Annotated in this window: 39 protein-coding genes and 1 pseudogene (2 of these 40 cut by a window edge); 15 read left to right on the forward strand and 25 right to left on the reverse strand. The window is 33.9% G+C overall.

Annotated elements, in window-relative coordinates; genetic code table 11:
- The 7 genes from ABS764_RS12780 to ABS764_RS12810 all read right to left on the reverse strand — a co-directional run.
- Positions 1 to 385, reverse strand: partial view of a hypothetical protein gene (locus ABS764_RS12780; RefSeq protein WP_408082192.1) — the 5' portion only. The gene continues 266 nt to the left of window position 1, outside the view; 385 of the gene's 651 nt are visible here — the first part of the coding sequence; the start codon lies at positions 383 to 385; the stop codon falls past the left edge of the window.
- A 79-nt stretch (positions 386 to 464) separates the two neighbouring features.
- Positions 465 to 7,502, reverse strand: coding sequence for a pectinesterase family protein (locus ABS764_RS12785; RefSeq protein ID WP_408082193.1), 7,038 nt, complete (start codon positions 7,500 to 7,502; stop codon positions 465 to 467).
- 754 nt (positions 7,503 to 8,256) lie between these two features.
- Positions 8,257 to 9,906 (reverse strand): DUF5123 domain-containing protein, encoded by a 1,650-nt coding sequence (locus ABS764_RS12790; RefSeq protein WP_408082194.1) that lies wholly within the window; start codon positions 9,904 to 9,906, stop codon positions 8,257 to 8,259.
- Positions 9,907 to 9,918: 12 nt separating this feature from the next.
- Positions 9,919 to 11,814: a RagB/SusD family nutrient uptake outer membrane protein gene (locus ABS764_RS12795; protein WP_408082195.1), complete on the reverse strand. Its 1,896-nt coding sequence runs from the start codon at positions 11,812 to 11,814 to the stop codon at positions 9,919 to 9,921.
- Positions 11,815 to 11,834: 20 nt separating this feature from the next.
- On the reverse strand, positions 11,835 to 15,056 hold the full coding sequence (locus ABS764_RS12800; RefSeq protein WP_408082196.1) for a SusC/RagA family TonB-linked outer membrane protein: 3,222 nt from the start codon (positions 15,054 to 15,056) through the stop codon (positions 11,835 to 11,837).
- Between the two features lie 41 nt (positions 15,057 to 15,097).
- Positions 15,098 to 15,934, reverse strand: a complete 837-nt coding sequence (locus tag ABS764_RS12805) for a hypothetical protein (RefSeq protein ID WP_408082197.1) — start codon at positions 15,932 to 15,934, stop codon at positions 15,098 to 15,100.
- A 640-nt stretch (positions 15,935 to 16,574) separates the two neighbouring features.
- Positions 16,575 to 20,930, reverse strand: a complete 4,356-nt coding sequence (locus ABS764_RS12810; RefSeq protein WP_408082198.1) for a hybrid sensor histidine kinase/response regulator transcription factor — start codon at positions 20,928 to 20,930, stop codon at positions 16,575 to 16,577.
- A gap of 311 nt (positions 20,931 to 21,241) precedes the next feature.
- On the opposite strand from ABS764_RS12810, the gene ABS764_RS12815 reads away from it, so the two are divergent.
- Entirely contained in the window at positions 21,242 to 21,718 is a 477-nt protein-coding gene (locus ABS764_RS12815; RefSeq protein ID WP_408082199.1) for a hypothetical protein, read from the forward strand.
- Positions 21,719 to 22,209: 491 nt separating this feature from the next.
- Positions 22,210 to 23,460, forward strand: a complete 1,251-nt coding sequence (locus ABS764_RS12820; RefSeq protein WP_408082200.1) for a site-specific integrase — start codon at positions 22,210 to 22,212, stop codon at positions 23,458 to 23,460.
- Here ABS764_RS12820 and ABS764_RS12825 read toward each other — a convergent pair.
- Positions 23,454 to 24,368, reverse strand: a complete 915-nt coding sequence (locus ABS764_RS12825) for a helix-turn-helix domain-containing protein (RefSeq protein ID WP_408082201.1) — start codon at positions 24,366 to 24,368, stop codon at positions 23,454 to 23,456. The two genes, ABS764_RS12820 and ABS764_RS12825, sit on opposite strands and share 7 nt — an antisense overlap.
- A 174-nt stretch (positions 24,369 to 24,542) precedes the next feature.
- On the opposite strand from ABS764_RS12825, the gene ABS764_RS12830 reads away from it, so the two are divergent.
- The 3 genes from ABS764_RS12830 (at position 24,543) to ABS764_RS12840 (ending at position 26,350) form a co-directional block, all read left to right on the forward strand.
- Complete coding sequence (locus ABS764_RS12830; protein WP_408082202.1) at positions 24,543 to 24,953, forward strand: GlcG/HbpS family heme-binding protein; 411 nt, start codon at positions 24,543 to 24,545, stop codon at positions 24,951 to 24,953.
- Between the two features lie 41 nt (positions 24,954 to 24,994).
- On the forward strand, positions 24,995 to 25,804 hold the full coding sequence (locus ABS764_RS12835) for an SDR family oxidoreductase (protein WP_408082203.1): 810 nt from the start codon (positions 24,995 to 24,997) through the stop codon (positions 25,802 to 25,804).
- A 72-nt stretch (positions 25,805 to 25,876) separates the two neighbouring features.
- Positions 25,877 to 26,350, forward strand: a complete 474-nt coding sequence (locus ABS764_RS12840) for a nuclear transport factor 2 family protein (RefSeq protein ID WP_408082204.1) — start codon at positions 25,877 to 25,879, stop codon at positions 26,348 to 26,350.
- Between the two features lie 29 nt (positions 26,351 to 26,379).
- Here ABS764_RS12840 and ABS764_RS12845 read toward each other — a convergent pair whose 3' ends face one another.
- Positions 26,380 to 26,721: a winged helix-turn-helix transcriptional regulator gene (locus ABS764_RS12845; RefSeq protein ID WP_408082205.1), complete on the reverse strand. Its 342-nt coding sequence runs from the start codon at positions 26,719 to 26,721 to the stop codon at positions 26,380 to 26,382.
- A gap of 104 nt (positions 26,722 to 26,825) precedes the next feature.
- Between ABS764_RS12845 and ABS764_RS12850 the strand changes: the two genes are divergently transcribed.
- From ABS764_RS12850 to ABS764_RS12860, 3 genes and pseudogenes are all read left to right on the forward strand, one after another.
- Positions 26,826 to 27,434, forward strand: coding sequence for an FMN-dependent NADH-azoreductase (locus ABS764_RS12850; RefSeq protein ID WP_408082206.1), 609 nt, complete (start codon positions 26,826 to 26,828; stop codon positions 27,432 to 27,434).
- An 82-nt stretch (positions 27,435 to 27,516) separates the two neighbouring features.
- A pseudogene (locus ABS764_RS12855) lies at positions 27,517 to 27,831 on the forward strand (DoxX family protein); the annotation flags it as partial.
- A 5-nt stretch (positions 27,832 to 27,836) separates the two neighbouring features.
- Complete coding sequence (locus ABS764_RS12860) at positions 27,837 to 28,688, forward strand: pirin family protein (RefSeq protein WP_408082207.1); 852 nt, start codon at positions 27,837 to 27,839, stop codon at positions 28,686 to 28,688.
- Positions 28,689 to 29,066: 378 nt separating this feature from the next.
- On the opposite strand, the gene ABS764_RS12865 is transcribed toward ABS764_RS12860, so the two are convergent.
- From ABS764_RS12865 to ABS764_RS12875, 3 genes are all read right to left on the reverse strand, one after another.
- The gene (locus ABS764_RS12865) at positions 29,067 to 32,243 is read right to left on the reverse strand and encodes a CheR family methyltransferase (protein ID WP_408082208.1); all 3,177 of its coding nucleotides are present in this window, start codon (positions 32,241 to 32,243) and stop codon (positions 29,067 to 29,069) included.
- Positions 32,244 to 32,325: 82 nt separating this feature from the next.
- Positions 32,326 to 32,685, reverse strand: coding sequence for a hypothetical protein (locus ABS764_RS12870; RefSeq protein WP_408082209.1), 360 nt, complete (start codon positions 32,683 to 32,685; stop codon positions 32,326 to 32,328).
- 149 nt (positions 32,686 to 32,834) lie between these two features.
- Complete coding sequence (locus ABS764_RS12875; RefSeq protein WP_408082210.1) at positions 32,835 to 33,230, reverse strand: YidH family protein; 396 nt, start codon at positions 33,228 to 33,230, stop codon at positions 32,835 to 32,837.
- A gap of 246 nt (positions 33,231 to 33,476) precedes the next feature.
- Between ABS764_RS12875 and ABS764_RS12880 the strand changes: the two genes are divergently transcribed.
- A complete protein-coding gene (locus ABS764_RS12880; RefSeq protein WP_408082211.1) occupies positions 33,477 to 34,082 on the forward strand; it encodes a YciE/YciF ferroxidase family protein in 606 nt (201 codons plus the stop codon).
- 100 nt (positions 34,083 to 34,182) lie between these two features.
- On the opposite strand, the gene ABS764_RS12885 is transcribed toward ABS764_RS12880, so the two are convergent.
- Together ABS764_RS12885 and ABS764_RS12890 are read right to left on the reverse strand one after the other, a co-directional pair.
- Positions 34,183 to 34,626, reverse strand: coding sequence for an adenylyltransferase/cytidyltransferase family protein (locus ABS764_RS12885; protein ID WP_408082212.1), 444 nt, complete (start codon positions 34,624 to 34,626; stop codon positions 34,183 to 34,185).
- Between the two features lie 111 nt (positions 34,627 to 34,737).
- Positions 34,738 to 35,874, reverse strand: a complete 1,137-nt coding sequence (locus ABS764_RS12890; RefSeq protein ID WP_408082213.1) for a glycosyltransferase — start codon at positions 35,872 to 35,874, stop codon at positions 34,738 to 34,740.
- A 372-nt stretch (positions 35,875 to 36,246) separates the two neighbouring features.
- Between ABS764_RS12890 and ABS764_RS12895 the strand changes: the two genes are divergently transcribed.
- The 3 genes from ABS764_RS12895 (at position 36,247) to ABS764_RS12905 (ending at position 38,207) form a co-directional block, all read left to right on the forward strand.
- Positions 36,247 to 36,621: a response regulator gene (locus ABS764_RS12895; protein ID WP_408082214.1), complete on the forward strand. Its 375-nt coding sequence runs from the start codon at positions 36,247 to 36,249 to the stop codon at positions 36,619 to 36,621.
- A gap of 172 nt (positions 36,622 to 36,793) precedes the next feature.
- Entirely contained in the window at positions 36,794 to 37,693 is a 900-nt protein-coding gene (locus ABS764_RS12900; RefSeq protein ID WP_408082215.1) for an SDR family NAD(P)-dependent oxidoreductase, read from the forward strand.
- Positions 37,694 to 37,793: 100 nt separating this feature from the next.
- Positions 37,794 to 38,207, forward strand: a complete 414-nt coding sequence (locus ABS764_RS12905) for a hypothetical protein (RefSeq protein WP_408082216.1) — start codon at positions 37,794 to 37,796, stop codon at positions 38,205 to 38,207.
- Between the two features lie 97 nt (positions 38,208 to 38,304).
- On the opposite strand, the gene ABS764_RS12910 is transcribed toward ABS764_RS12905, so the two are convergent.
- Positions 38,305 to 41,211 carry an exo-beta-1,4-galactosidase gene (locus ABS764_RS12910; protein ID WP_408082217.1) on the reverse strand — a complete coding sequence of 969 codons (2,907 nt, stop codon included), beginning with the start codon at positions 41,209 to 41,211 and terminating at the stop codon, positions 38,305 to 38,307.
- A 358-nt stretch (positions 41,212 to 41,569) separates the two neighbouring features.
- Between ABS764_RS12910 and ABS764_RS12915 the strand changes: the two genes are divergently transcribed.
- On the forward strand, positions 41,570 to 42,013 hold the full coding sequence (locus tag ABS764_RS12915; RefSeq protein WP_408082218.1) for a hypothetical protein: 444 nt from the start codon (positions 41,570 to 41,572) through the stop codon (positions 42,011 to 42,013).
- Between the two features lie 18 nt (positions 42,014 to 42,031).
- Positions 42,032 to 44,569, forward strand: a complete 2,538-nt coding sequence (gene ligD / locus ABS764_RS12920) for a DNA ligase D (RefSeq protein WP_408082219.1) — start codon at positions 42,032 to 42,034, stop codon at positions 44,567 to 44,569.
- Here ligD and ku read toward each other — a convergent pair.
- Positions 44,566 to 45,336 carry a non-homologous end joining protein Ku gene (ku, locus tag ABS764_RS12925; protein ID WP_408082220.1) on the reverse strand — a complete coding sequence of 257 codons (771 nt, stop codon included), beginning with the start codon at positions 45,334 to 45,336 and terminating at the stop codon, positions 44,566 to 44,568. The two genes, ligD and ku, sit on opposite strands and share 4 nt — an antisense overlap.
- Positions 45,337 to 45,438: 102 nt before the next feature.
- On the reverse strand, positions 45,439 to 46,203 hold the full coding sequence (locus ABS764_RS12930) for an XRE family transcriptional regulator (RefSeq protein ID WP_408082221.1): 765 nt from the start codon (positions 46,201 to 46,203) through the stop codon (positions 45,439 to 45,441).
- A 94-nt stretch (positions 46,204 to 46,297) separates the two neighbouring features.
- On the opposite strand from ABS764_RS12930, the gene ABS764_RS12935 reads away from it, so the two are divergent.
- Positions 46,298 to 46,924: an alpha-ketoglutarate-dependent dioxygenase AlkB family protein gene (locus tag ABS764_RS12935; RefSeq protein ID WP_408082222.1), complete on the forward strand. Its 627-nt coding sequence runs from the start codon at positions 46,298 to 46,300 to the stop codon at positions 46,922 to 46,924.
- Positions 46,925 to 46,932: 8 nt separating this feature from the next.
- Here the strand turns inward: ABS764_RS12935 and ABS764_RS12940 are convergent, their stop codons facing one another.
- The 8 genes from ABS764_RS12940 to ABS764_RS12975 all read right to left on the reverse strand — a co-directional run.
- The gene (locus tag ABS764_RS12940) at positions 46,933 to 47,991 is read right to left on the reverse strand and encodes a glycoside hydrolase family 130 protein (protein ID WP_408082223.1); all 1,059 of its coding nucleotides are present in this window, start codon (positions 47,989 to 47,991) and stop codon (positions 46,933 to 46,935) included.
- Between the two features lie 210 nt (positions 47,992 to 48,201).
- Positions 48,202 to 48,993, reverse strand: a complete 792-nt coding sequence (locus ABS764_RS12945) for a 4'-phosphopantetheinyl transferase family protein (protein WP_408082224.1) — start codon at positions 48,991 to 48,993, stop codon at positions 48,202 to 48,204.
- Positions 48,971 to 52,969 carry a non-ribosomal peptide synthetase gene (locus ABS764_RS12950; RefSeq protein WP_408082225.1) on the reverse strand — a complete coding sequence of 1,333 codons (3,999 nt, stop codon included), beginning with the start codon at positions 52,967 to 52,969 and terminating at the stop codon, positions 48,971 to 48,973. The genes ABS764_RS12945 and ABS764_RS12950 overlap by 23 nt, the downstream gene beginning before the upstream one ends.
- Before the next feature lie 59 nt (positions 52,970 to 53,028).
- Positions 53,029 to 54,042 carry a class 1 fructose-bisphosphatase gene (gene fbp, locus ABS764_RS12955; protein ID WP_408082226.1) on the reverse strand — a complete coding sequence of 338 codons (1,014 nt, stop codon included), beginning with the start codon at positions 54,040 to 54,042 and terminating at the stop codon, positions 53,029 to 53,031.
- 137 nt (positions 54,043 to 54,179) lie between these two features.
- Complete coding sequence (locus ABS764_RS12960) at positions 54,180 to 54,347, reverse strand: hypothetical protein (protein ID WP_408082227.1); 168 nt, start codon at positions 54,345 to 54,347, stop codon at positions 54,180 to 54,182.
- A gap of 17 nt (positions 54,348 to 54,364) precedes the next feature.
- Positions 54,365 to 55,765: an exopolysaccharide biosynthesis polyprenyl glycosylphosphotransferase gene (locus tag ABS764_RS12965; RefSeq protein ID WP_408082228.1), complete on the reverse strand. Its 1,401-nt coding sequence runs from the start codon at positions 55,763 to 55,765 to the stop codon at positions 54,365 to 54,367.
- Positions 55,755 to 56,171 (reverse strand): hypothetical protein, encoded by a 417-nt coding sequence (locus ABS764_RS12970; protein ID WP_408082229.1) that lies wholly within the window; start codon positions 56,169 to 56,171, stop codon positions 55,755 to 55,757. Before ABS764_RS12970 ends, ABS764_RS12965 begins: the two co-directional genes overlap by 11 nt.
- Positions 56,172 to 56,182: 11 nt before the next feature.
- Positions 56,183 to 57,671: the 3' portion of a GumC family protein gene (locus tag ABS764_RS12975; RefSeq protein ID WP_408082230.1), read on the reverse strand. Its footprint extends 827 nt past the window's final position; the window shows 1,489 of its 2,316 coding nt (coding positions 828-2,316); its start codon lies beyond the right edge, outside the window; the stop codon is at positions 56,183 to 56,185.

A 57,671-nucleotide genomic window follows, 5' to 3' on the forward strand; every position in this document is an offset into this window, starting at 1 on the left:
AGCCTTTATCGGTTGAGGTAATATTAATTCCTAACAACGATTCGCCCCAAAGTGTATATGTAAAAGGTGCTGCTGAGGAATAATCTCCCAACATATAGTCTCCCTTTGTCAGTTTCTTATCCTGAGAAGAAAACAATTCAAAATAAACTACTGCAGCATCAGTATTGTTTCCCGAAAGCGTTTCGGAACGGGCTGAAAAATCAGTATTATAGGAATTTCCTTTTTTGCCATAACTTTCCAAATAAGCCTGAGAAAGTGTAACAGTTTTATCGCCTATGGTTAATGAGCCTTCGTTTTTTGCACTTTGAGATTCATCAGTATCATTAGAACAAGCGAAGAAAAAACAAACAAAAACCAGCGAAAATAATTTGACTATAGTATTCATAATTATTACATTTTTTAATAATAGTTATTTTAAAATAACAGGAGGCAAAGTCTAAAAGTTTGGCCTCCTTATTTTAAACTTATTTAATGATAATTTTTGCGGTCATACCTGATTTTGAACTTTGGATTAAATAATAACCCGCAGGTAAATCACTAACTGAAATTTCAGTTTCAGAGTTAGTTGTATTTATTTGTTTTACAACAAGACCTGTTACAGAAACAACATTCACGGTATCATTCTCAACTGATGATTTTAAGGTTACACTATGCTTAGCCACGGTTGGGAAAGCATAAAATTCCTGTAATTTTTTCCAACGAGCATAAACTGACACATTCTCTGTCTGATTAACATCAAAGCCTGTAATTTCAAATAAATAATCAGCGTCAGCAAACCATCCCATAAAACGATAACCTCTACATTGAGGAGCTAGTAACTGATATGCCGTTCCAATTTCTATTGCTTTTAAATTAGAATTAATTACCAATTTAGGTAAGTTCATATATGAAACGGAATAAGTTGTTGGTGTTGTAACAATTGGTTTATTATTACCTCCATCTCCCCAAAATGCGTAGAATGTCAAAGCTCCTTTTGATGTTGCTGAGATTGACTGTATCACAGCTGGTACAGTTGCTGAATTAGACCATCCAAAGAATGTATAGCCTTCTAATGCCGGTGTTGGTAATAGTGTTACACCACCTTCTCTGTATTCCTCCGGAGCTACTGTTGTCATTGTTTGTCCGTCAATCGCATTAATATACGTAATTGGTGAAAAAGTTGCAGTTGTTTTTAACCATCTTGGATCTCCTAAAACCCCGGCAGTTAATGAAGCCGTTGCCAAAGGTGAATTGGCAGAGAAACTAAAGTCGCCTGCTGTTGGATTTGGAAATAACAGTGTTGTAAGACCTAAACTGTTTACTGTTTTTATGTTCGTTTCTGAAGTAGTAACCGTTCCCTTTACTAATTGAGAAGTTACTCCGTCATTTAAATTATTATCTAAAACAGCTCCTCCAGCTCCACTAGTATGATTTAAATACAACAAGTAAGTTGTCTTTGGATTTTCCAGCTTTTGCTGCATAATATTGTTTTTAAAACTATAAGATGAAGCAATAGCGTATGGATTATTTATATAAACTAATGCATTAGTATCCTGACTACCTACATTGTAAATCGTATTACTTTCTACCACCACATTAATCACCTGAGCAGTATCAGAACTATTTTGCAGGGCAATGAAATTATTCGCTTTATCAAAATTATAAATTGTCGCATTTTTCACTGTGAGTGCTTTTACAAGATGCGCATCCGGCTGGATAAAATTAGCTCCAATAACCGTAGATCCGTCAATAATACAATTATCAATAGTTATAGCATCGATACTGTTTTCACTATTTCCTTCGGTTAACAACAAACTTTGCTTCACTCCTTTGATTGTCGCATTTTTGATTTCCAAAGAAGATAAACTGGCTCCATTTTTTAATTGAATAAAATTCGAATTTCCATTATTTAAATCAATAGCTACACCATCAAAACTAAATCCTGAAGTTGCAATAGCAGCATTATCAGTATAGAAAGAAGTAGCTAATACAGGCTTAGCATCTCCGTCAGGTACAAAACGATATTTATTATTAGTTATAGCCAATGGAGTTGTCGAAGTATAAGTCCCTGCTGCCATAATAAATTTACTACCATCTTCGGCTTTATTGTATTTTTCAACAAAATTCTCCGGATTAACATAAATATCTAAACTCCCGTTTTGACTATCTGTGATGCGTTTTACAAGACCATATAAGTACACCTCAACATTGGTATATAAACCGTCAACAGTAGTCATATTACCATCAATCGGATTATTAGGATTTAAGCCGTTTTCGTTCTCCCAAGTATCCGGCATACCGTCTCCGTCAGTATCAACTGGAGCATCGGCTGTAGGCAATACTGGCCATCCACCTGCTGCTGATGGAGTATCGATATAACCATTAGTACTGCCGTTACCCCCATTCATAATAGTTGCTGTACCGGAACGAGTATCATTTACAGCACGTAAATCTACGGCATCGCGATACAAACTAGCTCCTACATATTCTAAAACTAATTCATAAGCTTTAGTAGCGCTGTGTGTGGTAACTTCACCTGGGTTATGTGGTGTCTCAATTTTCACTTCCGCTTTATCAGCATCACTTACCGGCAATTGACTACCATGAAACTGATTATATACTCCATAAGTCCAGTTGTCCTGAGTAGCTCTTGCAGAGCCCACTACATAATTTCCATCCACGTAATATTTTCCCCAAATACCATACAAAGGAGAAGTGGTATCTAAACTTCTTCCGGTAGACAAAATACGCTCCATAGTAGAACTGGAGGTTCCAGGTCCTGGTTTCCAGTAGTTGTTTACTAAATTGACATTCATGGCATCTCCGCCATAGCAGCTGTTTCCTCCCCAATTGTATATCACATTGTTACGAATGTCTACTAAGTCAGTTAAAGCAAATGGATCGTTAGCATATTCCCCTAATCTTGGATTACGGCTATCGTGATGTGCTAACAAGTTGTGATGGAAAGAAGCATTTTTACCTCCCCATACACCACCATAACCATGACCACCTTTAGCATGAACCGAATTTCTCAGACTCTCAGAAATCGCACACCATTGAAGTGTGAAATTTTCATTTTGATAAAAAGAAACACATTCATCCGTTGACCAGCTCATCGAACAGTGATCTACTATAATATTTTTTTGAAAACGTCCTCCTAAAGCATCATTTTCTACGTCATGCGTATCCCCCATTCTAAAACGTAAATAACGAAGAATTACATTATTACCTCTTACCTTAACGTTATAATCCTGCAACGTAATACCTCCACCGGGAGCAGATTGACCAGCAATGGTAATATTATCTGTAATATTCAATTCACTTTGTAACTTAATGTTACCAGAAACTTTAAACAAGACAATTCTAGGACCACTTTGATTAATAGCATCACGCAATGAACCTGGACCAGAATCATTTAAATTGGTTACATAAATTACTTTACCGCCGCGACCTCCGGTTACATATTTACCATGTCCCTCGGCACCAGGGAAAGCAGGAACTCCAGTTGAGCTACCTCCTCCACCAGTATTACTACTGCTTACATCAATCTTACCAAAACCTGTAAAAAATTGTGGATGGGTTGTACTGTCATAGGAACCTTCAGCTAATTCAACACCATTAAGGGTAAATGTTTTAACCTTAACAATCGTATTTAAAACAGCTTTTCCTGTCTCTGTAAAATTAATCTTCAGGTTATCTCCCGCAGCCTGCTCATGGCTAAAAATAACCTGATTATCCTGACCTACGTTAATAGTTCCGGAACCTAAAGCATTAGGTGAAGATCCTTCTAATACATTGATATAATTAAGCCCATCATATTTGGTACTTTTCTGTGTTAAATCCCAAGTACCATTAAACGCTGTATTATCTCCTTTTAAAAGTAATACCCCTGTATTTACTATACTACCCTGACCTATATTGAATGGAATTATATTTCCGTTGCCTGAAATTGGTCCTAATAATGTCATTGTAGTTTGATCAGCAATAGAAGATTGCATCTCAAATTTCACATTCCCTGAAATTACCAGTGGCGCTTCCAGTGACATTCCGGCACCGCCTGTATAATAGTACACACCAGTCCCATCTTTTAAGATTAAGCTCCCTGTTGCTTTATGAGCACCTCTTAAACGTAATCTTCCACTGCCTGAAAAAGTAATATCAGCAGGAAAAACAGTAGCTGTTGTTTCAATTTCCTTTGTCACGGAAACTTGTTTACCTGCTTCCGGCATTGTAGCCGGATCAAAATTGGTTGCTACATCCCAACTTTTGTTAGTAGCTCCTGTAAATACATAATCAAAGTTAGTTGGTGGAATTACCGAATCAGGCTGATTATTTCCATTTTCACCCCAAAAGGCATGATATACCTGGTTTCCTGTAGCATTAGTTGGTATTGCAGTAATTGTATTAGGCGTTGTAGCTGAAGTTGACCATCCGTAAAATGTATAACCTTCTAAAGCTGGTGTAGGTAATGTTACTGCTGTACCTTCTGTATAAGTCACAGGAGTTAAATTAGCGATCGCTACATTTCCAATTGAATTCATATAAGCGATGGAAGAAGTTACTACTCCCCCAATTGTTAATTTACTTAAAGGACTCAAACCACCATAGGCATTGGCTGCCTGAACAGTATATTCATGAGAACCTGAAAGCACTTCTGCATCTATGTAGGTGGCATCTGTAGTAATGGCTAAAAATTTTCCATCTTTACATACTACATAACAAATAGCATATTGATTAGCATCCCAGGAAAGGGTATTATTTTGCCCCATTGCTAAATTAGCCGGAGCAGCAATTTGCTCCACAATTTCCAATGGATTCCATTTATCGGTACCACTTAAAACATTTTCAATGGTATAAGCGTCTGCTTGTTCTTTGGTCAATACCGGATTGTAATTTCCAGTTGTTGGCACACCATTTACGGTAAACACATTGGTTCTATTGTCTGTATTTACTTTTACACCACTACCATTCACACTATTGTATTCGGCAAAAAGAGCTGGTACAGTTCCCATACTTGCCCAACCTACTGCATTTGGTTCTACCAACATTTTGGTATTCAAATAAACCGCTCTTGGTGCATTTTGCCAAGGACGTCCTAAATAATAACTTGTAGTTGCAGAAATCGTACAATTATTGAAAATATAACCATTCTGTACATTAGCATCATGGTTTGGTGCCACAATATAACCTGGAGCTACTGAAACCAAATTACATTGCTCGTACCAATGGGTTCCTCCTCCACAGATAAAATCAACATCTCCTTCAATAGTTGATTTGTAATAAAAGGTTCTGTTTCCTCCTGTTACCTCTGTATCCTGTTTACTTCTTAAACGAACGCCATTATACACATTACGGTCACCGGCAGGATTCAAAGCAGGACGTTGACCCGATGTAGTTACACCGTCTTTATGTTCCACAGTTACATTTTCCATATATAAGTCATTGGCCTCAATAGCCAAAACCGCATTCTTAATCCCCCATCCTGGATTACCTTGAAGGATAACACCATCTTTAGATTGAGCAATCAAAGAGACATTATTTTTTCCAGCAGGAAGCGTTAACAATACTGATTGTGGATTGGTTCCATCACCACCTAAATTGTATGTCCCATTCGTAATAAACACCAGGTATCTAGTTGCCGAATTACTTGGAACTTTATTAAAAGCTTCAGCAATTGTTTTTACATATTTTCCTGAAGCCACCTGTTCATCGGAAGCATTAGCATCAACAATTAAGTCAAAATCGCGCTTAGCAGGTATTGGTTTCTGAATGGTTGTAAATACAAGATTTAAAGCTGCCGCACTATTACCTGATAAATCCTTTACATAACCTTCAGGTAAACTAAAAACATATTGTTTATTATATTCTAAGCCAAAATAACTAAATTTTACTGTCTTGTTTACAAATTCAGCAGTCAGATTTTTTCCGTTTAATGTTGCCTGACCGGCACCAAATTCAACTGATTCATCATAATTTAAAATAATTGTTCCACTAGCACTTGCTGTTGTAGCACCTTCAGTAGGAATAGTGGATTGTAATATTGGCGCAGTATTATCCACTACTAAAACCTCATCGGCTTTTACCATTACATTTGACAATACCGTTGCGGTAACATCAGTTGCACTACCGTGAGTTGGTCCATTCACATTAGGGAACCATCTCAGATAAATTTTTTCTTTACCCTCAGCTTCTGCAGGAAGCACACCTCCAATGGATGTAATAGAACTAGAATTGATAGTTGTCAAACTGGAAACATTGATGAAATTTACCCCATCTACAGAGTATTGGAAAGTCCATTCGTCACATCCGTAATAATAGCCTATTAAACCCGAAGACACATTGATATTTTTATAACCTACCGTAGATAATGTAGTCATAAAATAAAAAAATTGTCCTCTGTCTGTATTCCATACACCTACACCATTTAAGCCTCCTCTGTTGATAAGTCGAATATTTTGCGCCAGCGAATTATCAGAAACGTGATATCCAAATAATTGAGGCCTGTTTTCTACGTTAGAATACAATTCCGCAACCCTAGGATTAGCATACTGTTCATTTTTAAATGTCCACCCTGCAATAAAAGACACATTGGCATAATTAGCTGTAACATTAGTATTCGCATTGATTGTTACCACTTTGCTCAAAGCAGTGGAGCCATCCTCCCAATTACTGAATTTTATAACCTCATTTTCAACTGCTGTTATGGTCACATCAGTTCCTTTTTCATAAATAGAAAAAGCACCATCTTTTCCTGCAGGACTTACGGTATAATCACCTAATCCGTAAGCTCCTGCTGCATTTACAGTTAATGTAAATGTTTCTAATGTCTCATATTCGGCTACTAAAGTAGTGTTAGCCGTTATAGTAAATGTATATGGATTGGCTGTAGAAACCGTAGTTCCATCACCATCAGTCCATTTCGTAAATTTATAACCAAAGTTCTTATTGGCTGTCAGCGTTACTTCAGTACCCTGATTAATTTGCGAACCTGCCGGATTAGCGGCGATTGTACCTGCAGCAGCCGGACTCAATGAAGTGGTTAAAGTATAAAGTACCGCATTAGGGTCATTTGTTACTTTTTCAAAATAATCTACATTAAATAAATACCCTGTATTTGTTGGGTGTTTAAAAACAAGATAAAGATCGTGGGTACCGGTCGTAGAAGTGATATTGGTTGAAAAAATCTTATAATCTGACCAACCTGTACTTCCGGACACCGTAGCTGTTCCTAGTAAGGTTCCGTCAACGGCATCCAATCTAAACTCGATTGTTCCTCCTGTAGCTCCTGCCGCTTTTACATCAAAACGAGTATCATATTGATTAAACACATGCCCGGTAAATTTAATCCAGGTGTTATTTTTGACATATCCTAGATTTCCAGTTCCGGAAAGTGTCGAATTGGTTTCGGCTCTCGCACCAGAAGCCTCATTGAATGTCTCGGCTTCTATCCGCTGAATTGTTTCTGAATACCCTATTACTGAAAAAAGCAGCAGTAACAAGGAAATAAAGTATTTTTTTTTCATTTTTTGGTTTCTTTTGGTTATCTGGTTTTCATTTCCTCCGTAAACGAAAATCTTATTCATTTAAAATCTGTGTCGGAGGTCGGTAATTCGTTTTAAAAATTCTTTTGTTTCATACTTGTTCGTTTTTAAGGTTACTATTTTTTAATTTATAATATTACAAATCCCAATATATACTGCTATTGGATTATTTTAATCTGATTTTTAATCGTTCCAGAAACTTTAATTTCCTAAAAATCAATTTTATTACCCTCAATATTCAGAAAAATCGATTGGGTTAAACTACCTCCAGTAACAAATAACTGTTTTTGAGCTGAAGATTTATAACTGTTAAATCGAATATTCTGGTTGTTAACCATTTTAACCAAAAAAATTTTGTTTGGCAAGGTTGAAATCAACAGGGTCAAATTCAATTTGAATGGCGTAATTGATTTGTATTCCCACTTTTGATAGCGCAAATACATTCTTAACAAATTTGCACCAATTTTTTATGCCATAAATACCGGCTCTGAGCACGTCCCCAAACACGCGAAGAACTGCCGGTGGTTTTATTGTCTCAAAATTGAACCATTAAATTCAATCCCGTTTTAAGATGAAACATCTGCTTTTGATTTAATTCCACTTGAAAAATGGCATCATTTATGATCCACCTTCATTTTAAGATTTTACAAATATTACGTTCTAAAAATAAACAGGAATAAAGAAGTACCCTAAAAGGATACTTCTTAACCTATTTCAATTTAGAATTTGTTTATAGTTACGGAAGCCATCTCGTATCGCCAACTCTATTCGTTACAATTGGAGAATTCGAATCTTTAATCATTAAATTTCCTTGAGTAGGATTCACAAATAAATCCTGTGCACTAATACCTAATTCAGTTCCCTGAATTGCCGAAGCTCCAAGTAAATAATCAGTAGTTGTATAATTATTACCAAAAGTCGCTGTGGTATTAGCAGCAATAGCCTGAATTACTTTACCACTAGCAGAAGCTAATAACACATTCTTGAATATTAATGTAGAACCTACCGCTGCAGGAATATTAATCAATGACCGATTATACGCATAGTCATAAACTGTTATGTTTTGATATTCCAAATGAATAGGATATGCTGAAGAACCATAATCAAATAAATTTTTAAAATTTCGATTTTTATCTGTCGTTCCATAATAATCTCGCATGAATGTACAATTGGAGAACACGGCACTTTTAATATTATCAGCTCCACCTGAACCACAAACAAAAGTACCATAAGGTCCTGTGTGTCCTCCTACTTCATCGAGTGTAGTATAGCTCATATCAAAACTTCCAATCTCTTTGTACTTACCACTTCCCTGATGTCTCCAGAAGCCTCTTTTGAAATAATTAAATACACAATTGTAAATAGAAATTTCCCCTACAGTCCATGAATTACCACTATTGAAGAAATAACTGGCATCAATAGTTTGATAGAAACGAATATTTTCAAATGATAAAGAAGAAATATAGGAACCTTCGGCAATGTTCCAGTTTCCATTCATTTCAATTTGTGGACGCTCTCCCTGAGTTCCTCCAATCAATTTAAATCCTTTCACAATTGTAAATGGTGTAATTTTAAATAAGGAACCTGCTTCCAGAAAATATTCGGTACCTTCCGGAATATCGGGATTTTCATTATTTTCTCTTAGTAAAGCATCCAAATCCATTCCATTAGTAACCAAAATTGTTTCAGCAGAAGGACCTGCAGTACGGAAAGTTACCTGATTGTATGGTTTATCATAACGTCTTAGCTTATTGTTGTCAAAAACATTCAAATTATATAAGGTATTTTTTTCCAAACCAGTTAAAGTTGCTTCTCCATTTAAAATTTCTTCAGCGGTCAGATAACGACCTACTGCAGGTACATCCTTATTCAAGGCAGGTTCTACAGAAATACTATCTACCGGATTTTGAGCATCAATAATCCAGCTAACCTTTACTTCATTTTCACCAATATTAATTTTTTCTACCTTATTAAGGATTGCAGCAAAAGGAGGACGCTCTTCTGTTAAAGCACTGGTGTAAGCCCATTGCGAATTATGAGCAGTATTGACATGATTGGCTCTTAATCTAATATAAAACTGTGTTTTATATGGAATGTCATCCATAAAAATCTGCGTATCAGTTACCGTAAATGATTTATACAAACTTTTATAATAATTATCCGTATGTAATTCTACCGTATAAGAATCGGCATCATTTACTTTGTACCAGACTAAAGCAATAGAATTGCTTTCTACCAAAGGAGCAGCTAGTACAAACTTTGGTTGAAATAAATCGTCTTGTCTGTTATAAATCAAATTGTCAGCCTGACAAGATTTTAACAACACCCCCATTAGCAATACGCTAATGAAGGATAAAATTTTAGTTGCTATTTTTGAATTTTTCATGATAGAATCAATTTAATAGTTAAAACCATAATAATTTTGGATAGCTCCACGATGGTCTGTAATTACCTTGGAAGGATACGGACATAAATATCTTAGTGGATCATTTGGAGCAACCGAAGAAGCATTATTAAAATTGATAAAACCTCTAAAACTCCATTTGATATCATTCCTTGGTTCATAAGAAGCGGTTTCATTATTAAGTGAATACCAGCTTGTAGCAAACACTTGTTCGGTATAACCCGCAGGTCGGGCATTGAGAATTTCATCAATTCCCTGGATATCTAAAATGGTTCTTGAGGTATTGTTTGGATCGGTTATGTCTTTCCAGTAGACACTTCCCGGTACCTGATCGATTCCCGGAACAAAAGCCCCATTGGCTACTTTACCCCAATTCAGTAATTTGTAGTACTGATTGTAAATTACTTCTCCAAATTTATTCCAGCGAGCCAAATCAAATTTACGTTTGCTCTCCCCTCCAAACTCCCAGGCACGTTCGTCCATAATAGCCTGAAAGAAACTTTCTTTAGTAGTTTTGGAATTCACATAATCTTCTACTTTCTCCCCCCAGTTTGCTTCTGCAAAAGCTCTTCTTCTTACACGTTTTAAACATTCCTGTGCATCATTACGAGGTCCAAATCGCTCATTTACTGCTTCTGCATACATCAATAAAACATCAGCAAAACGCATCCATGGAAAATTGACACCTGTACCACTACTACTTGTACTTCCAAGAGGATCATTCATATACAACTTTGACCATTTAGCAACAGCCAAACGAGCCAAATCCAAACGAATTACTTGATTTAGATTCTCATTATAAGAAAAAGGTGCACAAGTCATATCACGTCTCACATCTTGCTTGTCAAACGAGTATAAATAGGTTCCACACAAACTTAAATTTCCAGAAGCACCTCCATATGGATGATTTCCCTCGGTAATTGGGATACCTAAATAATAAGCATATTGACCAGCAGAATTTTTCAATAACGGCAACGAAAACATTACATCATCATCAACCGGGGTTTCCCAATTATTTTGTTTCACCCAAAAATCGCGGAAACTTAATTTTAAATCATGATGCTGTTCTTCGATAACTTTTCCTAAATAAGTAATCGCAGTATCATAATACATTTCATAATTATCTCCTCTTACCATTTGCCCAACACTAGCCGGATTATTGGTATCAGGTCGTAAAGTCCATCCGCCACGAGTCAGTGCCAATAGCCCAATTAATCCCTGGTTAAAACTTCTTGAAGCGCGTTCTACACCATAATCTAATTGATTAGCATATTGCATCAATGGCTCCACCGATTTTAAATCGTTAATTAAAAACTCAAGAATTTCATTTCTATCTGTAACTCCTACATAAAAATCCTCATCTCCAGTAGAAGATTTAGTTCTAAAAACAACATCTCCCCAAATACGGATCATATCTAAATAAACCATGGCTCGAATTGTTTTCACTTCTCCATAAAGTTGAGTCACAGCTGACGGAGTTTCCTTGCTGGCTGACTTATAAAGATCGGATTGCTCAATTCCTTGAATCACATCATTGGAAAGATTAATAATTCGATACATGGCATTCCATGTAGAATTTAAGGTCGTCCAATAAGGCTTTGGCTCATAGCAGGCCAGATCGGAACCATTAACATTTACCGTATTTGTGGATACCCCAGCCATTTCAACATCTGTATTCATATTGAACACAAAAGCCAAACGGTTTGAATAAGCATCATCCGTTAGCATGAGAGTATAAACTCCGGCAACTGCCGATTGCATATCTTTCTCTGTTTTAAAAACTTCTGCTCCGGTGAAGCCAGTGTCTGGTTGCACATCCAAATAATTTTCACAAGCAGTAAAAAGCATTGCAAAACTTAACAGAAGACTATATAATATCTTTTTGTTCATCTTTTTATAATTTAATTTCATTAAAATGATAACTGCGCGCCAAAAGTGTAATTTCTTGTTCTTGGATAGGCATTATAATCGATATTAGGTGTTAAACCGGTTTCTAAATTAACTTCCGGATCATACCCTGAATAATTAGTCCAAACAAATAAATTGGAACCTGTTGCGTAAAAGCGAGCTCGGCTAATTCCGATTTTCTTGGTCAAATTTTGAGGTATTGTATAACCTAATGTAAGCGTGTTTAATCGTAAAAAAGTACCTTTTTCAATAGCATAAGACATGGCAATAGGACGACCAATAGAAGTTGGGTTCCACATAGTAGCGTTTTCATTAAACTTGGCTAAAACTTCCGGTTGGTAACGAATTTCATTCCCCATATCGTCATAGTTTCTCCAACGTTTATCTAATCCGACTTCCATTCCTAAATTGTTTTGGTTGTTTTGATACCAGGATGTCATCATAATTTTATTAGCGTTATACACATCGAAACCTACTATAAAATTGAAAAAAGTTGAAAAATCGAAGTTTTTATATGTAGCGTTCAAACCAAAACCTCCGGAATATTTTGGATTTGTATTTCCAATAACTTTTCTGTCCTGATCCCCAATTACGAAAGTATTAGGGTCAGTTAAATCTATAGGCGTTAATTTTTTGAACTTAGCATTACCCGGACGTGGATCTCCAGAAAGGTTTTTAGAGTTCACTACTCCTTCTTTTAATTTCCAAATTCTGGTTAAAGGATCGAATGATTCAAAATCATCCATAGTATAGAAACCATCATTTACAAAACCATAAATTAAACCTTTTTGTCCACCTACATAAGCACGGTAATCATCGTCATTTAACAATTGGGTTCCTGCCCATCCCGAACTTAAAATCCATTCTTCTTCTCCACTGGCTAATTTGTCAATTTTGTTTTTGTTAAAACCAATATTAAAATTCACATCCAATTGAAAATCTTTCTTCTGAATTACATTAGCATTTACGGCAAACTCTAATCCTTTGTTTGATGTTTGACCCACATTTTTCATGATTTTTGTAAATCCTGAAGCTCCCGGAATATCAGAAGGAACCAATAAATCTTTTACTGTATTTTTATAAAATTCGATATTACCTGTAATACGTTCTTTAAAAAATCCAAAATCAAAACCTAAGTTTCTAGTATAAGTTGTTTCCCATTTTACATCCGGATTATTTAAGAAATTAGTATTGTAAAAATTGTAGTAGTAATGATTCTCTTCCCCCCAACCAACAGAACGATCACGGGACACTCCATAATATTTCGCATATAAATCTCCATTAATTCTATCATTCCCGGAAACCCCATAACTCAAACGAACTTTTAAATTGGAAATCACTTCACTGTCTTTCAAAAAGTCTTCATTAGAAACTCTCCAACCTAAAGCAGCAGCAGGGAAAACTCCCCATCGATTACCTGGACCAAACTTAGTTGAACCATCTGTACGAGCGGTAAAAGTGGCTAAGTATTTATCATCATAACCATAATTTACACGACCAAAAAATGAGGATATACGATTTGGAGATCCAGCCGAAGAACCATTTTCATAAGGAGTTCCTAAAGCCAGATTATCCAAAGCTTTGGCTCCTGAAATGTCTTCAGGGAAATAACGGCTACGGTAATATTTACCATAACTTTCCTGATTTTTCATCTCCTGCCCTACCATAAATTGAAAATCATGAACGTCTTTCCATTTATAATTATAATTTAAAACATTACTTAATTGCCATCTTGGGCTTTGAGACATCGACCAATAAGTAACCGGCTGATTATTATTGGCATTGGCTGTACCAGTATCTGTACCCCAAAAACGACCGTCTTCACTGTATTTGTATTCATACCCAAACATACTACGAAGACTCAAGCCATTAATAATATTCCAAGTTAAAGCTCCTGTAGTATTAAATGTACGTGTGTTGCGCTTACGATAATTTTTCTCTGCTTCCTCTTTAGGATTAAAACGCACTGTAGGCTGATATTCTTCAGGGTCAAAATAGGTATCATCCTCTGGTAAAGTCATATACTCTTCTAAACCAAGAGTTGGTGCCTGACGTAAAGTATTTAGTAAACTAACTCCTTCCGTACCTGAACCATCAATCGTTTGATTGATTAAACGGGTTTGAAACTCAAAAGTAAATTTATCAGATAATTTAGTAGTCATCATAAAGTTCAAATTGGTTTGTCGCATTCCACTACCAATTAATACTCCCGGTTGATCCTGATTCACAAGCGCAAATTTATATTTAGTACTCTCGCTTCCTCCTAGTAAACTTAAATCGGTATATTTTGCCACAGGATTGCTTCCAAAAATTTCATCCTGCCAGTCAATTCCTTTATTTCCCTGATAAATGTATAATTCATTAGCACGACCGTAACGATTAAAGAAAGCTGTTGGATTAGAATTACGTTGACGCTCATATTCATATTGCATCATTACAAATTCATAGGGATCCATCACATCCAAACGATTTGCTAAAGTTTTAATTTGCATATAACTATTCACATTTACTGAAATTCTCCCTGCTTTTGGTTTCTTGGTAGTTACCAATACTACTCCGTTAGCTCCACGGGCACCATAAATAGCTGTTGATGCAGCATCTTTCAATACCTCAACAGATTCTATGTCTGTAGGAGGAATATCATTCAGGTTAGCTACCTCAAATCCATCTACTAAAATTAATGGTGAATTATCCTGAGTAACAGAACCTCCTCCACGAATACGAATCATGATTTCGGCACCTGGCGAACCATCCGCTGAAGTTACCTGAACTCCAGGTAACTTTCCCACTAAGGCTTCTGCAACAGAAGCTGTAGGAACTTTAGCCAATTCAGAACCTTTAATACTGGAAATGGCTCCGGTAAGATTTCCTCTTTTTTGTGTTCCATAACCAATTACAACTATCTCATTTAATTCGCTGGTAGATTCTTTCAATTGAATATCTATTCCTGAGGTACGTCCTTTCAAAGGTACTGTAACATCATTCATCCCTATGAATCTAACTAACAAAACTGCAGTTTTTGGATCATTTACCTTTACCGTAAATTTTCCATCTATATCAGTAGTTGTATTGGTATTTTGATCTACTACAATAACTGTGGCAGAAGGTATCGATCCTGTTTGGTCTCTTACAACTCCTGTTACAGTTACTTTTTCCTGAGCATAACTATTAAATGCAAAAAGCAAAACAGCTAAAACACTCACGATATGTTTTTTTATCGTCATAACTACAATATTTTATTTAAAGTTATTTTTAAGTCTGTTTATTATTTCTGATTGATATTCTTTGCTGTCGTATAGACTTCTCCATTTACAGTTACCTCATAGTTTTCTATAATTGGAGTATCCACATCATTCAGATTAAAATTAATTTGGGTGACACCATTAGCAACAATTGGGAAAGAACCTGATATTTCTTTAGTTTGTACAACTTCCATATTGTCATTCATAAACTCTAAATGAACGCGAACTTCATTAACTGTTTCATCTGTTTGAAAAACAATAAAATCATCGGAATAATTGATTCCTCCACTAGTTGTCTTTTTAGTTCTTGAAACCTCCATATCTTGCTGAACAAAAGTTTCATCTATTACTTTGTAACCCTTTCGTTTTACTTCAACTATTGCTTTGATATTGGTATAATTTGGATCGGCCGTTTTATCATTTGCTTTTAAACGTAATGTTCCGGTTCTGGTTAGAATATTCATCGTAAGCATATCTTTGAAAGGAGACTGATATGGCATTGCTGCTGAAATTTTGACTGCTTGATCAGCATTAACAGCCTGAGGGATAATCAAATCGTTTAAATTCACTGGCGAAGGGATCATTTCTTCCGGAATATCGGTTGCAAGAAATTTGTAGGATCCATTTTCAAGAGCAAAACGAAAATGAGAACTGTAATTCGCAAAAAAATCGCCATCGTTTTTATAAATAAAAATAAATTTTGTTGAAATACCTGTATTTAGAACATAAGGCTCATCATTTATCTGAATTTCAAAATTCCTGACTACTGAAGTATTGTATTTCACTTCATCATCATTGCAAGCGGTAATAAACATAAGGAGTATCCCGTATCCCAGAATCTTATTTAGTATCTTTTTCATCATAATACAGTTTAAAATTGAAAATTTCTAAAGTGTTGAGCTGTCCTTTTTTTTATCAGAGATAATCTGGTTTTCAGTAAGCGATTTTTGATGTAAGACACTAATAACATTCCGAGCAGAAACAGCAGCAGTATGCAAGTGTTAGTTTGTTCCATAAGTTTAATTATTTATTAATGATTAGTTAAAAAACTGTCCCGAAAGACATTTTGGTTCGGTGTAAAACTAAAGAGAGTATATCCGAATCAGGTAGAAAAATTACTTTTCAATACGGGGGGTTTTACTAAGAGAATTTACCAATTTCAAAAACTAAAAAAAAAGGAGTCAAATTGATAAATAATGAGGGGTATTTATCTAAAAGCAGTGTAAAAAGAAACTTTTTCTCACAAATATTTTAAAAAAAAGTTCAATATTGTGCTTTCAAGAAACAAACAATAACCTCCAAGATCATAAAAAATTTGTATTTTAAAAACTTATAACTAAAAAATTCCCTTAAAAAAACAATAATTACTCAGTCTCAAAGATCAGATTATGATATTTTGTTTCTTTTAATATAGAGAAAGAGAAATATATAAGAGTAAAAAAGGTCCATCAACAATATAAAAATTGTTGACAGACCTCAAAAACTACTAACTAAAACTATTTATTTGTAAAGACGACGATATTGAGCCGGACTATAATTAAATTTGGATTTAAAACATTTACCAAAATATTTCAGATCAGTGAAACCTACCTCAAAACAAATTTCCTTGATTAATAAATCATCTTTTTTCAACATTTCAGCAGCTTCATTTAATCGAATATCCCGAATAAAAACCACAGGAGAAACTCCTGTTAAATCTTTCAGCTTGTTAAAAAAACTGGCTCTCGACATTCGCATCAATTTCCCTAATTCTTCAACTGAAAAATTGGTTTTTGAAATATTTTCTTTAACCAATTTAATTACCTCAAACATAAATTTATGATCCTGATTAGAAATTTGCAAAGAATCTACATTTGAAATCTCAACAACATTCCCACTTGAATATAAGAGCTGAAGCCTTTTGCGCTGTTCCAACACATTTTTAATACGTGCTTTCAAATAACTAACATTAAAAGGTTTTTCCAAATATTCATCAGCTCCATATTCTAATCCTTCCAATTTAGTATCTATAGCCGTTTTAGCACTCAGTAAAATTACCGGAATATGGCTGGTTAGGATATTATTCCGAATCAGTCTCAGCATTTCAATACCATCCATTTGTGGCATCATTACATCACTAATAATAAAATCAGGATTCAATCTGGCCGCTTTTAAATGGCCTTCGATACCATTTCCTGCTACATGAACAGTGTAATCCTCCTGAAGCATGGAAACTATAAAACTTTGTAGTTCAGGATCATCTTCAACTATAAGCCCAACAAACTTATCTTTTCTCTGTTTTTCTTCTTCTTCTTCTTCTTCTTTAGTTGCAACAAGTGTTTCCTTTAATTGATTATCAATCTCATTTTTACCTCCTGTTTCTTCAAATAAAATAGCAACCTCGTCTCCAAAATGTTTATATCCTCTTGAAAAATTAAGCTGAAAACAAGTTCCTTGCCCCAAAGTACTATTGACTGTAATAGTAGCATGGTGTTTTTCTACCAGATCCTTAACAATTGAAAGACCTATTCCTGTACTTGGATTATGGGGATTTTCATTGTAATTTGAAAAACGCACAAACAATCTTTTTTGCAACACCGGGCTTATTCCCGGACCATTATCACGAATTTTTAGTATTACCTGATTGTCTGTCTCATCAACAAGTACCACAATCGTATCACCACTACGGCAATATTTAAAAGCATTTGAAACTAAATTCACCATAATTTTATCAAGACTATCTGTATCAACCCAAATAAACGGATGTTGAGCAAGCACTTTTAATTTTAAATGAATTTTTCGCTGCAGACTTATTTCCCGGAAATTGTCACACATTTTAGCTGCAAAATGACCTAAATTGATTTCTTTTACCTCCAATTTCCGATTTTGAATTCTTCTTAAATCTAATATCTGATTTACCAAATTCAATAATCTGTTAGTACTTCTTTCTACCAATTCCAATTGTTTTTTAACCGTTTCCGGAACTTCATTATCGGCCAGCATTTTTTCAACCGGAGCTGTAATCATAGTAAGAGGCGTTCGGATTTCATGGGAAATATCAGTAAAGAACTTCAATTTTAACTCTGACAACTGTTTTTCAATTTGAACATCATTGCGCAATTTAAGAATAGTCGAAATAGTGCGTCTGACTAGTATAAATAAACCCATTCCTAACAAGAGATATACAATTAAGGCCAGATTAGACCACCAAATTGAAGGACGAATAACAATGCTTATTTCCCGGTCATTATTTACCCACAAATTATGGTTATTAGTAGAAGAAATTAGTAATTTGTACTCTCCCCTCCCTAAGTTAGTATAATTTACAAACTGACTTCCTTTGATATAATTCCATTGCTTATCTACTCCTTTTAATTTGTATCTGTATACAATATTTTCATTTTTGACATAATCGAGAGCCGAAAACTGAATTCTTAAAAAATTCTGATCATGCTCCAGTGTAACTGCTTCCAGCAAATCAGGATTAGCTGACATCTTCTGATTAATCTCATATAACTCTTTATTGTTGACCGAAAAACCTGTAATAGCCAGATAAGGTTTAAAAGCTAAAGGTTTTAGATTATCAGGGTTAAAATATACCGCACCATCAGAATACCCTACTATAATTTCCCCATTCGAAAGCAGATATTTTGTTGCTTCAGAAAAAATTTCATTTCCAAGAAGAGATTTTATTTCCGGAAAAGTTTCGGCAGTTTTCTTTTTGGCATCAAATCGTACCAACTGATTGTCTCCCATAAGCCAGATTTTACCGGATTTATCTTCTTGTATAGCAACCACTTCATCCATTGGAAAACCAATATACTCTTCTCCAAAAGACTGAATCTTTAATTCGCCTTTATCATCTAAATCGGCTAATTGCACTCCTTTTCCATTAGTTGCTAAGGCCAGTTTATTTTCGGATGTTATCATGATATCCAAAATATCATTGCCTGAAACCTGAGGAAACTCTTTAAAATGAAACTGAGTAAATGTTTTATTTTTATCCGAAAAAGAAAACAACTTATGTGAAGAAATAAAAAACAATTGCTGCTGTTTGTTTTCTACAATCGAACGTACCCTGTCTGCCGTCTTTATCGGATATTTTTTCCATTCGTTTCTGTAATTTATAAAGCGAATCCCGTCATTTGATTCCCGTATAAGATTTAGACCACCTCCCCAGGTTGCAAGAAAGATATGTCCGGAAATGGTTTGGTAAATTTTATAAATATCATTAGCACTTATACTGTATTTATCAAATTCATTGTATTTATAATGTAATACTTTATAAGAATATGTTTTTTGAGTTGGAATCAGACAAAACAATCCGTTTCCTCTGGTTCCTACCCATATTCTGCCCTTTCGATCCTGAAAAGTATGATAAATATCAGCTCCCCAACTGGGACTACCAGCCGACAAAGTGCCGTCGGCTCCTAAGAATCCAATCTTTTTTTTATGTTTATCAAACAAGGTGATTTTTTGATTCCTGCAGGCTACCCACAGAGTCCCGTTTCGTTCCTGCATCACACTTCTTACATTCCTTTTTTGTCGGTTCTTTGAAGATTCCAGAGTTAGGGCTTTAAATTTTTTATTCTTAAAAATCATTAAATCCAATCCTTTTCGATAAGAGCAAAACCATAGATTCCCTAAGTGATCAAATGTAGCGGCATGCATAACATCCGAGACCTCTTCTATCGGCTGCTTCATGCAATGTGAAATAGAAAACAATTGATTTTTCTTTTCGTCCCAATAACTAAATGAACCGTCTTTAGGCTGAATCCATACCGTTCCGTCGGCTGCGGTAAGGAAAAAAGTCTTTCTTTTGATATTCACCGCAGAAGGATCACTAAAATCAACCTGCATATGCTTTAACTTTCCAGTCATTAAATCAAACTGATAAATTCCTGAATTAGTGCCCTCAAACCAAAACTGCCGTCCATGAGTTAATCCCATATACTTTATTGTTTCTACCGGAAATCCAGGTAAAGTATTGCTATTATAATTTTTTAGCTTACCTGATTTTATATCATAATACGCAAAACCGTCTGACTGGCTCACAATAAGTATCTTATCTCCAGACAGGTACTTAATTTTTTCAATATCAGAATGATTTTCTAAAGGCACATCAAAAAAAGCTGAAGATTTTTTAGAATAACGAATCATTTTACCATCAGTTCCTCCAAACCACAATTCATCATTAATTTCAGTAACTGCCTTAAAAGAATAAGATTTACCAGAAGGCCGGGTCATATTAAAAAATAAATATTCTGGCTGGACTGATTTCTTCTTCAACCTGCAGATACCAAAATTGGTCAAAAACCAGGTTGTACCCGTAGAATCTTCAAAGATTTCCTGAATTTTACCATTCCCGAGTTTAGAAAAATCAAAATTTATCAGCTTTATATCTTCATTATTTTCTAAAAGAACTAACTGATTTTTATTTTCAGGATACAACCAGACCCTTCCCGAGGGCATTAATCTGAAATCCTTAAAAGAAGTTGATTCTAAAGCCGTATTATAAGTCTCTACGGGATAATGAAAATTCAGGGTACGCGAATCAAAATAATAGACTTCATTTTGCTCAGACTTAATCCAAATCCGCTCACTTTTATCAAATTGAAAACTGGACACGCGATTTGAGGATAAATTTAATTTCCCTCCCTGTAATACTTCAAAATTTTTAAAAGTATTACCATCATAGCGAATTAACCCATTATAAGTTCCCAACCAAATAAATCCTTTTTTATCCTGCTGTATATCAAGAATATGAGACTGACTTAACTTTACATCATGTGAAAAATGCTTCAGAACTCCAAAAGGCTGTGCCGAGCAGAACTCTAAAAACAGACAAAAAAAAGCAACAAACACCTCTTTTCTCAAAATTACGCCAATTATATCATTTATAATAACTACAAAAATATCAAAATTCTTATCCGAACCAAGAAATGTGTATCAGTCTAATCAAATACCCCTACTGAAATAGCATTTTGTACCTGCCAACGAAATTCTCTGAAATAAAAAATCTTATAATCAGTTATATAGGCTCCGTGAAATAGCGATTTAGTCTAATGGAAAGAAAACAAAGCCTTTATTTTGACAGCATAAGAACAGTAAAATACAATTGTATTTTTCGCAAAACAGAAATCAAAAAAAACTTAGAAACTACTAATAATTATTTTAAAAAAAAAACAATGGAAAAAATATGCTCCTTAGTTTTTGTATTACAATTGGTAACCGTTAGCACTTTTGCACAGGAAAAACTTCCATTCAAAAATCCTGATTTACCTTCCGAACAAAGAGTAAATGATATTGTTTCAAGAATGACTTTGCACGAAAAAATTTCGCAACTAATGGATCATTCTCCTGCCATAAAACGTTTGGATATTCCAGAATATAACTGGTGGAATGAATCTTTACACGGGGTTGCCCGTGCTGCTTATGCTACTGTTTTTCCTCAATCTATTTCGATTGCATCCTCTTGGGATCGTCAATTAATATTTGATGTTGCGAACGCTATTTCGGATGAAGCACGTGCCAAACACCACGAATATTTAAAAAAAGGACAGCATGGTATGTATCAGGGATTGACCTTCTGGTCGCCCAACATCAATATTTTTTTAGAGATCCTCGCTGGGGACGCGGACACATTTGTAAACAATGATACTTGATACCTGAAAGCCTTTAGTAAACATTGAACTGCGTATTTCTGTATTGTTACAACAATTGAATTAAATACTTTTTCCTTACCTTTGTATTGTTACAAATAAAAAACTATGAAAGTTTAGTGACCCTATTGGTGACCCTGTTCTTAAATATCAAATGTAAGTCCCGTAATTACTGGGATTATGATAAAGGCTAAGGAGCCTCTTTCTCCGCAGAATAACTTTCAAAAGTTATCAAAACCTCGAAAATCTTATGATTTTCGGGGTTTTTTGTTTTAAGAAACTTTCAAATTATACATTCTTTATCAAAATTCAAGGAGTAAAATAGAGACCCTAAAAAATCAGAATATTGGGTCTCGCAAAATGATAAGTTGCTACATAAAAGCACCTGATTTTACTGGGGGTTACAACACAGTTCTAAGCACTATCATTTTTTGAACATCTTGTAAAAAGACAAACCTTATTATAACTTATTCTATAATTTAAAGGTTAACAAAATGAAAGTAAAAACCACCTTGCACTTCTATGCAAAATCAACAAAAAGCAATTCAGTAGGGCTTTTTCCAATTTACGTTAGGCTGACTGTAGATGGAAAAAGGTTAGAGTACAGCACTAAAAAATTCATTGATCCGGCTAAGTGGTCCTCTACTACAAGCCGGATGAAAGGGAATTCAGAAGAAGCACGTTCAATAAATAGCATTCTTGATTTTATAAAAAATAAAATCAATACCATTGAATTTGAAATACTGAAAGATGGTCATTCATTCAATATAGAAGAATTTAGAAATAGACTATCTGGCTCAACGGAAAGAACACGCAACCTCATCCCTATCTTTCAGGATCACAATAGCAAAATAAAAGAACTAATTGGAAAAGAATATGCTCCCGGAACATTAGAACGCTATGAAACATCTTTAAAGCACACTAAAGACTTTTTAATCTGGAAGTACAAAGTTTCAGATATTGATATTACAAAGATAGACCATGCATTTATCACGGATTACGAATTCTACTTGAGAACGGTTCGGAATTGCGCCAATAATACGGCAGTAAAATACATAAAGAACTTCAGCAAGATTATCAAAATCTGTTTGGCCAATCATTGGTTAGAGAAAAATCCTTTTGCAAATTATAAAGCCAAGATCAAAGAAGTAGAAAGAGTGTATCTTACAGAAAACGAGATCCAAGATATAATCAATAAAGATTTTGGAACCGACAGACTATCATTAGTTCGTGATATCTTTGTTTTTAGCTGCTTTACCGGACTCGCTTATATTGATGTTAAGAATCTCACCAAATCACACATAAGCTATGGTATCGACGGTGAAAAATGGATATTCACCCATAGACAAAAAACCGAAAGTGCTTCTAAAATTCCAATCCTTCCATTAACACAAATGATTATTGATAAATATGCTGACCATTCACAAAGCAGCAATCAAGAAAAATTACTCCCTATCCTATCCAATCAAAAAATGAATAAGTATCTAAAAGAAATTGCTGGAGTTTGTGAAACAGAAAAAGAATTAGCTTTTCACATTGCCAGACACACTTTTGCAATGACTGTGACGCTTACAAATGGTGTTCCTATTGAAAGTGTAAGCAAAATACTTGGGCATAAAAACCTTCGAACTACGCAACACTATGCAAAAGTATTAGATAGAAAAGTTGGAAAAAATATGTTAATACCTAAAGAAAAACTGAATAATAAACTGGTCAGTAATAATATCAAATTAGTAAATCAATGAGAAACTCCTTTTCTAAAAGCATTCGGAGTAAACCCTGTATTCTTTTTAAAGAAGAAATTGAAATTTGGTTGGTCTGAAAATCCAACTGCATAACTGATTTGTTCCATCGACCAGCTTGTCTGTAATAGAAGTGCTTTGCATTCGTCTAAAAGTCTTCCTTTGATATGGGTACTTACATTTTGACCTGTACGCTTTTTTAATATCCGATTCAGATAATTAGGATGAAGATCCATACAAGCGGCAAATTCCTGAGCTGTTCTGAGTTTTATGGGTTTTTCATAGTTTATTTTAGAAATTTCCTCTTCCAATAATCCAAAAAAACGATGGATATGGTCATAATCTTCACCTGTGCTTTCCGGAACGATCGTTTTTGACATTCTTGCACTGTCAATCATCAATAGTTGCATATAGGCCTGTATCGCTTCGCATCCTAAAGGGTTCTCCTGTTCGTTATACATACTTTCCCACAGTCGAATAAAGCCTGGCAAATCATTTTCTTCGACGCTAATAACGCTTTTGGATTTATCATTAAACAAAGCAAGTCTTTCCATCGTGGCAGTCAATGTTGGATGATGATTGATATAGACTTTTTTAAAAAGCAAATAATATCCGGCTGATTCCCCCGAAGTTTTCTTCCAGGAAATAATATCGTTCGGATGAATAAAAATCATTGTTGGTTTATCAATTATATATTGATTGCGTCCCAAAGTAAAAATCCCATCTCCTCCAGTAATCATAAGAATCTTATAGAAATCCCTTCTATTGGCGGATAGATAATTTCTGCAATCCTCAATTTCGCGATTGAATACCTTGATTAATTTGGAGTCATGTGTCTCTCTATAAATCGGGGTTAGTTCCGGGAAACTGCGAAGAAGGTCTATTTCTTTAAGGTCTAAAGCTGTTTTCATATATGTCAGAGTTTTTTTGATTTATAAATTTAAAAAAATCCTGCAATTTTTTCAAAAGGTTTGATTTTCATAAAAACAGGCGTTTTTTTCCTATAAAGTAGTATCCAAATCTGGCGCAACTTTGTCATATCAAAATGAAACAGCAAATATTAAAAATTTTAAAAATCAAAAATTATGGAAATTAATCTAAATGAATCAAGACAAGTTGTACAACAGGCAAAAGCCAAAGCAGTACAGCTTAACGTAAATGCAAACATTGCAGTTTTGGACACGGCAGGGCATCTTAAAACTTTTGAAAGAATGGACGATGCTTTTTTGGGTTCAATGGACATCGCTATTAAGAAAGCTAAAACAGCAAGCCTTTTCAGAACAAGTAGCGAAAACGTAGGACAATATCTAAAACCTGAAGCAGGAACCTACGGAATGACAGCTACAAACGATGGTTTGGTAGGATTTGCAGGTGGGCTTCCAATCCTTAAGAACGACGAGATTATCGGTTATATAGGTGTTTCAGGAGGAGCCGTTTCGGAAGACCTTCAAATCGCAACCTCTGGAGCGGAAATTTTAAATCAAAAAACTAATTAAAAATCAAATCAATTAATCATTAACATTAAAAATTAGAAACAATGAAAACAAAAACAATTTTAATCACAGGATCAGGTTCAGGATTCGGAAAAGGAGCAGCAATCGGAATGGCTAAAAACGGACACAACATTATCGCAACAGTACATGTTTCATCACAGGTTACACCTCTTCGAGAGGAAGTTACAGCACTGGGTTTATCAGACAAAATCCGTGTAGAACGTTTAGACCTTACCGACCAATACGACATCAAGCAAGCCTTAAAATGGGATTTTGACATCCTTTGGAACAATGCCGGTATGGGCGAAGCAGGACCAGTTTGGGAAATTCCGGTTGATATCGTAAGAAAAAACTACGAAGTGAATGTCTTTTTGCCTTTAGTTCTTACACAAGGTGTTGTTCAAAGATGGGTAAGAGAAGGTAAAAAAGGAAAAGTAGTTTTCACTTCTTCAATGGGTGGCTTGTTCACACCTGCAAATTGGGGAACTTATGTATCAACCAAACATGCTTTGGAATCTTTCGCAGAAGCAATGCAACAGGAACTTGTTGCTTACGGAATTAAAGTACAGACCATCAATCCTGGGGCTTACTATACGGGTTACAACGAAACAATGGCAGACAACCCATTCCGTTGGTTAGACGATGAAGTGAACTTTACCAAAAGAGCAGATTTACGCAAAGGCTTTGATGATTTCTTCGCCACTCCAGAAGGAAAAATGGATGCAACAGAAATGATTGACCGCATGATCGAAATCGTACCTTCAGATGAGGGTAAATTCAGAAACGTTGTTCCTAAAGTGATTGAAGATATGTTGAAAGACCATCAATTAAAAGCCTGGGAAAATACCATCTAATCTCAACAAAAGCAAACCTAAGCGAGAGCTAGGGTTTGCTTTCATTTTCAAACAATTATAAAACTCAATACAATGAAATCTCTAATACCAATTCTTATGATTATCTTTTCAATTACAGTAAATGCTCAAAATTACAGCAAAGAAGAATCTTTAAATAAAGACATTATCACAAAAGCATTCCAAAACTGGCATAATGGAATCGGAAATTTTTTCGACCTGCTTACAGAAGATATGCACTGGGAAATAACAGGCTCTACATCATATTCCAAAGTTTATAAATCAAAACAGGAGTTTTTGGACACCGTCATTATTCCGCTTAACAAAAAACTGAAAGTGAAAATAAAGCCAACAATACGCAATATTTTTGTTGACAATGACATGGTTATTGTTTTATGGGATGGTGAAGCTATAGCTTTGGATGGCAAAACTTATCGTTCTTCATATTCCTGGTATATGAAAATGAAAAACGGAAAGATTACAGAAGTTGTAGCGTTTCTGGATGGAATCGAGTTTGCAGACATCATGCAGAGAATCAGTATAGACTGAAAAGCTTATAGAGCATCAGGTATGGTAAATCAACCCCCTGTAACAACCCTCTGCCTGTGCTCATATCCCCACTTCTCCATAGCAAGTAAAACCTCGCTCAATGTCTCGCTATATTGAGTTAATTCATACTGAACTGTAATTGGCTTGGTATTGCAGACCTCACGATTGACTAGCGCGTTCATTTCCAATTCTTTTAATTCTTTTGAAAGGATTCGAGGTGAAATACCTGCCTCCCTTGACAATTCATTAAAGCCTTTTTTCCCGCTTCTCAAGACCGAGATTAAGACAAGCTTCCATTTTCCGCCTACTACATCAAGTGTATCTCTTATTGCCATCTTTGCTTTTCCACAACTTTCTGCCGTATGTATCATAATGCACTATTCTTTTTGTAAGTACTATCCTTTTTGTAACAGATATCAAATGTATAGTATTTATTCTGAACTTTGTATAACAATTTTAAACAAAAAAAGAAATCATGAAAATTTTAAGATTAGAAACCAGTTTTAACGGTAAATCATCCAAAAGCTATCAATTGGGTAATGCCATTTTAAAAAATTTATTGAAAAAGTACCCTGATTCGAAAATTCATACTCGCAATCTGGCACAAAATGAACTTCCACATTTTAACGAAATCCATTTTACCTCTTTTGCTACTCCGGTAGAAAATCTATCAAGCGAACTAAAGAATGCAGCACAGTATTCAAATGATGCTATTGATGAGCTGATGCAAACGGATATAATAGTGATTGATGTTCCCATGTACAACTTTACTATTCCTTCTTCGCTAAAGGCTTGGATTGACCATGTTGCAAGATCTGGGGTTACTTTCCGCTATACTCAAAACGGAGTGGAAGGATTGGTTAAAAACAAAAAAGTTTATCTGGCTATTGCTTCCGGAGGTATTTACTCTGAAGGGCCTATGAAAGATTATGACTTTACGGAAAAATACTTGCGAAATATCCTTGGTTTTATTGGGATTCAGGATGTTGTCGCTTTCAGGGTTGAAGGTGTTGCCATTCCAGGTATCAAAGAAACTGCCATGCCTAAAGCCATTCAGACAGTAGATGAATCATTTGCATATTAATTAAAAAAAAGAAAAATTATGTCACAAAAAGCACTCAAAATTACAGGATGGGCATTAACCATCATTCTCGGTTTTTTTTTTAGCTATGAGTGCTTTTCTGAAGCTCACTCAAAACGAAACCGCACTGACACAAGCTTCCGATTTCGGAATCGATTCAGCAACTTACCAGTTTATTGGCATTATAGAAATTATCTCATTGATACTTTTCATCATCCCGAGAACAGGAATTTTAGGAACACTGTTTCTGGCATCTTACTTAGGGGGAGCTATAGCAACACACTTACAGCATCAACAACCCATTGCAATAGCTGTTGGTTTTCAAATAATCCTTTGGATAACTGCCTTTATCCGTTATCCGGAATTGAGAGAAAGACTTTTAATAAACACAAAAAATTAATAATAATGACACAAAGAGCCATATCTAAAATTACCCAATCTGGTTGGCACCAAGGGTTTTTAGGAACAGGACACAGCGCTTCTGCTGTTTTTGAAGGAACTCCTTATCGGAATTCCGATCCATTCATACTATTTATGGATGACAAACTTAATCTTCCGGGTGGTGAACCTGTTGGTGGTGCACATCCGCACGCAGGATTTGAAACACTAACCTTGGTATTGAAAGGTAACGAAAAGAATTGGAAAACTGGAAGCTTTGAATTGATGACAGCTGGTAAAGGTATCATCCATACAGAAGAGATTTCATCAGAACAAAACCTTCACATTCTCCAAGTTTGGTTGGTTTTGCCTCCTGAAAAAAGATGGACAGAACCTTTCTGGCAAAAAATCTTCTTGGAAAATGTCCCTACAATCAAAAAGGAACAATATGAAATTCGTGTATATAGTGGAAGTAGCAATGGGTTGACTTCGCCACTTATGAATTATACACCGCTTACATTAGTTGATTTCAAGATGAAAGTAAATCAGAACATTACTCAGGAAATACCTGCTGTTCAAAACGGATTAATTTATGTGCTGGAAGGAAGCATACAAATTGGAGATAAAACAATTAAAGCAGGACAAGCTGGATGGCTAAATAAAAGTTCAGAGAAAGGAGCAAGTGAAATTAATTTACAATCACTTGAAGAAGCACACTTTGTATTGTTTGCAGCACACTCGCATAATGTTCCTGTAGTTTCCCACGGGCCATTCATTGGGGATACTGATGCAGATATTTCAAGACTATACAGAGAGTACCGCAATGGGGAAATGTCCCATTTGGATAATTTGCCTGAAAAGCAAAGAATAAGCTATTAAGTAAAAGAATAACAATTTTAAAAACAGAAAATATGAATTTCAAACATTATGATGATGGCAAAGAAGGGAACCTCTTTCTCCGCAACAAAACGGGAAGCCTTTATTTATAAGGATTCCCGTTTTTTTTATTTGTTTTTTTACGAAAAAATAAAACAAAGTACACAACACTCAGATTAGATAAAACTTCAAAAAATCTTCATGAGAATTATATAACAAAAAAAGAAATTACATAACTCACTCATCAGCTTTGAATTTAAATTTAGATTACAATTAAAAATTCAAGTTCTCACTCAAGCTAATAATGACCATAAAAATTATTTTCAATATGCTTTTGATAATATTATCTGTAAGACTGTTGTTTTCGGATAGTCTTTCTTGTTAACTGAGTGTCATCGGAATGTAGATTATCATGGTAGTACCCCTGTTTTTTTTACTTACAGCTTTAATAAAACCCTGATGATTGGCAACAATTTTTTTTACTAAAGTAAGTCCCAATCCACTACCTTTAAATGTGTTTTGGTGCAAGCGGTAGAAAGGATTGAAAACTGTGGTTTCATACTCTTTTTCAAAACCTATTCCGTTATCAATAATACAAATTTTCACATAATTGATTTCTGGTTCTCCATTCCAATCCATAATTTCTTTATGAGATGGCGTATGAGCTTCAATTTTTATTTGAGGAATAACGCCTTCTTTTGTAAATATCAGAGAATTGATAATCAGCTGTGTAAACAATTGTTGAATCTGTTGTGGTATGATATTCAATTCAGGCAGGTTATCAACCAGAATCTCAGCATTTTTTTGACTAATTATTTCTTTCAAATCCCGGATAATTTTTTTAAAGAGCTTGTTTAAATCTGTTTTTTTGTATTCTCTTTCCAGAAAATTAACTCTTGAATAATTAATAACATCGTCTATTAACTGACTCATATTAGTGACTAAATATTGAATACGCTCCAAATAATGTTTTCCCAGCTCGCTAATATTACTTTCGTTATCAAAAGTTCTTTTACTAAACATATGTATCTTACGAAGCGGCTCATGCAAAACATCACTGGCCGCAGTAGTAAATGCTTCCAGTTGATGATGGTATTTTTGTATTTCTAATTTCTTAGCTACTAATAACTCATTAGCATTTACTAATTCCGTGATATCATTAAATGTTAAAAGAATATGGTCTTCATTTAAAACTTGAATCGGACCAGCATTTATCAGCATTATTTTTTTTCCAATACCATCACATACTATTTCTACTTTACTTTTTTCAATGACGAGTTGTTCGTTTAGTATTTTAGAAATTTGTTCCTTAAAACCCGGAATATTCCATTGACAGTTTCCTATTTCGAACAAGGACTGATTTTCAATTTCAGCCTCTGTTGTTTTAAAACACTGATAAAATGCCTGATTGGCTTTTTTAATAAAAAAGTAATCATCGATAATTAATAAGGGCTCATGAATAGTATTAATAATAGCTTCTCCATAATCTAAAGCCTTTACTAATTCTTTCTGATTTTCTCTGAGTTCAGCATTTATACAGGATAGCTCCTCTTTAGCAGAAGCTAATTCCTGACTTTGTGCTCTTAAAACTTCATTTACCAAATGATTTTCATCTGTAACTTCTGTAGTATTTTTTTGTTTTCCGCCAATAAACAGGTTTTCATTTCTCTTTTTACTTTTAATTGCTTCGTTATAAAAAATAATTATCAAATGCGAATCATTATTCTGAGGTACTACAATCTCAAAGGATATAAAACAGGATTTCTTTTTAACCTCAATACGGTCCTCACGGATATTTCTTTTCTCTGTTTTTACTTTTAGTATAGCAATCTGTAATTTTATCCTGACTTCCTCATCTGTCATTTTTAAAATATTAAAACTGGGTTTTCCTTGTGATGGAGATAAAAATGAACTTGTATCACCATGAAAATAAACAATTTCCATATTTTCATTAATAACTACACACGCCGGAGTGTATTTAGAAAATAAAATATCAGACACTATTTTTTGAAAATCTGTTTCTGTTTGGGTTTTAAATTCAGAAACACTAACTTTTTCCTGGAAATTATTTTCAACAGCAGTAAATACTTGTACTGAATCTTGTTCAGGAGCAGCTTTACGTATATAGATTTCTTGTGTTTTCCCTGTAGCTTCAAACAAACCTTCTACAGAATTAATTGTTTCTGATTTTCCAATAAAAAGAATTCCTTTATCATTCAGTGAATAATAAAAGGATAGTAAGGCCTTATTTTGTAAAAAGGGATTAAAATATTTTAAAACATTGCGGCAATTAACAAAATCTATTTTAGCAAATGGAGGATCCTTAACAAAATTATGTACTGCAAATACACACATATCGCGAATTACTTTACAAACCTGATATTCTCTGTTGCTTTTAATGAAGTATTTTTGCAGTCTTTCTTTATTTATCTGCTGCACATCAAAATTAGAATAAATCCCTGATCGGGCTTTTATAATAGCTCTTTCAGATAAGTCAGTGGCAAAAATTTGAACTTTCATACCACTAAGTTTATTTTTTAACAGATATTCATGAAGACTAATTGCCAGGGAATAGGTTTCTTCACCAGTTGCACATCCTGCAATCCAGATACGCAAGGTGTTATCATTTATATTGCTGATTAATGACGGAAAAATAATTTCATTTAAATTTTCAAAATAGTCTGAATCTTTGAAAAAATAACTAACCGAAAATAAAAAATCATGAAATAAAATATCCTGTTCCGTTTTATTATTCTGAAGAAAATTATAGTATCCCTCTACACTATCTTTTTGTAAAACAGTCATTCTTATAACAATACGTCTTCTTAAGTAAGCCTGTTTGTAATTACTGAAATCATGCTGATGCTTTTCTGCTGTGAGTTCAATAATTCTCCTGAATAATTCTTTTTTATCCTGAGGAATATTTTCCTGATTATTAGCATTAATATATGCTGGATACTTTTTTTGAATTTGAAGCATTTCAAAAGGAAAATGCTCTGTTGTCATTACATAATCAGCTACATAGTTATCTCTGAGATGTTGGGTTATCCCTCTAAAAGCTGTTTTATCGGGCTTTTGAATTATCGTAATTCCACCTTCTTCCTTTATTTTTTTAAATCCCCTTATACTTTCAAAATTAGAATCTGAACCCAGCATTAATCCCACTACAGCACTTTTATATACTTCAGCTAAGGATTCAAAAAAAATATCGGTGCCACTACCCTGCCTTTCATTCCGTGTAATTTGTTTCAGTTTTAGTATGCCAGAAGATGTGGTGAGAAAATTTTTTTCGGGCATAATATAAATATGATTGGGCTCTAAATGTATATCGTTAATAATTTCATTAACAGGAATTTGAATATTTGATGATAGTATTTCAGCTAAATTTGCTGGTAAATCTTCTGTGTGTCTTATAATTATAAATGCTATTCCGGAATCCTGAGGTATCGCTAAAAGTATTTTTTTTAATGTTTCTAATGATCCAATAGAAATACCAATACCTACTACTAAAAGATTGGACATATCGGCTTGTAGTTTTTTTTTAATAAGGATTTCCATAGAATAGTAAAAAATTTATCGGTAAAAAACAAGAAAAACCACTTGCTGTAGTCCAAGCGGTTTTTCTCATTTTTGATAAGGGTTAAAAAATGCGTGGATCGTTAGGATCAGTATTATCAAAATCATCATTGTTTAAATCATCATCAAATTCATCATCATACGTGTCTTCTTGGTCAAAATCATCGTCTTCTTCAAGAGGTTCATCTTCAAAATCATCCTCATTGACCAATGGATCTTCTTCCTCAAAATCATTCCTTATATCTGAAGGAATTTCTTCTTCAAAATCATCTTTATGAAGATTGGGATTTATATATTGTTCATCATCTTCAAGATAGGAATTATCCAGAGAATCCGGATTAGTATTCCTGTCATTATAACGGCTTGTGCGGTCTTGAGAATACAAGTGCTCCTGACTGTAATTCTCTCTTCTGTCTAAATTCATAATAATTGGATTTTTGATTTATTTTTTACATCAATTTTTAAATGCTTTTTTTTGATTTAATTAAATCTTTGATGTAAATGTATAAGTCTGAATCAATTGTAATTTATATAATATATACCGGTCGTTATATAATTTCCATCTGATGACAATTATTCAAAAATCATCGGATAAGCTGCCATAATCAAATAAGCAATTATTATCATACTCATAATAAAAATAACTACCGTTAAAACAGTCAATAATACGGTAGAATAAAGAAATTTACCCTCAATCAGTTCTCTGTGTACCTGCCTGTATTTTAGATAAGCTAAAAGTATCATTATAGCTCCTGTAATTACAAGTGCTATCCCTATAAAAATGGTAAATCCGTTTTTTGGTATATCAGTTCCATTAAAAAAACTGGCCGGTAAATCGTTTACAACTAAAGAAAATTTAACCAAAACAAATCCAAATACCATAATTCCGATTCCAGTACGAATCCATGACAGGAAAGTTCTTTCATTATCGAAATGTTCGGAAATTACAGGTTTGTTATTTTTACTCATATCGGTTTAAATTCAAATTACAGTAACATTATTTATCTGTTTATAAATTTAGAAAGCTTAAAGACGTTATGTTTTACAGAATTATAATATGAAATTACATAATTATAAATCAGCTTATTAAACTGTGCTAATAGTAAAAAAACTAAAAGTGCTAATTTTATAATTACTACTAATAATTATATAAAAAGCGCTTTAGTGAACTGCTTACTTTTAGAATTAATTATTAATATTTTAATTCAAAAAATTATGAAAACAACAAAAAGCACAGCGGGCACTAAAACTAAAAGTGCAGCAACAAAAACGAAATCAAATAAAAACACAAAAGGAAAATCATCAGCTGCAGAAGGACTTAGAGAACTCTTTGAAGATTCACTTAAAGATATCTACTGGGCAGAAAAAGCTTTAACAAAAGCATTGCCTAAAATGGCTAAAAATGCCACTTCTGAAAATCTTATAAGCACCTTAAACGATCATCTTACTGTTACCGAAGAACAGGTTTCCCGGTTAGAACAAGTGTTTGAGCTCATAGGCAAAAAAGCATCTGCAAAGAAATGTGATGCTATGGAAGGTTTAATTAAAGAAGGCGAAAGCATCATAGAAGAAACCGAATCAGGGCCGGTAAGAGATGCGGGAATAATTGCTGCTTCACAAAAAATTGAGCATTATGAAATTGCCAGCTACGGAACATTGGCTGCTTTTGCAGAAACTTTAGGAGAAGAGGATGCGCTAGCCTTATTACAACAAACTTTAGAAGAAGAAAAAGAAGCTGATACACTCTTGACGGATGTTGCCTACAATAACATCAATTTTGAAGCAGCAGAAGAAGATGATGAAGATGATGAAGAAGCATAAATCTTCAGAATAATTTAAAAAACCGGCCATCTGAAAAATTTCAGATGGCCGGTTTTTTTATAAGTATTTTACCAACTTAGATTCAGATAAAAATTCGAATCTATCCGATTAATTTTGAAGATTCACATTCATAAACTTCTCTTCTTAATCCACTGCTGGAAAAACGGTGACTGCGTTTATTAAAAACAAGTTTAATACCCGTGCTTTCACAATATTCACGACCAGTAAAATTTTTATCTCTGTATTCTTCGCCAATGATTCTGACATCAATAGGGAATGCCTGAAGAATATCCTGAAGATCCTGTTCCGTTGCATAAGGAACAATTTCATCTACAAATTTGCAGGCTTTAAGTTGGATATATCGTTCCACTACAGATTGTGTGGGTTTATTTTTTTCAGGTCTGTCTAAGGTAGGATCTGTTTGCAAACCTACAATCAGATAATCACAATATAATTTTGCTTCTTCAAGCATTTTAACATGACCTGCATGTAGTAAATCAAAAGCGCTAAAAGTGATACCTGTTATTGTTTTTTTAAGTTCCATATTCTGTATTTTTAATTAAACATTATTTAAAGAAAAGACAAGCTGTTAATTAGCATGACATTATCTTTTTTATTTTTTATTCAAATTTTCTGTTATAATTCATTTATAGTATTAGGCAAAAGCCTTAATTGTTAAGTCGATTTTATCAACTGTAGCGTTCCAGGAAGTATCCTGCAAAATTTTATAATATTCCATTTCCATTGACAATCGATCTCTTTTTTCCAATAAAAATTTGATGCTCTCGCAAAAATCATCTGCGGTATCAATTAAACTTACACAAATACTGTAATCCCGTGCTACATCGTTAACCCTTGTTGAAATGACAGGTTTTGCTGCCGCCATATATTCTAATGTTTTGTTTGGATTTAGGTAGTGCGTACTTTCATTTATTTTGAAAGGCATCATAGCAATATCAAAAGCCTTTAGGTAATTAGGCAGTTCATTATAATATTTCATTCCCAGATAATGTATATTGGGTTCTTTTGGGAGATTGGCCTCTGCTGTTTCTGTTAATGGTCCTATCATAACAAACGAAATATTAGGCATTTTTTTAGCGACATCATGAAGCAGCTGCAGGTCAATACGGTCATCAATAACACCATAAAATCCCACTATAGGTGATTTTACAGCCGCAATATCTTCAGGAATTGCAATTCCGTTTAAAGCTCTGGAAAAATGAGATTCATCTACTGAATTGGGAAAACAATGCACATTGTTATGAAATCTCTTCTTTGATTCGTATAAAGATTTTCCTGCTGTAAAAACAATATCTGCCTGAGAAATAAGGTATTTTTCCTGATGAAGTAAATCAGCCGAAGTGCCTTTAGATATCGAAAGTTCTTCCACACAATCATAAATAACAGTATCAAAATCTATAAATCCCATCAATGGACAAAAAGCTGCTGAATAAAACCATCCAAAAGAAATAGTTTCGTTTTTTACATAAGCCGGAATTATTTCGGCAATAGACTCAATTTCGGTCACATTCGGTTGTAAAACATGGAGCTTTTCATCTACAATAATAAGATTTCCCAAATCCTTATTCTCATCATACTGCAAGGGCTCTTCAATAAAGAGTATTTTCATTTTTTTTGCCATTCGGCTCATGATATGTTGCGGACGCTGATAAACAAACTGCCATCTAATATGAGAAAACACAATCATATCATAATGCTGTGGTTTACTTCCATAAGATAATTTATTTTTATATAATCTATTTTTTTGAGCATCCTTTAAATTGTTTATCATAGTCTTAAATTTTTAGGTTAAAGTTGATCTGGGGAATATCCGGAAAAAAGACATTTTTAACAGGCTGTTACAAATGTATTAGTGATCTCTTTATAAATTCTTACATAATAAAATGCGAGTATTACATAATTTTAAGCCCTCTTTCTACAGTTACAAAAGAAATATTTTGTATTGTAAAAAATAAATCCGGTCTACAAATAAGTAATAGTTAAGAAAATTTATATAAATTTGTGTATGGATTTTATTATTTTTTATTGGAATAAGTATAAATAATATATTTTTCTTAGTTACAATAATGAGTGCTATTAATAAACAAAACTTTACAGGCATTCCCCCAAAATGTTTTTAAAGACAAAAACAAACCTACTAAAAATGAAGTATAAAAACATTTTACAAATTGATGATGATTTTGATGATTGTGATTTTTTTGAACAGGCAGTAAAAACTATTACTGATGCTGCATACACTTCTATTCAAAATCCAATAGACGCTTTACATAAGTTAATTAATGGAGAAATAAATCCTGATTTAATTTTTCTGGATATCAATATGCCGTGTATGTCCGGTAAAGAAGTATTGAGCGAAATCAAAAAAAGTGAAAAAATAAAAGATATTCCAGTAATTTTTTTATCTACATCATCATTATATGCTGAAGATGCAATAATCTCCGGAGCCAGAGATTATCTGGTGAAACCCAACTCTATATCTGAACTCAGAAAACTTTTAAGCAAAATTCTATTAATGTAATTTACAGTTTCGATTTTTTATAAAGACTTACTTATAATATACAATTCTTCTTTTAAAAGATGTTGAGAATTATATAATTAAAACTTTGAATTTTATAAATTAATTATTTTTTCTTCTTATAGATTTGAAAGTAACTTAATAGTATTCAAATGTTTACATTAAATAATTTGTCATGAAAAAGAAAAATGTATTAATTACGGGTGCCACAAGCGGAATTGGGTATGAATTCGCAAAACTTTATGCTGAGAAAAATTACAACCTTATTTTAGTGGCACGCAATGAAGAAAACCTCAGAAAGACTGCTGTTGAAATGAAAGATATTGCAACAGACAAAACGATTCAGGTTATAGAAATACCCATTGATTTATTCGACAGGGAATCTGCCGAAAAAATTTATCAAATCACTAAAAAACTTGAAATTTTCATTGACATTTTAATTAATAATGCCGGTCAGGGCGAATGGGGAAAATTTTGTAAAACTGATATTGAACGGGAAATTAGTCTGGTTGAACTCAACATCAACTCGGTATTAAGTCTTACTAAATTTTATCTCCGGGATATGATACTTCATAATAAAGGTAAAATCCTCTTTCTTGCTTCTTCTGTATCAAATACACCATCACCTTATTTCTCTGTGTATGCGGCAACAAAAGCATTTATACTTTCTTTTGCAGAAGCTATTGCTAATGAAGTTAAAGATACTAATATCACAATTACTACACTAAGACCGGGGCCTACAGATACTGATTTCTTTCATAAAGCAAAAGCAGAACATACTGTGACCTATAAAGAAAAAGAGCTTGCAAGTCCTGAGAAAGTTGCCAAAGCCGGTATGAAAGCTTTAGAGAAGAACAAACTTATAGCATTACCGGGCTTACAAAACAAATTCCAGAGTATACTGAACAATATTATGACAGAGGACAGGATTACTGCTAATATGGAAAAACAATTAAAAAAAAGCAGTAAAAAAGGAGGACGCAATAAACCACTACATCCAGCATCATTAAGAGAATGGGAATATATCAATGCTATCAGGGAAAAACAAAATATAGTATTAAAACAACAATTTTAGTTGTATTTACTATTCTCAAAAAAGCATAGCATTCTCTTTTACGGCTTTAAAATTATTTTTTAATCTTCGTAAAATTTAAACCTTTAAAGAATAAACAACTATGAAGGAAATATATGTACAGATAATATGGCTTTTAGTATTAGCAATACCCGTTGCCTGTATTTCATGGACGGTAACACATGAACAAATATTTCATGAATTTAAAGAATGGTGCGTAGTATGTTCTAAAAATAAAAAAACTATTATAAAACGAAAATTCTTTTATCTCTTCACCTGCGAATATTGTTTTAGTCACTATATTACTATTTTTTTTCTGCTTCTGACGCAATATAAATTATTACTCACCGACTGGAGAGGATATATCATTTCCGGTTTTTCGTTAGTTTTTGTAGCAAACGTTTACATGAGTTTATTTGCTCTTTTACGACAGTCTATAAAAAAAGAAAAAGTGGAAATAGCCGAAATTGAAAAAATTTCTGAAACCGAACAAAAAAATGCCCCAAATAACATCTGACTTTTGGGGCATTTTCAAATTCATGTTTTTTCTGAATCAACATTATTATCATTCTTATCACTAACGGGAAATTAATTACATCATAATTTACATTTTGTTATTTCACTTTATTCTGATTTGAATTCGGTTTCAGTTCATCAGGGCTGTCCTTAGTATAGGTATCAAAAATTTCTCTTGAAGGACTGCTAAATACATCCTGAATTACTTTCATATCCAACTTCTTTTCAGGATTAAAGTCAGGCGAATTCATATATTTTAAAAGTGAAAAATAAAGTTGCTTAGATGCCGGTTTGTTTTGAACATCCGGTCCTAAATCAGCACTGCTTACTATAATTTTTCCTTTACCCACTTGTGCTTCAAATACCAATGCCAGTCGGCGGTTCATAAACCAGGTATCAATTGGCTGGATTAATGGTCGAAAATCATCCGGAAAATCTTCTAAGTTCATCACCTGAGCGCGGTTTTGTATATCCCACCACTGCAAATCGCTGTGATAACTCGTTGGGAAATTATTAAAAGCCGGACTTTTATCCTGAATAAGTATCCCGGTAACATGCGGCGGACGCATTTTAAACCAGGACGTATTCCAGAAAACAGGCAGAAAATGCATTTCTACTTCTTTTCCTTTTACTACTTTTCCTGCTGCATTCAAAAATACTTTTCCTCCGTTATTCAACACTTCTTTGGCTTTATTATCTAAGGTTGTTGTGTAGTAAACTGATGATGACACTTCAGGATTCTTATTGGGATATACCCAAAAATCCCAATCATTAGCAAAATCAGTACCATTGACTTTTACTTCTAAATTTAGTTGAGATACAGCTGTTATTTCGCTTAAAGCAAAATCAATATCGCCTGCAAAAATTCCATTTGCGTTTTCAAAAGTTTTAGGATTGAATTTTCCTGAAGAAAGTAAATTTCCTTTTTCATTTTTAATTGTCCAACTCATTACTGCATTTTGCAAGGGAGTTTTTCCTGAATGAGTAAGCAGAATTTCAGCCTTAAAATTCTCTTCATTACTATATACAAATTTTGGAATCTTAGCCAGCGGAACCGTGGAGTTACAAAATCTGGAATATTCCTGAGCTGTTACATATCCTTTTTCTTCAAAAAAAGCATCCAATACTCCTACCAAGGCTGTTCCCTGACCGGGAAAATCCTGTAATCCCAGCATTTGAAAACCAGCATAACCCGGTGTTCTCAATATTTTTTCAATTTCATTTTTATAACATAAGAGTTGTAATTTTCCCGAAGCATTCAAAAAATCTTTAGCCTGATCGCCCATTTTATGATCTGCTAATTCCTGACGGAACATTTCAAAGTTTTTAGCTTTGTAAACACCTGTATATTTTTTGATTTCGGCAAAATTTGGAAATACACAATACTGCCCTATTTCGTGAGCTACAAATGGAACTTTAAACTTCGCAATAGCTGAACTAAAATCCGATTCGGTTTCCAGATTTTTATTCCAGTTTAATCCTCTCACACCTCCACGGGACTGGTACTCTGCATTGGGAACCACAGGCCAGCTTCCGCCTACGGACATTCCTGTATATACTCTCCTGTTATCTTTTGCTTTCCAGAAATCAACAAAAGCATTCAAATATTTCACCTGATTTCCTGCTGGCTCATTTCCCGCCGACAACATGGTGAAAGAAGCATAATTCCCATATTCTTTTGCCATTCGTATTGTTTCATCATACAAAAACTGATCAATTGGCTGTCCCAATCCTATTTTTGGTCCGTGATTGGGCCAGCTTGGTCCTTCGGGCTGTAAATAAAGTCCAACGATATCCGCAGCCTTAAAAGCTGCTTCCGGTGGACACCAGGAATGAAAACGAACGTGATTTAGTCCATAGGATTTCATTTTCCGGAAAATTTTCTCCCAGGCCTCTACCGTAGTTGCAGGATAACCCGTCAACGGAAACTCACAGTTATGCAAGGTTCCTCTCAAAAAAACGGGATTGTTGTTGATTAAAAATTGGTTTCCTTCAATTTTGAACTCACGCATTCCAAAGGAAACTTTTTTATTGTTTTCTATTCCTTTAGCAACCAAATTTACATCCAGATGATACAAGGCAGGATCAAATTCGTCCCAGGTCAGCATTCCTTTTCCAAAAGGCAATTCTATTTCAATAATTTTAGTATCTGATTTTGCTACTATTATTTTACTGAGTATTTCCTGAGTCTTATCTGATTTTGAACTGTTGAAACTCTTTGCCGAAATTCCTATTTTTCCACTAAATGGTCTAAGTGTAGAATTATTGATTTTAATTTTTACCAGCGCTTTTCGGTTTTTTACATCCGGATAAATCTGTACATCGTCTATATAAACCGGAGAAGCAGCTTCCAAAGCTATTTTACCAATGATTCCATTCCAGTTTCCCTGTGTATGATCGCTAATACTGTGCGAATCAGGTCCAACATTTAATTCTTTGATACTGTTGTCTATTCGAATCGTAATACGCTGTTTTCCGCTAGTAAGATAAGCTGTTAAATCATAAACATGCGGAGCCACCAATGAATTTTGTAAACCAATTTCCTTATCGTTAACCCAAACTCTGGTTTCAATATGTGCTCTTTCCAAATGGAGAATAATTCGTTTGCCATTCCAATTGGCAGGAATGTTCACTTCTTTTTGATACCAGGCAGCACCCACATAATGCTTTGCCGGAGTCAGCCAGAAAGGAATGTGAATATTTCCCGGTTCGCGGTATTTTTTTAAACTGGGTCTAAAGTAAAACGAGCTGTCATAAATAGATCCCGTCCATTTAGTTTTGAGTGTAATTTCATCCCCTTTTAAAAATTCAGCCATCGAACCCGGCAGCTTGATATTGTCCGAAAGATTTCTGTTATACCATTTTTGGGTTATTCCTTCGTTATTTCGATCAATTTCAAAATGCCAGTTGCCATCCAGACGAATTACTTCATCGTTAATACTGAAACTGCTTAAAGTGAATAATGCTATCAAAAACAGACAGCTATAGAAATACTTTTTTACCATGTTATACTTTTTTTAAAATTTACGAATCGGTAAATTATCTTTTAATACCGCAAAATATTACTTTAACTTTTAAAGCTTGTTTAAAGTCGCCAAAAAAATATTTTTTTTTCCAAAAACCTGTAAGAGAAGAAAACTCTCCTTTTCAGTTTTTCATTCGGCTAAAAGTACTAAAGTCATGTGAATACCTCAACTTTTAAAAAACACATCATTAAATCCCTCTCACATTTTTTTAACCGGTACGCCTGAAACTGTTCAGATTATTGAAAATTATAATTATACAATTAAAACTTTTAATTATATAAAAAAGCAGTTATTCATTCTCTTAAATTTGTTTCATCACATTGTTAAACAACAGATTATGATTATTGAAACTTTTATACAAATTTTAATTTCTTCGCTGGTTGCAACATCTGTGATGACCCTTTTTAGTTATATCATTTCAGAAAGTTTCAGAGAATTATATAAAGAGCCCGTTTTACTGAGCTATTGTCTTACTGCCTTAGCCATTTCATTATCTGCAAAAACTAAAAATGTACTGGGCTGGATTATTCATTATGCAATTGGTTTTTTATTTGTTTTTGGTTATTATTTACTTTGGGAAAATGAAATCATAAGTGAAACCTGGATTGCTGCCTTCATTTTGGGAGCAATTAGCGGAATAATAGGGATTTTAAGCTGGGTAATTATTTTTAAAATCAGTGATTATAATCCTAAAATTGATTTCAAAGGATATTATCTGCAACTCTTTTTTGTGCATGTCATTTTTGGACTTTCTGCATTCGCTGTTTACACTCTTTTCTAAATTCAAAAAAGTTAAAGCATGTCATTAGATAAATACAATCAAAAACGTGATTTTAAACAAACAAAAGAACCAAAAGGAAAAATAGATCAGTCTGAAAATGAGCTGCTGTTTGTAGTACAAAAGCATGCAGCTTCTCATTTACATTATGATTTCCGATTGGAATTAAATGGTGTATTAGTGAGTTGGGCGGTACCCAAAGGTCCTTCGATGAATCCGGAAATAAAACGTCTGGCCATGATGGTTGAAGATCATCCGTACAGTTATAAAGATTTCGAAGGTAATATTCCGGCGGGAAATTACGGAGCAGGAAATGTTATAGTATGGGATAACGGAACCTATACTGCTGCTGATAACACTACATCACCTGAAAAAACATTAAAAGAAAATTTAAAGAAGGGACGTTTAAGCTTTATTTTAAAAGGTAAAAAGTTAAAAGGAGAATTCTCTTTAGTAAAACTCAAAGGGAAACAGGAAAACGCCTGGCTGTTAATCAAAAAGAACGACAAATATGCTTCTGAGACTGATATTTTACTAAAAAATAAGTCCGTGATTTCTAAAAAAACTTTAGAAGACTTAGAAAAAAAAGCAGAGAAAACCTCAACTGCAGCTCCCGAAAAAAAGAAACCTTCAAAAGCTGCGGTAAAATCGAAAGCTGCGGTTTTTATAAAACCCATGTTAGCCGCCAGTACCGAAAAGCCTTTTGATGATGAAGATTGGGTATTCGAAAATAAATATGACGGCTACAGAACTATTGCTGTTATCAATCCTGATGAAATAAATTTATGGAGCAGAAATCAACTTTCTTTTAATGAAAGTTTTGAAACTCTTATTCCTGAGTTAAAAAAAATAGAGCATACCGTTGTTTTAGATGGCGAAGTGGTAGTGGAGAATAATGAAGGAAAGGCCAGTTTTCAGCTGCTGCAAAATTACCTTAAAACAGGTACAGGAAATTTAAAATACTATGTATTTGATATCCTGAATCTGGACGGAAACAGTACCTTAAAACTAAATTTACTGGAGCGGAAAGAATTGCTTAAAATACTACTCGATAAGCATAAACTATCCCATGTTTTTTATTCCGAACACACCGTAGGTAACGGAATCAAAGAATTTGAAAAAGCAATTAAAAATAAAATTGAAGGCATTATAGCAAAAAAAGCAGACAGTATTTATCTGTCAGGCAAAAGAAGTAATGACTGGCTGAAAATAAAAATTGTACAGCAGGAAGAAGCGATTATTATTGGACTAACAGAACCTAAAAAGTCCAGAAAAAATTTTGGTGCTTTGCTTTTGGGACAATACAAAGGCAAAAAATTACAATTTATCGGGAAATGCGGTACCGGTTTTAGCGATGCAACTCTGAAAGAATTGTATGAAACATTACAGCCTTATTTTACCACTGAAGCTGTAATCACGGAAAAAATAGCGCAGCGCGATAGCATTCAATGGGTAGAACCCAAACTGGTATGTCAGGTGAAATTTACCGAATGGACTGATGATTTGCATTTAAGACATCCTGTTTATCTGGGATTAAGAACGGATAAAAATGCTTCAGAAGTACTTTTATCTACCAAAAGTAAAACCGTAACAACTGATAAAAAGAAGATGAATAAAGCGGAGGAAGCAGCTGAAACAAAAAAGGATTATGATTTAAAAATTGGTAAAATAAAATTACATTTAACCAATCAGCATAAAATATATTTTCCTGAAGACGGTATTACTAAAGGCGATATTGTGCAGTATTATAATGAAGTGGCCAATTTTATTCTGCCTTACCTAAAAAATCGTCCGCAATCCATGAATCGTTTTCCAAATGGAATTAATGCCTCCGGATTTTATCAGAAGGATGTAGATACAGACAAAATTCCGTCCTGGTTAAAAACAGAAAAAGTATATTCAGAATCGAATGATAAACACCTGGATTATCTCATTTGTAATAATAAACAAACGTTGTTATACATGGCCAACTTAGGCTGTATTGACATTAATCCGTGGAATTCAACTATAAAAAAACCAGAAAATCCGGACTGGCTGGTTATTGATATTGATCCGGCTCAACATAAATTTGAAGAAGTTGTGAAAACTGCACTAGCTGTTAAAGAAGTAATAGACGGACTCGAATCTGATTGTTATTGTAAAACCTCAGGTGCTACCGGATTGCATGTATATATTCCGTTAGGAGCGAAATATGATTATGAGCAGATTAAAATATTAGCCGAACTTTTAGCAATAGAAATTCATAAACAGCTTCCGGATATCACTTCTTTAGAAAGAACTATCAAAAAAAGAAATCATAAAATCTACATAGATTATCTTCAAAACCGCAGAGGACAGACACTGGCAGCGCCATATTCTGTACGCCCGGTAAAAGGAGCATGGATATCTACACCACTGGAATGGAAGGAGGTCGATGCTAAACTCCATCCGTCTCAATTTACAATCAAAAATATCTTGAAACGATTAGAGAAAAAAGGAGATTTATGGCGTCCGGTTCTTGGAAAAGGAATAAATATTAAAAAGATTTTGACATTATTGGAAAACAGAAAAAAAGACTAAGATGATTTTTTATTTTCCAGACTTGCTTTAAGCATACTCATTAAATCATCACTTTGCTTATGCACCACTTTTAATTTTGATGGCTTTTGTTTTTTGCCTTTGGCTTTATTTTTTATTATTTTTAAAAGCTTGGCGGTATATTCATCTTTAAAATTGCTAATATCAAATTCTTCCGTGAGCTGATCTATTAACTTGGTGGCCATGTCCATTTCTTTAGTTTTTCGTTTAGAAACAGCAGGTACCTTCAACTCCGATGTTTCTCTTATTTCCTGAGCAAAACGAATTCTGTTTAACAAAATAACATTCTTGTAAGGTTTTAATATGGCCAGGCTCTCTTTATTGCGTAACACAAAACTGGTCACACCTACTTTTCCTGACTTGGCTAAGGCATCGCGTAATAATCCGTACGCTTTCATTGCACCTTTATCAGGTTCTAAATAATAAGGCTGTTCATAATAAATACTTTCTATTTCTTTTTCGAAAGCAAAACTCTGAATGTCTATCGTTTTAGATTTTACGGCATCAGCAGCTTCAAAATCCTCATCTTCTAATATTATATAGTTGTCTTCTAATTTATAGCCTTTTACAATATTAGAATACGCCACTTCTTTTCCTGTATTTTCATTGACGCGTTTGAATTTTATATTGGCATGGTCTTTCTTATCCAGCATATCCATATCCAGACTGCTTTCCTGTACAGCTGAAAATATCTTAATAGGAATATTAATCAGACCAAAACTAATCGAACCCGTCCAAATCGCTCTCATATTTTTTAAATTTAGGTTATTTATAAGCCTTAATTAATCCTTTACAAGATCAAAAAAAACACTCTAAATTAACTTACAGGATTATACGGGAAGCTTACAATATTATGTTGTACTTTTAATCGTATGAATGTCTTTTTTCAGTTCTAAAATCATCGATTTAAGGCTTTCTATATCATTTGTTTCATATTTTTTATCGCTTCTGCCAATGTTACAGGTGTATTCCCAAATTTCTAAAATATCAGATACTTTTACTTCGTAATTAGGATAAAAGTTATTATCAGATTCTAAAACCAAAGCATTTTTTTTATTTTTATTCAAACGTTTGTATACCATTCCTTCACTTTTTGTAATCAGAATATAGGTTTTCCCGTCCTGCACTTCCCCTAAATTTTCGACATAACGTCCTATAACAATACTTCCGTCTTCATGAGGCGGCATTGAATCCCCTTCAATAGGAAAACCACGGTGTTTGCCAGGACCTAAAAAAGGAAGCGAAATTTGCTGTAAATTCTCAATATATTCCGGGTCTGCATATCCGTTTAGATAACCTGCTTTTACTTTTTGTGTTACTACTTCGATGAAATTTTCACCTGCCTGATCTACTTGGATAGGTAAAATCAGTCGGTTGTTTTCCAGTTTTAATAAATCCTGAATATCAATTTTACGCACATCTACAGAAAGTAATAAATCAATACTGAGATGAAAATAATGGGCTATTTTCTTTAAAATATTATACGGAGGTTCGGAAGTCCCGTCTTCATATTTAACATACCTGCCTCTGGTAATTTGTAAACTCTGTGCGATTTTTTCCTGAGAAATTTTATCTTTTGTTCGAAGCGCTCTGATATTATCTGAAAATAAAGACATTGTAAAATTGTTATAATTTGTAACATCAAATATAATGATTTTTGTTACAATCTGTATTAATTTTGTTTTTAACTAAAAAATAAATTCACTTATAATGAAACTTTTTAATGATACTGATTTGTTCTTCTCAGGTCAGCGTGGTAAAATTGTTTATGATTTGCCGGATACAGAATTGATTCTGATTGATAATTTTTTCTCTAAAGAAGAATCAGACCGTTATTATAATCTATTACTTCATGAAACAACATGGAGAGAATACGAAATGGAAATTTTTGATAAAACAGTCAAAGCTCCCAGAATGATTGCCTGGTACGAAGACAAAGAAAATACAGCTTCTAATGAAAATGATCCGGACTGGACACCAGAACTTTTAACAATCAGAAAAAAGGTAGAAAAAGAAACTGCCCTTGATTTTAATAGCGTGTTGCTAAATTTATACAGAAACGGCAATGACAGTGTTGCCTGGCATAGTGATAAAGAAGCTAATTCAGGTCCCAATCCTGTTATTGCTTCGGTCACTTTTGGAGAAACAAGAATGTTCAAATTGCGCCATAAATTTCGAAAAGATATTGCACCGCTTGAAATTCCGTTACATCATGGTACTTTCCTGCTTATGGCAGGAACTACTAACAGTTTCTGGCAGCATCATGTTCCTAAAACATCCAGAGAGGTATTGCCACGGATTAATTTAACTTTCAGAAGAGTAAAGCGAAAAATATAATGTACTATTTAAGTTTCATCAAAATGCAATACCGACAGGATTTGGGCAATAGAAAAATGAGCCCCGCAAACAAATTCATCGGCGGCACCATAATAAATGGTAAGAATATCCCCGTTTACAATATGACCATTGGTAAAAACTACCTGACCAAAAAAACCCTGAACTTCATATTCCTGCATGGGAACCATTATGGGATCAGTTGTTCGCGCAATAACTTTTGAAGGATCACTAAGATCCATCAGAAAAGCTCCCAGGCAGTATTGATTTTCGGCATTTGCACCATGATAAATTTCGAGCCAGCCCTGTTCTGTTTTAATTGGAGCTGCACCGGCTCCTACCCTTGCACTGTCCCACATTTTGTTGCGGGTTTTCAAAATACATTTATGATTGCCCCAGTGAATCCCGTCCAAAGATTCGGCAAGCCAGATATAATTGCCCCCAATTTGCGGACTTGAAGGACGATGCAGTGCATAGAATTTGTCATCGATCAATTCTTCAAAAATAGCACAGTCCTTATTATGCGGAGGTAAAATCATTCCTTTGTTATCAAAATTTTTCCAGTCTGTCGTAGTACGCAATCCTACTCCCACTCCATTTTCAGAAACTGCCGTATAAGTTAAATAGTAAATTTCATTTATTTTACTTACTCTGCAATCTTCTATTCCATATCGCTCCAGCAGGCCTAAACCTGTCAATACAGCATTATCGGCAGGTTCCTGAAAATGGATTCCATCATCACTGTAAAGTAATCGTAAATGCGAAAGTGTGGTGAGATAATCCACTTCTTTATACTGAATTACCCGGGGATCAGTCGCAACTAAATCAGGATCATTAAACGGAATCTCAGTAATTTCTGTTTTTCCCTGTAACGTTAAAACAGGAAAAGACACCATTCCTTCTTTTTGTATTATTCCTTCAGCTACACGTACCAGCAGCCAAACCTTATTCATATACTCAAAAACACCGGGATTCAAAAGACTAATGATTTGCAGCTTCCTGTTATCGGATTGCAAATCTTTTGGCTTTAGCAGCGGATTTTCAGGAAAACGACGGGCAATATCAGTCATACTTTTATAAATTAAATTTTTTCTCAGAAAGTTATAAAAACTTATGCGATTTTATTTATCCTTTTTCTCTATATAAAAATATAAAAAACTATATAACAACACATTAAAACCATTTCAGAAAAAGAATATTGTATAAAAACAAAAAAATCTCCGTTATGGAGATTTTTTAATTCAGAGTCAACAGATTCCTGTAGTCATTCAGATCAAGCTTTAATTATTGATCATTTTCCGTAAAAGGTTCATATCATTTGGTACAGTATAAATAACTACATCTTTAGAAAATGACGCAGAAAATTCACAAGCTATCGCTCCCATGTAATGATCAGAAATATTAAAATTACATATGTGCCAGTTAGTAGTGGTACTTGCTATTTCTGCATTAATAATATGCTCACCATCAGAACACGGAATATATTTAAAATTATCATTGATTCCTGTTCCCAACCCTTTTACAAGGGCTTCTTTTCTTGTCCAATAGCTGTAAAACATTTTTTTCTTATCCTTAGAATTATGAATTGCTGTTACTTCCTTATCTTCAAAAATTTCCGAAATAAGGTTCGTAAAGGGAAAGTCCTGCGATATGTACTCAATATCAATTCCGAGATTTCTTCGGGAAACTGCAATCACTACATAGTCTTCAGAATGGGAAATATTAAAATGCAGCCATGGAGTCGATGCCAGATATGGTTTTTTGTACAAATGATAATCAAACTTCATTTTTTTTGCATCTGATTTAGTATAAGCGGCAAGAATAATTTTTAATATTGATCTGTAAACAATGAATTTATAATCTGATTCTAAATATAAATTATTAGGTCTGTACAGTTCCTTTGAATTCAGGTATTCAGCCAAATCAGATTTTAAATCTGTAAAATCAGGCAGATAAATGGAATAAATGTGAATAGCATTTTCATCTAAATAAAACTTTTTTTCAGGAATTAAGGCAAGCTTTTTTATCTTTAAAAAAGAAATGAGCAGTTTAGCAGTTTGTGTGTTTTTCATCTAAAATCTGTTGCAGCATTCTTGCCAGAACTTTATCATTTGGAGGTGCCGTAATACCCAGATGATTTCCTGTAATATTATGAATTTTCACACCACTTAATGCAGCTTTTTTCCATCCTAAATGATTGGGATCTAATTTATAATTTTCATCGTCTTTTGCTCTAAATAAATCTACTTCAAAAGACTGAGGAATCAGATGATAGCGATTTACAATTTTGTCAACCATTTTATCGGCTTCAATAAAATGTTCAAGGGCTAATTGCTCTTGTTGAGTCATATTATCTTTTAGTCCTAAATATTTTTTTTGCAAATATGTTTTTTTAGTATTGACACGCACTTTTAAAGCTTCCCAGCTGGTTAGCATTTGCTTTAAATAATCCAGACGCCTGTAAGTACGGTCATAATACCTGATCATCTTTTTTTGTACAGGAGATGCATAATAATAGGAAGAATCTACATATGTGTCTAATGCAGCAATAAGACTGACTGTTTTACCCTGATTTTTAAGCTGACGGGCAATTTCAAAAGCTACAATACCTCCAAACGAAAATCCGGCAATAGCATAAGGACCTTTAGGATTGACTTCCATAATTGATTCTATATATATGGACGCCATATCCTCAATGGATTCAAACCAATTATTATATCCATTAGAACTTACCCCCTGAAAGCCATACACCGGCTGATCCTCATCAAAATGGTTAATAACATGTGCAAAATTTAAAATATTAAGTCCGGAACCATGCACTATAAACAATGGTGTTTTGGTTCCGTTTGGTTTTAGAGGCACCAGATAATCTGAGGAAATCTGACTTTCTAAGTTTATCAGTTTAGCAAATTTTTCAACAGTCGAATGTTGGAACAAAGCAGAAAGAGGAATCCGTATACCGGTCTTTTTTTCTATTTCGACCATTACATTTACAGCCATGATGGAGTGGCCTCCCATTTCAAAAAAATTACTAAAAATATCGATACGCTCTTTTTTTAAACTTTCCTGCCAAATTTCGGCTACCATTTTTTCTTCATCAGTACGTGGTGCTGTATAATTTTCATTGATCTCCGCATCTGATTTATATTCTAATAAGCCTTTACGATCCACTTTGTCATTAAGCGTTCTGGGCATTTTGTCCAGAATATGAAAAACATGCGGTACCATAAAACCGGGTAATTGTGAAGATAATTCGTTTCTCCATGACCTGATTTCCTCTGTTTCTTTTAAAATTTCATATTCCGCTACAATAAAAGCAACAAGAATATCTTCTTTCGCTAGCACAATGGCTGATTTAATTCCTTTAATAGCCATCAGGACATGTTCTATTTCGCCAATTTCAATACGGTGTCCGCGTACTTTAACCTGATGATCAATACGTCCCAGACACATTACTTCATTGCTGGGCAGCAATTTGCCTAAATCTCCCGAAAGATACATGACAGCATCTTTTTTATCTGAAAAAACATTAGGAATATACTTTGCCGCAGTTAATTCCGGTTTTCCTAAATATCCTTTTCCTACTCCGTCTCCTCCGATAGCTATCTCTCCAATAGTATTAGGCGGTAACAGTTTTCCTTGTTCATCTACAATATAATATTGCATATTAGCAATTGGAGCCCCCACAGAAATTATCGTTTCTTCATTTTTTATATGCTTGCACGATGAAAAAATAGTTACTTCGGTAGGACCATATAATGTCCACAATTCATCACTTCTTTTTATCAGTTCCTGCGCCAGTTTATGAGGCAGAGGTTCTCCACAGCATAATATTTTTAAAGGTAATTTTTTTGTCCATCCCGCATCTAAAAGCATTTGATAAGTAGTAGGCGTAGCAACAACAAGTGAAATTTTTTCTTTGTCCAGCATTTCATGAAATAACCTGCCATCACTTGCCGTTTCGTGTTCCGGAATAACCAGAGTAGCTCCTTTAAACAAAGGGAAAAACAATTCAAAACTTGCAATATCAAAAGAAATAGTAGAAATAAAAGGAAGTCGGTCTGTTTCTTTTATCCCAGGCTCAATTTGTAAAGAAAAAAACAGGTTTACTACATTTCTGTTCGATATCTTAGCACCTTTTGGCTTTCCTGTTGATCCCGAAGTATACAGAAGATATAAAATATTTTCAGGGTCAACACTAGTTTCCAGTTTTGTTGACGGATATTGATGTAAGGATTGCATCGCATCATCAATTAAAATTGTATTAGAACATTTTGGCAGTGATAATGACAAAACTTCACTGGTCAGCAAAAATTTAGCCTCAGAATCCTCCATCATGTACTCCACACGTTTACTTGGATATTCATGATCTAAAGGTAAATAGGCCGCTCCACATTGAATAATGGCTAAAATAGCATATACTAATTCAGGGCTTCTCGGATAGGAAACGGCTATATAATCTCCGGATTGTACACCATGTGCCACTAAAAAATGCGCAAACTGATTTACTTTTATATGTAAATCCTTATAAGTTATTGCCGTTTTATTAAATTCAATGGCTATATTATCAGGTGAAATTTCCGCCTGCTGACTTAACAATTCAGATAATGAAACGTAAGGATAGGGAGCTTCGGTATCATTCAGTACTTTATAATCTTCCAAATAATCTTCTTTTAAAAGATCATTTATTGGACTTTCGTGACTGGATACTAATTTGGTTAATATTTTTTCAAATGACACCATCATTTTGTTTATTGTTTCTTCTTTAAATAATGAAGTATTATAAGAACATTGCAGTGTAGGTTTATTGTCAGACATGCAGGCATGCAGATTAATTTCAAATGAGGAGTAAGCAGCAGGGTTAATTTCAAACTCATAATTCAACCCTATAAATGAAAACTCTGTTTCCATATCCCTGCTTAAATCAACCGTTAATGTAACCGGTATCATAGGAATTCTTGAAGAGTCGCGGGCAATTGAAAGTTTTTGAAGTAAATGTCCAAAACTATGCTGGTTGTTTATGTAAGCTTTTATTATCTGAGGATACCGTTGTTTTAAGTATTGTAAAAAGCTCACGTTACCGTCTACCTGACTACGCACAGGAAGCAGATTTGCACAATCTCCTATCAAATTTTTCATATCATACCTCCTGTTTCCTGAAACGGGAAAGCCAACTATTAAATCTTTTTGACCGGTATGTTTACAAAGAAAAACTTCAAAAGCGATAAGAAAAGTAGTCGCCAGGCTGCAGCCGGCACTGTTTCCCAATTGTTTTAAAGAATTAATCAGTTTTATATCAACAGAATAATCAAAACGTTTACTGTTATAAGTCCTTAAAGCGGGTCTGGTATAATCCAGAGGTAATTCGACTTGAGGAACAGAATCTTTATAGGTATTTAACCAAAAATCTTCTGTTTGCTTATAATCCTTATCCTGAGCTAACGAATTTACTATTCGTGCATAAGCACTAAACCGTTCCGGAGCAGTGAGTTTGGGAATTGTTTTTTCAATGAATGCCGAGTAAAGAATGCTGAGTTCTTCCAGCATGATTTTAATACTTAAACCGTCGCCAATGATATGATGATAGGTCAAAACCAGCATATTTTCTAATTCGTCAATTTTAACTAATTTCAGTTTGAATAAAGGACCTTTTACAAGATCAAAAAGAGTATTTACTTCATCTGAAATGATATCTGACTTTGCAGTTTCTTTATCATTTTCAGTAAAATAAGAAATATCTGTATGAGCTATTTCTATTTTTAGATTCTTGTAAATATTCATACCTATTCCATCAGAACTAAAAGTAGCTCTCAACGATTCATGTCGCTGAACTAAAGTATCTAAGGCATATTCTAAAGCTTCTACCACCAATTTACCATCAAATTTAATGGAATAAGAGAGGTTGTTTGCTTTATTTGCATCATCACCTCCAATTAAACAATCGGTCCAGATTTCTAATTGAGTATTTGTTGTTTGTATTACGCTTTCAATTTCGTTGGAAAGCAAATCCAATTCAATTGTATTCGCTTCGGGTAATAGTTTTTTCATAAGCTACAGTATTGGTTAATAATTTAGTTCATTAGTCAGACGCAATAGTTTTTAATAAATCAAACTTTATGAAGTTTAGATTTAGCTATAAATTCTTCAACTTTTTCCACCATCTTGATACTTCCGCTATAAAAGGGTACCCTTTGATGTAAACTTTGAGGTTCTATCTCCATTATTCTGGACTTTCCGTCAGATGCTTTGCCTCCGGCTTGTTCAGTTATAAACGCCATAGGATTGCATTCATATAAAAGCCGCAGTTTGCCGTTATTGGATCTGGTATTGGGATACAAATAAACACCACCTTTAAGCATGTTTCTGTGCATGTCTGAAACCAGACTTCCTATATATCTTGAAGTATATGGCCTGTCTTCTCCTTCTTGCCTGCAATACCTGATAAAATCCTTAATTCCTTCGGGGAAATGAGTATAATTTCCGTCGTTTACAGAATATATAGTGCTTTTTTCAGGGAATTTAATTTTAGGATGAGAAAGGTAAAAGGTTCCAATGGCGGGATTCAGCGTAAATCCGTTAACGCCATGACCTGTAGTGTAAACAAGCATTGTCGAAGTTCCGTAAATAACATATCCTGCTGCAACCTGATTGATACCAGGCTGCAGAAAATCTTCTAATACTACCGGAGTTCCTATCTCAGATATCCTTCTGTAAACAGAAAAAATCGTCCCTACAGAAACATTTACATCAATATTAGAGGAACCGTCTAAAGGATCCATTAGCAGGATATATTTATTCGTGTTACTGTTATCACTTCCCTGAACGCTTATAAAATCATCATTTTCTTCAGAAGTAATACCACAAACAATCTGTCGGTTAATTAATGTTTCAATAAAAATATCATTTGCATACACATCTAATTTTTGCTGGTCTTCCCCCTGAATATTTTTACCTCCTACACCTCCTACAATATCTACTAAACCAGCTTTATTAACTTTATGACTAACAACTTTTGCAGCTAATTTTATGGAGTTAAAAAGTCGGGACAGTTCTCCGGAAGAATACTTGAATTCCTGTTGATTTTCTATGATAAACTCACCTAATGTTTTATTACTTTCCATATTTAGTTTAGTTTTAAGTAGCCTAATGAATGTTAGGTGTAAAGGATTTTAAACTTATTTTTTTTCTGAAGCAGCTGATATTGAATGTGGCAGAGACAAATTAAAATTGAAACGGGTACCATAATTGCAATAGCCTTTTATGCAACTTTGAATTTTTTAATTCTGTCATTCAATTTTAAAATCCTGTCCAGTTGTTTTTTTTGAATTGTATATTTTGTGTAGTATTTGTACAATTCTTTACCAATAAAAAAGGCACTTACAGAAACTCCTGTAAGTAAACCAATGAAAAAATAAGTAGTGTTCATAATTTTAAGTTTTAAGTTTAAAAAGCGTTTTCATCACCTTTTAACGTTACAACAACCGTTAAAATGCATATTTTAATATCAGTAATAATACTCCATCGTTGTACATAATCGATGTCTGTATTGACACGTCGTTTCATATCAGATACTTTTTTAGTTTCTCCTCTAAGACCGGTAACCTGCGCCAACCCTGTGATTCCGGGTTTTACAAAATGGCGAACCATGAAATTATTAATATGACTATTATAATCTGTAGTATGTTTAATCATATGGGGCCGGGGTCCTACGACACTCATTTTACCCATCAATACATTAAAAAACTGAGGCATTTCATCTAAACTGGTGCGACGAATAAATCTTCCTATAGGAGTGATTCGGGAATCGCCTCTTTTAGCCTGTTGCGCTTCATCTCCCATATCGGTATACATACTCCTGAATTTGTAACACCAAAAAGGTTCATTCTTTTTCCCTGTCCGCATTTGTTTAAACAACACAGGACCTTTACTTTCTCTTTTGATAAGAAAAGCTAATAATGGATACAGCCATGATAAGATGAAAATAATCACCATCAGACTAAATACGATATCAAATATTCTTTTAGCCAGGCGGTTATAAGCATCCTGAAGCGGTTCATAACGAGGCTTTATAACATGAAAATTATTTAAGTTCGTTGAGCTGAAATGTTTTTTTGAAATGGATGAAAAATCAGGAATAAACTTTAATCGCATACAATGCTTGTCACCCAGCTCAAAAAAACTATTCAGATCAGATATAAAATCTGGCTTGCATACAATGTACAGTTCATTGATATTATCTTTAGAAGCGTTATCAATAGCTTCAGTAAGTGCCTGAGTAAACTCTTCCTTAGAAGAATAAGTAACCGGATTATTTTCGTTAAGTATGCCTACAAAATGAATAAAAAAGGAATTGGTTTCTAAATAGGAAGCCAGTTGAATACTGGTAAGATTAAATCCCCAAATGGCAACGGTAAAGCGTTTAAAAACCCATTCTTTAATTTTTCTGATAATCAGGGTAAATATCGTTCTGGATAATAAAAAGTAAAATAATAAAAAACTCAGCTGAATTAAATTGGCTTTACTTTCAAAAAAATAAGAGATATCATCCTGAAAAATATAAATGTAAATGTGCCATAAAATTCGCTGGGTCAGAAAAGCACGCCAGCTGTTACGGAAAAAGTGTTCCAGACTAAAAAGAACATCAATTTTATACAGTTTAAAATAAGATACTGAAAATAACCAGCTCAAAACCGTTATTGGAATCATTTTATTCAGAAATAAAGTATCCCAACCCAGGCTTTCTTCTGTGGCAAACTTTAAAAAAATCAAAGTTGAAAATATCATTGCCGACATATCTGCAATGGCACAGGAAATTACAAACGTAAATTTGTGTCTATTTCGCATTTTTAAATCGTATTTTGTTAAATAAATTATAAGTAAAAGCTCCTACTGAACTTCCTATAATTGCAAAATAAATATCCATCAAATCAGGATTTCTGCTTTGGATTAAAAATTGCCCTCCTTCGGCAATAAAAGCTACAATTCCAGCAACACCAAGGTTTTGTATAAAAATAAAATTGGCGTTTAAATCTGTTTTGTTAAAGTTCGTTATCTGTGAATAAGCCGCCAGAAAATACCCGAAAGGAATAAACGGAACACCGGTACGCAGATTGTAATTTCTATTACTCCAGTCCAAAAGCCATTTGGGCAAATAAGCCTCAGATTTCATATTAGGATCCGGTAACCAGGAATAATAAAAAACTAACAAACTCACTACCAACAGTGTAAAAAGGATCGCTTTTTTTTCCATATTAAATGTTTTTAATTATTAAAAGCCATGCTTCTTTTAAACCATGGTGCTTTTACCTTTTTTTCCTGGTAACTATAATTATAGCTGTAACCGTAAGCACTTTTTTTACTGATTCCGTTAATAATGACACCTACATTTTTTAATTGTCCTTTTTTTATAAAATCATTTAATTGTAAAAGGTTACTTTTTTCAGAGAAGTTAGATTTGGCCACATATATAGTTACATCAGCCAGATAGCTGAAATTGAGCGTATCAGACACAATCTGTACAGGAGCCGAATCGATGATAATAAAATCGTAGAATGATTTAGCTTCCTGAAGTAAAATCTCAAAATTAGAATTAGTTAATAATTGAGACGGATTGGGAGGAATTTCTCCTGAAAACAAAACGTCCAGATTTTCAGAAAAATCAGATTTTTTTACTAAGAAATTTTTCCAACTCTGACTACTGTTGTATAAGAAATCTGAGAGTCCGGGAATGCTTTTTTGTACATTATAATAATCATGCAATTGAGGATTTCTCAAATCAGCCCCAATAAGCAGTACTTTTTTATTTAAGTTACTGATTGTAACAGCATTATGAAAAGCGCAAAAAGATTTTCCTTCGCCCTGAATGGATGAAGTGAACAATAGCACTTTTCCCAGCTGATCTTTACTATGAGGCAGTAAATAAGTGATATTGGAAAATAATGTTCGTGTAGCTTCTGCGATTACTGATCTGGAAGTGGCCGTATTGTCCAGTTTTTCATTTGCATCTATTTCGGGAATGTTACCCAGAAAAGGAATGTCTGCCAGTTGACCGTTAAGATCTTCCTGTGTATGAATTCTGGAATCCATTTTAAGTTTAACATATACAATACCAAAAGGCAGTAAAAGACTAAATAAAATGGTTCCAAGCATGAAAGGCTTTGGCTTAGGAGAAATAGCCGAATAGTTGGTTTGCGGAAAATCAAGAACACTTAAGTTAGAATCTAAAACAGCTCCGTTTAAAACGGCCTCTTCTCTTTTTTGTAATAAAGCCAGATAGGTTTCTTCTTTCAGACTTAAATCATTATCAATATTACCTAATTCTTTGTTCTTAGTAGGAATACTTTTTGCTTCGGAAATAGCATTACTTTGTTCTATTCTGTTAACTATTCTGGTTTGTTTTAGCTGATTTAAATAATCGCCTAATGTACTTAAAATAGACTGTTTCTGAACTTGTAACTGTGCTGCTAAACTCAGATATGCGGGATTATTTTTTTGTGCTCTCTGCAAAATTAATTCACTCTCTGCAAGACTTGAATTGTAATTGATAAGCATTTGACTCAATGAGGGAAGATCCAGATTATAATCTGTTCCTAAAGGAGAATTTCCTGCTCTTTTAATATCATTAATGGCAAAAGTGGTCAATGATATTTGTCTGTCATTCAGTGCAGAATTTGCTGTTTTGGCAGTTTTCTCGTTTGTTTTAGTAGCAATATACTGGTCTAAAACATAAATGTTATTATTACGCAGGTAA

This window comes from Flavobacterium plantiphilum (assembly GCF_046000495.1).
GTDB lineage: Bacteria > Bacteroidota > Bacteroidia > Flavobacteriales > Flavobacteriaceae > Flavobacterium > Flavobacterium plantiphilum.

What these genes read in the sequence shown, in the direction of transcription:
- ABS764_RS12785 (WP_408082193.1), bottom strand. Translation starts at nt 7,502, where the DNA reads ATGAAAAAAAAATACTTTATTTCCTTGTTACTGCTGCTTTTTTCAGTA.
- ABS764_RS12790 (WP_408082194.1), bottom strand. Translation starts at nt 9,906, where the DNA reads ATGAAAAATTCAAAAATAGCAACTAAAATTTTATCCTTCATTAGCGTA.
- ABS764_RS12795 (WP_408082195.1), bottom strand. Translation starts at nt 11,814, where the DNA reads ATGAACAAAAAGATATTATATAGTCTTCTGTTAAGTTTTGCAATGCTT.
- ABS764_RS12800 (WP_408082196.1), bottom strand. Translation starts at nt 15,056, where the DNA reads ATGACGATAAAAAAACATATCGTGAGTGTTTTAGCTGTTTTGCTTTTT.
- ABS764_RS12805 (WP_408082197.1), bottom strand. Translation starts at nt 15,934, where the DNA reads ATGAAAAAGATACTAAATAAGATTCTGGGATACGGGATACTCCTTATG.
- ABS764_RS12815 (WP_408082199.1), top strand. Translation starts at nt 21,242, where the DNA reads ATGGAAAAAATATGCTCCTTAGTTTTTGTATTACAATTGGTAACCGTT.
- ABS764_RS12820 (WP_408082200.1), top strand. Translation starts at nt 22,210, where the DNA reads ATGAAAGTAAAAACCACCTTGCACTTCTATGCAAAATCAACAAAAAGC.
- ABS764_RS12825 (WP_408082201.1), bottom strand. Translation starts at nt 24,368, where the DNA reads ATGAAAACAGCTTTAGACCTTAAAGAAATAGACCTTCTTCGCAGTTTC.
- ABS764_RS12830 (WP_408082202.1), top strand. Translation starts at nt 24,543, where the DNA reads ATGGAAATTAATCTAAATGAATCAAGACAAGTTGTACAACAGGCAAAA.
- ABS764_RS12835 (WP_408082203.1), top strand. Translation starts at nt 24,995, where the DNA reads ATGAAAACAAAAACAATTTTAATCACAGGATCAGGTTCAGGATTCGGA.
- ABS764_RS12840 (WP_408082204.1), top strand. Translation starts at nt 25,877, where the DNA reads ATGAAATCTCTAATACCAATTCTTATGATTATCTTTTCAATTACAGTA.
- ABS764_RS12845 (WP_408082205.1), bottom strand. Translation starts at nt 26,721, where the DNA reads ATGATACATACGGCAGAAAGTTGTGGAAAAGCAAAGATGGCAATAAGA.
- ABS764_RS12850 (WP_408082206.1), top strand. Translation starts at nt 26,826, where the DNA reads ATGAAAATTTTAAGATTAGAAACCAGTTTTAACGGTAAATCATCCAAA.
- ABS764_RS12860 (WP_408082207.1), top strand. Translation starts at nt 27,837, where the DNA reads ATGACACAAAGAGCCATATCTAAAATTACCCAATCTGGTTGGCACCAA.
- ABS764_RS12865 (WP_408082208.1), bottom strand. Translation starts at nt 32,243, where the DNA reads ATGGAAATCCTTATTAAAAAAAAACTACAAGCCGATATGTCCAATCTT.
- ABS764_RS12870 (WP_408082209.1), bottom strand. Translation starts at nt 32,685, where the DNA reads ATGAATTTAGACAGAAGAGAGAATTACAGTCAGGAGCACTTGTATTCT.
- ABS764_RS12875 (WP_408082210.1), bottom strand. Translation starts at nt 33,230, where the DNA reads ATGAGTAAAAATAACAAACCTGTAATTTCCGAACATTTCGATAATGAA.
- ABS764_RS12880 (WP_408082211.1), top strand. Translation starts at nt 33,477, where the DNA reads ATGAAAACAACAAAAAGCACAGCGGGCACTAAAACTAAAAGTGCAGCA.
- ABS764_RS12885 (WP_408082212.1), bottom strand. Translation starts at nt 34,626, where the DNA reads ATGGAACTTAAAAAAACAATAACAGGTATCACTTTTAGCGCTTTTGAT.
- ABS764_RS12890 (WP_408082213.1), bottom strand. Translation starts at nt 35,874, where the DNA reads ATGATAAACAATTTAAAGGATGCTCAAAAAAATAGATTATATAAAAAT.
- ABS764_RS12895 (WP_408082214.1), top strand. Translation starts at nt 36,247, where the DNA reads ATGAAGTATAAAAACATTTTACAAATTGATGATGATTTTGATGATTGT.
- ABS764_RS12900 (WP_408082215.1), top strand. Translation starts at nt 36,794, where the DNA reads ATGAAAAAGAAAAATGTATTAATTACGGGTGCCACAAGCGGAATTGGG.
- ABS764_RS12905 (WP_408082216.1), top strand. Translation starts at nt 37,794, where the DNA reads ATGAAGGAAATATATGTACAGATAATATGGCTTTTAGTATTAGCAATA.
- ABS764_RS12910 (WP_408082217.1), bottom strand. Translation starts at nt 41,211, where the DNA reads ATGGTAAAAAAGTATTTCTATAGCTGTCTGTTTTTGATAGCATTATTC.
- ABS764_RS12915 (WP_408082218.1), top strand. Translation starts at nt 41,570, where the DNA reads ATGATTATTGAAACTTTTATACAAATTTTAATTTCTTCGCTGGTTGCA.
- ligD (WP_408082219.1), top strand. Translation starts at nt 42,032, where the DNA reads ATGTCATTAGATAAATACAATCAAAAACGTGATTTTAAACAAACAAAA.
- ku (WP_408082220.1), bottom strand. Translation starts at nt 45,336, where the DNA reads ATGAGAGCGATTTGGACGGGTTCGATTAGTTTTGGTCTGATTAATATT.
- ABS764_RS12930 (WP_408082221.1), bottom strand. Translation starts at nt 46,203, where the DNA reads ATGTCTTTATTTTCAGATAATATCAGAGCGCTTCGAACAAAAGATAAA.
- ABS764_RS12935 (WP_408082222.1), top strand. Translation starts at nt 46,298, where the DNA reads ATGAAACTTTTTAATGATACTGATTTGTTCTTCTCAGGTCAGCGTGGT.
- ABS764_RS12940 (WP_408082223.1), bottom strand. Translation starts at nt 47,991, where the DNA reads ATGACTGATATTGCCCGTCGTTTTCCTGAAAATCCGCTGCTAAAGCCA.
- ABS764_RS12945 (WP_408082224.1), bottom strand. Translation starts at nt 48,993, where the DNA reads ATGAAAAACACACAAACTGCTAAACTGCTCATTTCTTTTTTAAAGATA.
- ABS764_RS12950 (WP_408082225.1), bottom strand. Translation starts at nt 52,969, where the DNA reads ATGAAAAAACTATTACCCGAAGCGAATACAATTGAATTGGATTTGCTT.
- fbp (WP_408082226.1), bottom strand. Translation starts at nt 54,042, where the DNA reads ATGGAAAGTAATAAAACATTAGGTGAGTTTATCATAGAAAATCAACAG.
- ABS764_RS12960 (WP_408082227.1), bottom strand. Translation starts at nt 54,347, where the DNA reads ATGAACACTACTTATTTTTTCATTGGTTTACTTACAGGAGTTTCTGTA.
- ABS764_RS12965 (WP_408082228.1), bottom strand. Translation starts at nt 55,765, where the DNA reads ATGCGAAATAGACACAAATTTACGTTTGTAATTTCCTGTGCCATTGCA.
- ABS764_RS12970 (WP_408082229.1), bottom strand. Translation starts at nt 56,171, where the DNA reads ATGGAAAAAAAAGCGATCCTTTTTACACTGTTGGTAGTGAGTTTGTTA.